Origin of the sequence: Microbacterium sp. NPDC076768 (assembly GCF_040687205.1) — a bacterium.
Classification (GTDB): domain Bacteria; phylum Actinomycetota; class Actinomycetes; order Actinomycetales; family Microbacteriaceae; genus Microbacterium.
The window spans coordinates 573,064-630,520 of sequence record NZ_JBFBMU010000001.1 but is presented as its reverse complement, the minus strand read 5'-3'; the positions used below and the strand labels follow the sequence as shown (position 1 = coordinate 630,520).

Below are 57,457 nucleotides of genomic sequence, written 5' to 3'. Positions count from 1 at the left end.
TTCGAGAGACATAGATTCTTTATCGAGCACCGACAGGAGCCTGTCAAGCAGGGAGTGAAGCTCGTGAACTATCGAATGCGCAAGTTGCTGAACGAAGAGCACATTTAGGTCCGAACCAGTTGGGTGCGCAATACAACCTGCATGTGCTGGAGTCGTTCGCGAAGCATGTCGCGCCGGCGCTCGGTTGGAAGCCGAACACAGCGGGCCCCGTCGAGGGCTACGCGATCTGAGCGCCTGAGGCGCATAGCACTCAGCGCACCGCATTCCAGCGGAGGCGCTCCGGATCAGCATCCCAATCGGCCAAGATCTGCTCGACCGACGCGACCGGAAAAGTTGTGACGAGCAAGCCATCGACTACATAAACAAGCGCCCAATCACCCGATCGTGACGAGCGATCAAGCGCAAGTGTTGCGCCGCTCGTGCGCCGAATGCACTCGGCGCGTGACAGCAGTGAACGCGCGGACTCGCTCGCCCGCTCAAGCAACGTTCGAGACGATGCCCACGGAACAAAAGCGTCAGTGGGCAACCCGTAAGCGGCGGCGAGGCTTCCGTTCATCCAGCGAGCACGCTTCAGGCCGTAGGGCGTCTCGACTTTCGAGAGCAAGTAGCCATAGACGTGCAACACTCCGGCGTTGCCGACCGGCCACTGGGCCGATAGCCCAGCGCGGTCGTGGAGCGAATCGAAGACCTCTCGACTGATCACCGCCGCATCGATGTTCTCGTCGATGACGGTAGACGCACCCCACTCGGCAAAGCGTCGCGCCACGACGTCCGCGTCGATTGCGGCACCCAGCCACGGGTATTCGTCGAGTGCCGCTACGGCATCAATCCCGGAGAGATGAGCGGCAGCATCCAGGACGTCGATCACAAGGCACCAGCGTACGGCGCTTCGTGCGCGGCGGAGTTCACACACTGTTTACGCAGAACGGTCGCTTCGTCCATCTTCGTGGGTGACTATGGACGCAACGTCCAGACCGGATGAGAAGGAGAGCCGTGAGCCCCACCATACTTTTTGACTTCGATGGCACTCTTGCCCTCGGCGATGGCCCCATCAGAGCATTCGCCCGCGAGATTGCAACACGAGTACAGGATGGAGATTTCATCGACCGAGCGGATGCTGCACTGACAGCATTCGAAAGCGGAGAGCGCAACTACCGCGACGGGTACGACGCGGTCACGAGTGTCGCAGTGGCGGACGGCGTCGAGCGTGACGTCATCGGCGCCTCATACGACGCATCGCGCGCGATCCTGGGTTCCGCTGGTGCAGCAGTCACCCCGCCAGCTGGCCTCGCAGAGTTTCTTGCACGCGTTGGCGCTGATTCGCGTCTGGAATTGGCTACTAACGCACCAGGGAGCGGCGTTCGCGCTGTGCTCGAATCATGGGGCGTTGCCGAAGCGTTCGACGCCATGCACTTCAGTGTGGGCAAGCCTGATGGCCTCCTGCCGGTGCTGACCGCTGCACTCGATCGCGGCCCCGTTCTTTCTATTGGCGACATCTTCGAATTTGACCTCGCACCAGCGGCCAGCCTCGGAGCCGATACTGCATTGGTCGGCGCCACCGCGTCACGTTCAACCGTTGCCACCACGATGCGCGGCGCTAGCCTCGCCGACCTCTACGACGAAATCGTCGACTGGGTCGCCGCATCCTCTACCTCTTCCGTCAGCCCGAACACCACGTCCCCCGAAAGGTCCAACTGATCATGCGCAAGTCCCTGCTCATCGCGGGTGTCGCGGCTACCGCCGCCCTCACCCTCGCCGGCTGCAGCAGCAGCACCGACAACGCATCTACCGAAGAGGTCACCGAGTGGCCCGAGTCGATCACGATCTCGCTCGTGCCGTCAGTCGAGGGTGAAGATTTGGCCGAAGCGCTCGACCCGCTGACGACCTATCTGTCTGACAACCTCGGTATCGAGGTGAACGGCGTCGTCGCCACTGATTATGCCGCCACGGTTGAGGCTCTTGGCGCCGACCAGGCACAGGTCATCATCACCGACGCCGGTTCGCTCTTCAGCGCCACCGAGCGCTACGACGCTGAGTTGATTCTTCGGGACGTGCGCTTCGGTGCCACCTCTTACGCGTCTGTCGCATTCACGAATAACCCGGACAAGTACTGCGCTGATGAGCCAGTGATGGCGAGCTATGCGGCGAGCGACATCGAGCTGTCGTACTGCAACGGCATCGAAGCGGCCGGCGAGGCCGCCATGGGCCAGGGTGCTGCGGGCCTCGAGTCGTTGTCAGAAATCAGCGACGGCACCATGGTTGCTCTGCAGTCAGCGACGTCACCTGCCGGCTACCAATACCCCGTCGTCGCCATGCGCGAAGCAGGCATCGACACCGACGCAGGCATCACACAGGTTCCCGTCGAGGGCAACAACAACGCGGTGCTCGCGGTCTACAACGACGACGCCGAAATCGGCTTCGCCTACTGGGACGCTCGCACCACGGTCACCGAAGAAGCACCCGATATTGCCGAGAAGGTCGTCGCGTTCGCCTACACCGACATGATCCCCAACGGTGGCGTGGCTGTCTCGAACACGTTGCCTGCCGACCTCGTCACCGACCTGACCGAGCTGATGGACGGCTACGCCGATTCGTCCGAAGAAGCGGCGACCGTGATGTTCGACCTCGTCGGACTGTCGGACTGGACCAGCGAGATCGCTGAAGACGAGATCGCCCGTTACGGCGAGATCCTCGCTCAGTTCTCGAACTGAACAACTCACTGAAAGAGTCGATGCATGCACATTGACCCGCATCGCGCGGAGGCCGGGGCTCACCCCTCGGCCTCTGCGTCGTGGTCCATAAGTCTCGACGACGTGTCGGTGACGTACCCCAACGGCACCCGCGCTCTGCGCGGAGTGTCACTCGACATCGCCGCTGGCGAGATGGTCTCGGTCGTCGGGCTTTCCGGCTCGGGAAAGTCGACCCTGATTCGCACGATCAACGGTTTGGTGGGCGCGACCAGCGGCACTGTCGCCGTCGGACCGCACACGGTGACAGGCATGCGAGGCCGCGAGCTCCGTCGCCTGCGCGGGCACATTGGCATGATCTTTCAGGGATTCAACCTCGCCGATCGCACGAGTGTTTATCGCAACGTGCTTGTCGGTCGTTTCGCTCATACGCCGAGCTACCGCACGATGCTCGGCATCACCACTCACCACGACCGTGAGCTCGCACTTGGCGCGCTCGAGTCGGTGGGCATGCTTGAGAAAGTGTGGATTCGCGCTGGCCAGCTCTCGGGCGGTCAGAAGCAGCGCGTGGCGATCGCTCGGGCGCTCACCCAAGAGCCGAGCGTGATGCTCGCCGATGAGCCGGTTGCCAGCCTCGACCCACCGACCGCGCACACCGTGATGAACGACTTGCGTCGCATCAACACCGATGCTGGCCTCACTGTGCTGGTCAACATTCACCTGATGGACCTTGCACGCACCTACACGACGCGAATGATCGGATTGCGTGACGGCGAGATTGTCTACGACGGCTCAGCAGCAGACGCCACCGAGAAGGATTTCGAGCAGATCTACGGCAGGCCGATCCAGCCAGACGATCGGCTGGGCTCGTGAGTGCACCCACTCGCGAGTTCACGCTTCCACCCAAACCTACGGCGCGCCTGCGCGTCGCCCTGATCGTCGCAGCATTCACTGCTTTTACCGTCGCGACTTGCCTCCCCGCTATCGGCGGCATCAACCTCGACTTCGGTGCGCTCGTTCGCAACTGGGACAACGGCTCGGGCTTGATGGCGCAACTGTTCCAGCCCGACTTCTCGTTCATCCCGCGCACCATCGGGCCCATGATCGAGACGTTGCAGATGGCGGTGGTCGGCGCGGTCGCGGCCTCGATTGTCTCGGTGCCACTCACGCTGTGGGCGGCGTCTCCGACCAATCCGAACACTCTCACCCGCAACATCGTTCGCACGGTCATCAACATTGTGCGCGCGGTTCCCGACCTCGTCTACGCCACGATCTTGGTCGCGATGGTCGGCGTCGGTGCTCTGCCTGGCCTCATGACGCTGTTCCTGTTCGACATCGGCATCATCGTGAAGCTGGTTTCTGAAGCAATCGACTCGGCCGACCACAACTATAAGGAGGCGGGTCACGCCGCCGGCGGCACGCAGGCGCAAATCAACCGTGTGACGGCGCTTCCGCAGTCGTGGCCACTCTTTGCCAACCAGTGGCTCTACACGCTCGAACTCAATGTGCGCATCTCAGCCATCCTCGGAATCGTCGGCGCTGGCGGCATCGGTCGACTTCTCGACGAACGACGCGCGTTTTATGCGTATGACGACGTCTCAATCATCATTCTCGAAATTCTTGTCGTGGTGATCCTGATCGAAATCGCGTCTAACGCACTCCGGAGGCGTCTCGTATGAGTCTTCATCGAACAGACTTCGCCCTCCCACCGCGTCCGTCACGTTTGGTTCCGACGCTTTGGGCAGTCGTTGCCGCGGTGATCATTCTCGCAGCGGCCACAGGTCTGCCCATTGATTGGAGCGATCTAGGTTCTGTCCCAGGCCAGGTGTGGCACTACTCCGTCTTGATGTTTGAAGACCCGAACTGGGAGAAGCTGCCGCGCGCGTTGTTCGAGATGTGGCGGTCGATCTCGATGGCGTGGGTGGGGGCGATCATGTGTGTGGTCGTGTCCATTCCTCTAGGCATGCTGGCCGCCCGGTCGGTCGGGCCCGTGTGGGTGCGTCTGCCGCTTCGCTGGCTGTTCGCAGTGATCCGCGCCGTTCCTGAGGTGATCATCGCCCTGATCTTGTTGACCATCACGGGCCTCACCCCGTTCACGGGTGCTCTAGCCCTCGGCCTCGCAGGTATCGGAACACAGGGTAAGTGGGTCTATGAAACAGTTGAGTCTGTACAAGAAGGGGCGTCCGAAGCGGTCCGCGCCGCGGGCGGTGGTACCACCGAGGTAACGCGTTGGGCCTTGTGGCCCGCCGCAGCGCCCACATTGATGTCGTTCGCGCTGTACCGGTTCGAGATCAACATTCGCACCTCTGCGGTTCTCGGCCTCGTCGGTGCCGGTGGTATCGGCACGATGCTCGCGAACTACACCAACTTCCGCGAGTGGGATACCGTCGGGATGCTGCTGATCGTGGTCATCGTCGTGACAATGCTGATGGATGCTATTTCTGGAGCAATTCGACGTCGAATCATGAATGGCGCACGTACGTCGACTAAGGCGCCCGCCAAACCGAAGAGAACAAGGAGTCGCGATGTGGACAGGGTCGGCTGACGTACCCCCTACCGCGAGGGTCGCGATGCTCGCTCCTTCGCTGCAACCCAGTGAGCGGCGCGTCGCCGAGGCAATAGCGGGTGACGCGGAGAATGCGATCGAACGCACCGCTCAAGAGATCGCCGACCTTGTCGGGGTCGGGCGGGCTACGGTGATTCGTACGGCGCAATCGCTGGGCTACGACGGCTATCCTCAGCTACGCGTCGCGCTCACGCGTGAAGTGGCCCTGGGCGGGCCGTCAGCGCCGGATGCTTCGGATGGAACGATGCTCGGTGCCGTGAGGGCGTCGATTGACCGCGTCGCGGGCAGGCTCAGCCAAACGACCTCTGCCCTCACTGAGGAGTCGCTAGAAGAGTTCGTGCGGGTCTTGGACGAGTCGCACCGGGTTCTCGTAGCAGCGAATGGTCTATCGGCCCCACTCGGTCTTGACCTTGCGATGCGGCTGGTGTCGAGCGGGCGATCCGCCGAGTATATGTCTGACACCATGGGCCAGCAGATCACGGCGGCCCAGCTCGGTAAAGGCTCCGCGTGTCTTGTTGTCTCGGGCTCAGGAGCAAACCGCGCAACGCTTGAGGTAATCGATGCCGCGCGAGCCAGCGGGGCGACCGTGCTGGTGATCACGTCGTTTCCGCGTTCTGCCGCCGCCGAGCGCGCTGATGTGACGCTCGTGGTCGCGCCGATCGATGACTCATTCCGAGACGAACTCGTTCACACCTCACGCGCCGCCCTCATGCTCGTCACCGAGTCGGTAGTGGCGCTGCTCGCGGCACGTCGCGGAGACGCAGCACGCAAGGCGCGCGCAGTAACGCTGTCTGTTCTCAGCCGGTCGCTTTCGGAGTAGCGGCGCTTTGCGACGGCGATCACAAGGACTGCCGCGGCTGACTATTCACCAGAGCAAGTCCAGGCCTGGGCCCAACCGGGCCAGCGAGACGCCGCAGGGTGGCACCACGACTTACCAACACTTAAGCCCATAAGTGTTGGTACAGTTGCCCCATGCCCGCATCTTCCGCTGACATGGGTATCCCCATCGACGCAGTCTCGTATGCGACATACGAGTGGAAACCTCGGGCGCCTGAGATGCACTCTCGTGCTGAAGTTTTGCGCCAGACGGGTTTGTACGAAGTGACGGTCACTGCGCCGATCATCGGGTGGAAACCTCGGATTCCCGCTGAAGTCGCGGCTGACGTCGAGGATGCAACACGAGCGCTCGTTGAATTCGACAGGCATGCGCGGAGCCGACTGGGAAGCGACAATCCCGCTCTCGGGCCGATGGCGGCAATCTTGTTGCGCACGGAGTCGGCTTCGAGCTCGCAGATTGAGCAGCTGACAACGTCGGCAAAGCAGCTCGCTCTTGCTGAAATCGATGAGACTGAAAGAGCAAACGCACTCACCGTCATCGGTAACGTCCGTGCGATGGAGGCTGCGCTGCAACTCTCGGACGATGTCAACGAGCGGTCGATTCTCGCTATGCACCACGCGTTGATGATCCATCAGAGCGGTTTTGAAAATGATGCAGGTCGCTATCGCTCAGAGCAGGTGTGGATCGGGCCGGGTGAGGCGGGCCCCAGGCTGGCTGACTTTGTCGCTCCGCACCATGGCCGCATTCCGGAGATGATCGCTGACCTGGTGGGGTTCATTGCGCGCGAGGACCTCACTGTGCTTGTGCAGATGGCCGTCGCGCATGCCCAATTCGAGACCATCCACCCCTTCCCAGATGGCAACGGTCGCACGGGTCGCGCCCTCGCGCAGTCGATTCTGCGCAACAAAGGGCTCGTGGGCTCGACCGCTGTGCCGATTTCGGCCGGACTCCTTGTTCATATGGAGCGCTACTTTGCTGCGCTCACCGCGTTCCGCACGGGTGACGCCGAGCCAATCATCCGAGAGTTTGCTGCTGCCAGCAGAATCGCTGCGACGACGGGAACTCAGCTCGTCGATGACCTTGCCGAGCAATTGCAAGACGCTCGTCGAAAACTACGGGGGCTGCGCTCCGATGCCACGGCGTGGAGGATCCTGCCCGTGCTCATCGGTCAACCAGTGATAAACACCAGATACCTGATGGACAGTATCGGTTTGGGGGAGATGGCGGCGCTTCGTGCGTTGGACGCCTTGACCGACCGTGGAGTCCTTCTCGAGAGTACCGGCAGGAACCGAAACCGCGTGTGGCAGCACCGCGAGATCTTAGACATCCTCGATTCCTATGCCGCGACGATCAGGCGACTGTCCGTGGTCTGATTTACAGTGCAGCACCAGGAGTTGCGTCGCGAGTGCGGACGGGTGCGCGCAGCCAGCATTCGTGGCGAGATGGCTGGGCGGTTTCAGGCGACTGGCATGTCGGGTCCGAGAGCCCCGGGGCTCTCGGAATGCTCGCGCCAGAAATTCTCGTCAGCCTATCCACGGGTCAGGCGCCCCGTCGCCGGGGCTCGACCCGTGGATCACCCGTTACGCCGCAGCGATCCAGAGCACCGAGCCTTCGCGCCACCCGAGTCCGGCTGTGCCCTCGGGAATCGGCTCTTCATGGCGAGGACGCACGATCCGCATGCGCTTGCCCGCGAGTTCGACAATGTAGACGATGTCGGCTCCGCGGTACACGTGAGTCACGACCTCAACGCTCACCGGGGTTTCACCGCCGACGAGGGGGGCGAGGCGCAGGTCTTCCTGCCGGAGCACCACTTCACCCGCACCGTTGGGGCCAGCGATGGTCAGCGGCACCTGAATCGCGGTTCCGTCCAGTGTCGCCACTGCGCCGGAGCGGTTGGCGGGGAGCAGGTTCGCCGCGCCGATGAAGTCGGCGGCGAAGGCGGTGCGCGGAGTGCCGTAGAGCTCGGTCGGCGCGCCTTCCTGCTCGATGACTCCGCCGTTCATGAGCACGACGCGGTCAGAGAGGCTCATCGCCTCCTCCTGGTCGTGTGTCACAAAAACCGTGGTCAACCCGAGCGTGCGGTGGAGTTCTTTCAACTCGACCTGCATGTCTTCGCGCAGGCGCGCGTCGAGGTTCGAGAGCGGTTCATCCAGAAGCAGCACCTTCGGCTCAAAGGCGATGGCGCGGGCGAGCGCGACGCGCTGCTGCTGTCCGCCAGAGAGTTGGGCAGGCATCCGGTCGGCGAGGTGACCCATCTGCACGCGCTCCAAGGCGCGCACGGCGAGCTCCTTCTGCTCTGCTTTCGGCTTCTCGCCGGACATACGCAAACCGAAACGCACGTTTTCCACCACACTCATGTGCGGGAAGAGCGCGTAGCTCTGGAACATCATCCCGAGGTGGCGCTTCTCCGGCGGCAGCTTGGTCACATCTTGGCCGGCGATCTCGATACGTCCGCCACTGGGTGACTCCAGACCCGCGATGCAGCGGAGCAGCGTCGTCTTTCCACAGCCGGAAGGCCCGAGCAGAGAGACGAACTCCCCCGACTGCACCGCGAGGTCGATGCCTTTGAGCACCGAAGTTCCCTTGAAGTCTTTGGTGAGAGCAGAAATGGTGAGTGTTGTCATCAGACGAACAACCTTCCCAGGCCGATGATGCGTTCGAGCACGATCATAAGAACGACGGTAAGCAAAACCATCAGGGTTGAGACTGCCGCCACGGTGGGCGACGTGCTGAACTCCAGCTGGCCGTAAATGGCGATGGGGAGCGTCTCAAGCTGCGGGGTGCGCAGGAAGAGGGCGATGACCGCATCGTCGAAAGAGATGTTGAAGGCGAAGAATGCTCCGGCAGCGATACCGGGGCGGGCGATGGGGAGAACCACAAGTCGGTAGCGGCTCCAGGTGCTTGCCCCGAGCGTGCGCGCCGCCTCTTCTGTGAAGTGATCCGCTCGTGCCATGACCCCGGTGACGGTGCGCATCACGTAGGGGATGGCGATCACCACGTGGATCGCCACCAGCACGCCGACATTCGGAGCACCAATGGTGAGAGAGGCAACAGACAGCGCGCCAATGGCGAGGATGATCGTGGGGATCGTCAGGGGTGACATCAGGAGGGCCTGGATGGCCGCGCCGCCCGGCACCTTGAAACGGGTGAGCGCGAGGGCAGCCGCTGTGCCGATCGACGCCGCGACGATCGCCACGGTGATGCCGACCAGCAGGCTCAGCCGGAACGGCTCAAGGTAGGTGTCGGAGGTGAGGGCATCGACATACCAGTCGAGCGTGAAGCCTTTGCCAGGAAAGGTCAGAAAGCGGTCTTCGCCGACAGATGCGCCTGCGACGACCATCAACGGAACGAGCATGTACAGCGTCACAATGACGCCGAGGATGATGGCGAGGACTCTGCCGAGAATCGGAACGGAACGAACCATGGTCACACCTTCTGCTTCCCGAGTCGCGATGTCGCTGCGAGCACGAGCATGACCCCGGCGAACAACAGCACGGCTTGAGCGGCCGCGAACGACCAGTCGAGGTTGGTAGTTGCGTCGACGTAGATCGTCTGGGCGAACACCGGAATCTGTGCGCCGCCGATGAAGCGGGGCGTGATGAAGGAGCTCACCGAGAGGACGAAGACGAGCGAGGCACCGGCGACGATGCCGGGCACAGCTAGCGGGAGAACAACGTGCCACAGCGTGCGCCAAAAACCGGCGCCCATCGTGCGAGACGCCTCTTCGAGCTGCGGCTTGATGCCGGAGATGACGCCGAGGATGCTGAGGACGGCGAAGGGGAGGAGAACCTGCACCATCGCAATGACAACGCCGGTCTCCGTGCCGAGGAACCCTTGAGTCCCACCGACGAGAAGTTCTGCTCCTGGAATATCCATCAGGAGTCCTGAGGGGCCCATCAGGACCACCCAGCCGAAGGTGCGAACAACCACGCTCGTCATGAGGGGGAGGATTACGACGAGGAGAAGGAAGGAGCGTACCTTCGAACCGGCACGCGCCATCACGTATGACAGCGGGATGGCGATGATCAAAGTGATCACCGTCTGGGTCACCCCCAGGCGGAGCGATCGCAGCGCCGCCTGGAGGTGATATTCACTCGTAAACAACCGGGTGAAGTTGTCGAGGGTGAACCCGCCTGCCGACGATTGCACGCTCATGAGGAGCATGCCAGCCACCGGGGTGATGAAGGCGAGCGTGAGCAGCACGATCGCCGGCAGGAGCAGGAGCCAGGGCTCCCTACGGGTTCTTACACTCATTGTGTGATCAGCGCATTCCACTCGTCGGTCCAGGACTGGCGGTCCGCGGCGATGTCACCGGGAGCGTAAACCACGACGTTGTCGAGGTCGTCACCGGTCAGCACATCTTCTGCCGCGTCGCCCGAGAGCTCTACCGCTGTGTTCACCGGCGAGTATCGCATGTTCTCCGCGAAGACGGTCTGCGCTTCGGGGCGCAGCTCGAAGTCGATGAAGAGCTTGGCGAGTTCGGGGTTCTCGCGACCCTCAACAACGTTTGCGGTGATGAGGGATGCCGTTGCACCCTCTTCGGGAACGATGAACTCCACCGGAAGACCGGCGTCTTTCAACGTGCCTGCGTAGTCCATTGCGTACGGTGCGAGCCAGGTGTCGCGCTGTGCGAATGCCGTCTGCAGGTCAGGGGAGGTGGGGACGACGATGGCGTCACCAGACGAGGCGAGCGCACCAAGGTCGGTGATCGCCTCTGTGGGGTCTTCGATGCCGCCGCCGAGAACGTCGGAAACGCGGAGCATCGAGAGCACGCCGTACGTGTTCGAGAAGTCCGTGAGGGCGATGTGTCCGGCATAGGCCTCGTCAAACAGGTCCAACCACGAGGTCGGCGCTGGTGCGTCTGCCTCGGTGTTGTAAACGAGGCCGATCGGGGCGAGCTGGATGACGGGGCCTTCGCCTCGCTCGAGACCGGCGGTGGCCAGGTCGATGAGGTCATCAGAAGAGGAGAGCTCGTCGGCCGCGATCGGCGCGATGAGTCCGTCTTCGGCAGCAGTGAACTCCTGCCCGCCGGAGAAGTGCACGACATCGATCTGCGGGCTCGCCTTCTGGGCGGTGACCTGCGCGAGAGCGTCGGCGCTGTAGAGCGTGATCAGCTCGACGTTTGCGCCCGTCTCTTCTTCAAAGGGGTCAACGACAGCCTCGATGAAGGCTGTTTCCCAGTCGCCGCCGAAGGAGGTGACGACGATGGTCTCGCCGGCGAACTCCTTCTCGTCGGTTGCTGCACTGTCGTCACTGGCTGAGCAGCCGGCGAGGACAAGGGCTCCGGTGGCGACGAGCGCTCCGGTGGTGAGAATTCTTCGGGTATTCATGCACTGCTCCTTCGGGATGGGTCCAGCACTAAGTGACGCCTAAACCAGGCGTCCGATGGTGAGCTGCTTCGCTCCGTCAATACGGATCGCGGCGCTTTCCTTAGCGAATTCCGCGAGTCCTTCGGTGATCCCGCCCCAGATGTTGACGGGCGTCCAGCCGAGCGGGCCAAGGGTACGGGCACCACGATCGTAGAAGACTCCGATCTCGTACCACTCAAACGGCAAGCCACCCATCTGCATCGGGCGCTGCCAGTACCACTGCAAATCTCCCGGTGCGGGAACGACCTGCTGGTTCTCGTAAGGTACATCCTCCGGGTCGAAGTTCTGCGCTTCCTCCGGCAGACCGACCATGACCTCTGGTCCGGCGTACATGGCGTGCATCGCCTGCATCGTGACGGGCTTCTCGAGTGCACCCCACATAGCCTCGCAGGTGCGAGGGGCGAGATCCTCGAACAGGGTGGCAACGGCGCGCACGCCGTTTTCGTATTCAAGGAAGACCTGCTTGGTCATCGTGTTCCTTTCTCTGCAGCGGACTGTTCCGCTGCTCGTTCACTGGCGGCCGAAACGAAAGCCGTGAACAACGGCATCTCTTCTGCGGCCTCATCGGGGTCAATCATTTTTTCGGGGTGCCACTGCACTGCCCAGAAAGGCCATTCGTCGTCGGCTTCTACGGCTTCGACGATGCCGTCTGGAGCCCAGGCGACCGGGTGGAGGTTGGGGGCGGGAACCTCGATCGACTGGTGGTGGATGGTGTTGACGATGCGTGACCTGGTGCCATAGAGCGCCGCGAGCTTGCTGCCCTCTGCAAAGGTGACCGGGTGTCTTGCGGCGAGCTGCTGGTCGGCACCGCGCACCGGCTGGTGATCTTCGGTGTTCGGAATCTCAACGACAAGCGACCCGCCGAACGCCACGTTGCAGACCTGGAGTCCGCGGCAGATAGCCAACACCGGCAGTCCGCGCCGGCGTGCGCCGATGGCCAGTGCGATTTCGTACTCGTCGCGATCGGCGTCGTAGCTCTTTCCCTCTTGTGCGTCGGCACCGTAGTGCGAGGGATGCACGTCTTGACCACCAGAGAGGACGAGTCCATCGAGCCTGTCGAGAACTTCGTCTACACCTCCGGTCGGAGGCAACAGCACAACGGCTCCACCTGCAGCCTCGATAGGCGCGGCGTATTCGGTGCCCAGGCTGTGCGCCGGGCGTCCGGCGCCAAGGTCGGTGTCGATGAGTCGGCGCCACGTGGTGATGCCGATAAACGGGCGGGTCACGAGAGCTCGATCCAGGTGGTCTTCAGATCGGTGAACTTGTCCATGGCGTGCAGGCTCTTGTCTCGACCAAATCCCGATCCCTTGACGCCGCCGAACGGGATGGTCATGTCGCCTTCTTCGAAGCAGTTCACCCAGACCACGCCCGCCCGCAGACGGCGCGAGAGCTTGTGTACGGCATTGAGGTCGGTGCTCCACAGTGCGGCGGCGAGACCGAACTCGGTGCCGTTGGCGATCTCGAGGGCGTCTTCGACATCGTCGTAGGCGATGACAGAGAGCACCGGACCGAAGACTTCGCGCTGGGCAACTTCGTGTTGCGGGGTGACCCCCAGAACGACCGGAGCAAAGTAGCTACCGCCATCGACAGCGCGGAACCGCTCGGCGGATCCAGCGGCGAGTTCGCCACCTTCGGCCTGCGCGCGCTCGACGAATCCGGCGATCCCGGCGAGCTGCTTCTCACTGACGATCGCTCCCATCGAGGTGGTCACGTCGAAGGGGTCGGCGGGGAGGCTGGTGCGAGCGACGTCCGCAGCGATCTCCAGCGCACGGTCGCGCTGGGAGCGCGGCACGAGCAGGCGAGACGACGCGGTGCACATCTGACCCTGGTTATAGAAGCAGCCATCTGCGGTGGCGCGCACAGCGCGTTCGAGATCGGCATCCGGCAACACCAGGCTCGCGGTCTTGCCGCCGAGTTCTGGCCAGACGCGCTTGCCGTTTGAGGCACCGGAGTAGCTGAGGAACTTTCGTCCCACCTCGGGGGAGCCAGTGAAGGTCACGATGTCGACATCGACGTGCTCACCCAGCGCGCGACCGGCGATCTGACCTGTACCGGGGGTGACATTGAGAACACCGGCGGGGATGCCTGCCTCGAAGGCGAGTTCCGCCAGACGCAGGGCTGAGAAGGTGGTGTGTTCTGCGGGCTTGAGCACAACGCTGTTTCCGACCGCGAGGGCTGGGGCAAGCTTCCACGCGGTCATCGTCAGCGGGAAGTTCCACGGCACGACGGCTGCGACGACCCCGGCTGGCTCGCGGGTCACCATGGCGAGGCTGCCAGGTGCAGTGACAGGCATCTCGTCGAGAACCTTGTCTGCCGCCTCGCCGTACCAGCGGAAGCAGTTCACGACAGCGCGGAGCTCGGTCTGCAAGGCCTCGCGTATCGGTTTACCCATCTCCAATGAGATGGCGAGAGCGAGCTCTTCGGCGTTGTCGTGAATCTTTTGCGCGAACGCGATCAATCGCTGTCCGCGTTCGCGGGGGGCGATCCGCGACCAGACGCCGGAATCGAATGCTGCGCGGGCGGACCGGACGGCCCGGTCGACGTCTTCTGCCGAAGCGGCGGTGATCTGCGGGAGCACACGTCCGTCTCGGGGACTCACGGGATTCAGTGGCTCAGCAGAGCCAGCCTCCCACGCGCCGTTGATAAACATGCGCGTATGCAGGGGTAGTTTCGCCGCGCGATCTGCCCAGTCGTCTCCAGTAGCCGTAAACACGGTCGTCCTCTCCAGGGGTGATGGCCCTGGTGAGGATACTCGCCCTATTTCGCCACTGCGTCAAGCGAAAACGAACTATCTCGCCAATTCTTTACATGGCTGTAACAGAATCGGCCTACAGGCGGATGGCTCCCGTGGGCATATCGCTTGCCAATCCCTCCGGTGCCTCGTCGAGGATCAGCGAGCCGCGCAAGACCGGAGTGATCACCACCAGTGACTCCACCACCTCGAGGCCTTCGTGCCCTGCTACCGCTGGTCCGGTGAGGAATTTGTAGAACGCGTCGGCATCTTTGACCAACACGTTCGCCAGAAGTTGCGACGTGCCAGTGGTGGCGGCGATGAACTTCACCTCCGGCGCAGCAGCCAGTGCCGTGCCCACCTTTTCGAGTCGTGCCATCGGTACGCGCAACCAGACGAGCGCTTCTAAACCGAGCCCGAACAGACTCGGAACAACCTCGGTGCGCGGATGCATCAGACCGCGGCGGCTCAGCGACTCCATCCGGCGGCGCGTTGTGGTGACATTCAGGCCGAGCGACCTGGCGAGTTTTGCGACCGGCATGCGACCGTCTTCGAGGAGCAATCGGATGAGGGCGTCCTCTTCGGCGCTCAAAGAGTCGGCAGGGTCAACCTCCGAGCCAGACGATTCATCGAGCATGCGCGCCTGCTCATCGGTGAGCACTTCTGCGCGCCAGTCGTGACCGGAGCGGAAGAACTTCAAAACCGTGGTGACGTTGATCGAGTCGATACCTTCGAGCTCCGGAAAGTCGGTGAAGAGAAGCTCGCGGATTGAAGCGTCGTCGTGCGGCAGCAGCATGCCAGCGATATCGCTACTGCCTTCCAGCACTGACACAGACGAAGCGTCTGAGCGCCGCGCCAGCGTGCGCGCGACGTGCCATAACGCGTGCGGCTCTGTGGTGATGCGGAACAGCACGGCACGAGCGTGCAGCACCCGGGCGGGATCCACGTAGGTAGAGACGCGAACCAACCCTCGATCAAGCATTCGTTGCCCGCGGCGGGCCACCGTACGCTCTGGCAAGTCGACCGCTCGCGCAATCTCTCCCCATGACGCACGACCATTCACCTGCAGGGCGGCGGCGACGATCTGATCGGTCTCGTCAGCCATCACATCGTTCGAGGGCACTGACTCTCCTTCACCTGGACGGACTCGGGTGAAGGTTATCCCAGTTCTCCGAACTCAAAACGGAGAGCAGATGCGCTGCGCGCGGCGTGTTGTGAGGTGACGCGCCGCGCGCGGCGTGGATGGTCTGCGTTTTAGTCAGGAGGGGTCGGCGTCACTCCCCGGTACGCTGGAACCCATGCTCAATATGGCCGACGGGCTCGTTCGTCTCGGTGCGCTCGCCGAGAATCCGGTCGTCCGCACCCTCGCGACGGCGTTTGAGAAGGCAGGTTTCGACCTGGCCGTCGTCGGTGGTCCCGTGCGCGATGCATTGCTGGGCCGCCAGACGCACGACCTCGACTTCACCACCAACGCCTCGCCAGACGAGATTCTGAGAATCGTCAAGCCGATTTCGACAGCTCAGTGGGACATCGGGCGTGCTTTCGGGACGATCGGTGCACGCGTACAGGGCGAACAGGTCGAGGTGACGACCTACCGCGCTGACAGCTACGACGGCGTGACGCGCAAACCGACTGTTGAGTTCGGAGACACGATCGACGGCGACCTTCTTCGCCGCGACTTCACCGTCAACTCGATGGCGCTGCTCGTGCCAGCCGTCAAGCTTGTCGACCCCACCGGCGGTGTGGAAGACCTGGTTGCCGGTGTTCTGAAGACTCCAGCGGACCCTCGAGTTTCTTTCGGAGACGATCCGTTGCGCATGCTGCGTGCAGCGCGGTTCAGCGCACAACTCGGCTTCCGTGTCGACGAAGAGACAGCTGACGCGATCACTGAACTTCGTGAAACGCTCACCATCGTGAGTCCGGAGCGCATCCAGTCAGAGCTCGTGCGGCTGATGCAGACCGAAGACCCGGTGCGCGGTATCCGCGTGCTGGTCGACACAGGACTGATCGAAGAGTTTTTGCCAGAAGTGAGTGCGTTGCGTCTCGAAGTGGACGAGCACCACCACCACAAAGACGTCTACGAGCACTCGCTCACAGTGCTCAGCCAGGCGATCGAGCTGGAACACGCCAGACACCCCGATGCGGCGCCAGACGTGCCGTTGCGCATCGCGGCGCTGCTGCACGACATCGGCAAGCCGCGCACTCGCAAGTTGGAATCTGGTGGGATCGTCACGTTCCATCACCACGATGTCGTCGGATCCCGGATGGCGCGCAAACGCCTGCAGTCTCTGCGCTTTGATACCGACACGACAGCGGCCGTCTCAACCCTGATCGAACTGCACCTGCGTTTCTTCGGATACGCCGAGGGAACCTGGACCGACGCGGCGGTGCGGCGCTACGTGCGCGACGCCGGGGATCTGCTGGAGCGCCTGCACATCCTCACCCGAGCGGATGTGACCACACGCAACAAGCGCAAGGCCGGCCGTCTTGCCAGCGCCTACGACGACATCGAATCGCGGATTGCCGCGCTGCGGGAACAGGAAGAGCTCGACTCGATCCGTCCCGAGATCGACGGCAATCGCATCCAGGAGGTGCTGGGGATTCGTCCGGGACGCGAAGTGGGCGAGGCATACAAATTCTTGCTTGACCTGCGCCTGGATGAAGGCGTGCTCGGCGCCGAGGTCGTCGAACAACGCCTTCGCGACTGGTGGGCTGCGCGCTAACCCGCCCTTCGACAGGCTCAGGGACCGGACATAGGTTGCTGAGCTTGTCGAAGCATCTCCCTTCGACAGGCTCAGGGACCGGACATAGGTTGCTGAGCTTGTCGAAGCATCTCCCTTCGACAGGCTCAGGACCCTTCGACAGGCTCAGGACCCTTCGACAAGCTCAGGGACCGGGGTTCCGTCGGGCCGGTGGGACTCATACACTGGGGCAACGCACGTTCTCAACGATCGGAGACCGCTGTGGCTGCGTCTTGGCAGTTATCTCGCGAGTCGCGTTCTGCGACATCACGACTGATTATCGAGCGCGCACACGAAGAGATGCTGGCCGGTCATCTCGATGACCACCGGTTGCAAGAGGTTCGCCCTTTCGTCCGGGAGTCTTGGGAGCGATCGTGGCGCGGCCGCGTTCATCCGGAGGGCGTTCCGCCGCTTGATCTGTTCAGCGAGGAGCTAGAAAGCTACCGTCTTGCCCATCCGCTGGCCTCGGCGATGGACATGATCCGAGCGCTCCTCTTGCCCTCTGAGTCGGGTGACGCCGGGGTGGTGGTTGCTGTGGGCGACCAGGCCGGGCGTCTGCTGTGGGTCGAGGGCGACTACAAACTCCGCTCCCTCGCTGAAGGCATGGGCTTTGTTGCCGGTGCCAACTGGTCGGAGGGGGCCGTGGGCACGAGCGCACCGGGCACCGCCCTCGCTCTTGGTCGTTCCGTGCAGATTCGAGGGGCGGAGCACTACAACCGCTTGGCGCACCCGTGGTCCTGTTCGGCTGCTCCCGTGCGTGACCCAGAGACGCAACGTGTGCTGGGAGTGATCGATATCACGGGCGGATCTGAGGTGGTGACTCCGCAGGCGCGGCTGTTGGTTGATGCGACGGCACGTGCGGTCGAGTCGGAGCTCATGGTGACGCGTCTGCGTGAGCGCAACACTGCTCCCCGCACGAAAACGCCAGCAAAATCGCGCGCTACGGCCACGGCGCGTGCGGTGTTGCATGTGTTGGGCCGTGATCGGGCGCGTCTTGAAACGGAATCCGAGGACCGCGAGTCCATCGTCGAGCTGAGCGCGCGCCATGCGGCGATTCTGCTGATGCTGTCCGTGCACAGACAGGGTCTTTCGGCGGAGCGTCTGTGCGAACTTGTTTACGGTCCAGGCGTCTCACCCGACACCTTGCGACCCGAGATGGTGCGGCTCCGTAAAGTGCTAGAACGCACGGCACCAGACCTCGTTCCTGAGTCCCGTCCCTACCGCCTTCCCGTTGCACTGGAGACGGATGCACACGACGTGCTCTCGTTGCTCGATCGCGGTGCGCACAGGGTCGCCCTCACCGCGTATCGCGGTCCGGTGCTGCCGCAGTGCCCGTCCCCTGGCGTAGAAGATTTTCGTGAGACGGTACGAGCGGCTTTGCGCGAGGTGATGCTGTCGGAAGCGAGTCTCGATGTCTTGCTCTCGTACGCCGACATCCCGGAAGGGCAGAGCGATGTCGAAGCGCTCAGCCTGGCGCTCAAGATGCTTCCAGCGCGATCGCCTAAGCGGGCCGGTCTGGTGGCAAGAATCGAGCGCCTCGAGGTCGAGTAGGTGCGCAACCTTTTGCAACGTTGCGCACCAGGGTGCAACCTCTCCCGACCTACCTTCAGAGGATCGCCGCTGCATCGACGCGCGGCCTGTCGAAGGAGACCTCCATGAGCATCGTCGAAGAAGACGTATCCCTCGCCTATGCGGCCCCTGGCCAGTCTGGCGCGCTGGCGAACTACCGTTCCCGCTACGGCCACTACATCGGTGGCGAGTTCGTCGAACCAGCCAAGGGCCAGTACTTCGAAAACGTCAGCCCCGTCAACGGAAAGCCTTTCACCGAAGTCGGTCGCGGCACGAGCGAAGACATCGACAGGGCAGTGGAAGTTGCCTGGAAGGCGTTCGCTGGATGGGGCAAAACGAGTCCAGCGGAGCGATCGGTCGTACTCAACAAGATTGCTGACCGCATGGAGCAACATCTCGAAGAGATCGCCGTCGCCGAGACATGGGAAAACGGAAAGCCGGTGCGAGAGACGCTCGCCGCCGACATCCCCCTAGCGATCGACCACTTCCGCTACTTTGCGGGTGTTCTGCGCGCTCAAGAGGGAGGCATCAGCCAACTCGACGAAAACACTGTGGCCTACCATTTCCACGAACCTCTTGGAGTCGTCGGCCAGATCATTCCGTGGAACTTCCCGATTCTGATGGCCGTGTGGAAGCTCGCGCCAGCGCTCGCCGCAGGCAACTGTGTCGTCATCAAACCGGCAGAACAGACCCCCGCGTCGTTGCTGTTCCTGTTCGACATCATCGGAGACTTGCTTCCGGCAGGGGTGGTGAATGTGGTCAATGGATTCGGTATCGAGGCGGGCGCTCCGCTCGCGCAGCACAAGCGCATTCGCAAAGTTGCCTTCACGGGTGAGACCACCACGGGCCGCTTGATCATGCAGTACGCCTCGCAGAACTTGATTCCGGTGACGCTAGAGCTCGGCGGTAAGAGCCCGAACGTCTTCTTCGAAGATGTGGCGCGCGCGACAGCGGATCCCTTCTATGACAAGGCGCTGGAAGGCTTCACCATGTTCGCCCTCAACCAGGGCGAGGTGTGCACTTGTCCGTCGCGCGCGCTCATTCAGCGTTCCATCTACGACGGCTTCCTCGCAGATGGTCTGGAGCGCGTCGGAAAGGTGATCCAGGGCAATCCGCTTGATCCAGCCACGATGATCGGGGCGCAGGCATCGAACGATCAGTTGGAGAAGATCCTCAGCTACATCGATATCGGCAAACAAGGTGGTGCGCGATTGCTCACTGGTGGAGAGCGCGTAGATCTTGGCGGCGACCTCAGCGAGGGCTTTTACGTCGAGCCCACCGTCTTCGAGGGCACGAACGATATGCGCATCTTCCAAGAGGAGATCTTCGGGCCGGTGCTCTCTGTCACTTCATTTGACGGCTTCGATGACGCGATCTCGATCGCCAACGACACGCTTTATGGTCTCGGGGCCGGCGTCTGGAGCCGCAGTGGTGACACGGCGTACCGCGCAGGGCGAGCGATTGAGGCAGGCAGAGTCTGGACAAATACGTATCACCAGTATCCGGCGCACGCCGCGTTCGGTGGCTACAAGCAGTCGGGAGTGGGACGCGAAAACCACAAAATGATGCTTGATCACTACCAGCAGACGAAGAACCTATTGGTTTCATACGCAGAAGGGCCGATGGGCTTCTTCTGATTCCTGTGGGCGGGCGGTTTCGCGCCCGCCCACAGTTCTGTACGAAAGGACGGCCATGGTCAGCATCGGCACGTACGACCGCGTGGCGGTCACAGCGGAGGCGGCGTCTCTCGTGCGCGACCTCACAGCGCAGCACGGCCCGCTCATGTTTCATCAGTCCGGCGGATGTTGCGACGGATCAGCTCCGATGTGTTTCCCGGTGGGGATGTTCGTGACCGGACAGGGAGACGTGTTGCTGGGCGAGCTTGATGTGGGGCTCGACGCGCCGGTGGAGGTCTTCATGTCTCAGTCGCAGTTCGAGTACTGGAAGTACACTCACCTGACCATCGATGTCGTGCCGGGGCGCGGGGCAGGTTTCTCGGTCGAAGGGCCAACGGGGATGAGGTTTCTTATCCGTTCGCGGATGCTGAATGACGCAGAGATCGCTTACTTTGGACTGGAGTCGAAGACCCACTGAGCAATACACCGGAATGAAAGCGCATTCCTTTGTATGGATGCAACACGTTGCAACGTGGCCCGGTATACCATTCTTGTATCCGCTCAGCGGCGTCAGTCCCCAGCTGACCGCGAGCGAGACGGCAAGGCCGTCATGCGGAGGGAGAGTTGATCTTCTTTCGATCCCGAGGGGGGATGGGGTGGGAGTTCGGTCCCCAGCCGACACCCACCCCCACTTTCGGGTTGCGCGTAGCTCAGTTCAGATAGCTCAGTTCAGACGGCTCAGTATCCAGAAGCCGATGAAGCCGATCACGATGATGATCGGAACTACTGAACCGCCTCTTTTCAGCCTTCGGCCCTGAGGTGCCACGCCTTGCGGAGGTGTGAGGAGTCCTGCCGGGGGAGCGAACGGGAGTGTGTGGGCCGTCGCGGTCGATGAGGCGCTCTCGGCGAGGAGTCGTTCATCACGCCAGCGGCTCCACTGATCGAACTTCGTCAGCAACGCCCCGACGGTTCCGAACAACCACGCCCATGTAGCCGGATCGAGGGTAGATACCTTGCGCTGCGTGTAGAGAAACAACCAGTCGTCGACGATCTCTACGTCGAGCTGTGCCGCGTGGTCGATAAAACGCGCCATGATGTCTGGGGTGAAGAGATAGAGAGCGTCACGCTCGTAGCCTTTGGGGCAATACAGCGTGAAGTGCTGATCGAAGTCGCCCTCCAGAGAAAGTCGCTGCGCTTTGCGGAACGAGGCGGGCAGGTTCGATCCGAAACCGTTGTTGCCCTTTGCGTCAAGCACGATGTTCGGCAGTGGCACGTCGAGCTTTACCGCCACGTAGCCCCAACGGTAGGTGATCGAATTCTTGCCCGACTTCACCGTGTACTGGTAGTTCCCGAACTCGACGAAACGTGGCCTGGTACCGCGAAGCAGGTCGGTGGACTGGCGCGAGTGTCCGAGGCTGAAGATCATGCCGGGCAGCGGCGGAGAGACGACTTTTGGTTCGTAGAACATGCCGTTCGCTCGGGCGAACTGATCCAGCCGGTAACGCACTGCCTGCCGATTGCGCAGGGTGAGCCAGATGGTGACCCCGACTCCTGCAAGAAGCAAGAAGATCAGCAGTAGGGGAATCGCGGCGGCGGCGGGGGAGCCACTCAACGTCGCCATGCTGATGATGACCCCCACGATGCCGGGGAGCACTAGTGCTGCGACCGCGGCGGCCACGACGATGCCGATAACGGTGGCAGCTGATGCGCCTGTCTTTTGCCGCGCGCGAAGTTCAGTCGCAAACGCGCGCACCGCTTTGGCGTTCACCGGATCGGTCAGGGGCCGCGCATCGAAGCTCGGTTGAGGGGTTGTCATCTGTTCACCTCATCCGCTTCCCAACGGAGATCTGTGTCCTCAGGGATTGCGAGTGCCTCGATGCGCTCGTCGGCGCAGATCGCCGCGATCAGCGCGGCAGATCCGGCGACGATCGTGGAGTCGAAGTCGACCTCGGTCACCAACACCCAGGAATGACCTTCCGGCCAGAGAATGCTCGGGCTCTGTGCGGTGGCCGAAAAGCCGAGCTCTTCTGGCGCGCGCTCGCTCCACGGCACTTGTGTGACCCAGTCTGAGTGAGTGAAGGCGCGGGGGGAGGCGGAGAAAAGTACATGATCCCGGTGCGGAAGAGTGAGCCGTGGGCCTTCGGAGATCTCGCGCGACAGAATCCCCTCCTGCCAACTGGGCTTGCGGAAGACGTTGTTGAACGGGTCCCGGGTGCTGCGGTCGAGCATCGCCTGATGGTGCGGGTCGTGTGACGTCGCGAGGAAGGAGCGCGAAGGCAACTCACCGAGGAAACCGAGCACGCCACCCCACCCTTCCCAGAGCGCGGCGAAACCCGCCTCCGGTGTGCGGGTGTGGTCAACGAGGTGGGTGGCAACTGCGGCGAGGAGGTCGGGGTCGAGGTCGCCCTCCACCGGTGCAGAGAACTCGCGGCCATCGGGTGCCGTGCGGGTGTGCCAGTCATCGCCGGCCGGAGTTCGTACGATGCGATGCCACTGTGCTGCGGGGTGCAGCGTCGTTCCGAACGCCGCAGCGGCGTCTGTCCAGGTCGCCATCTCGTCGACAACCTCTGCGTTGACGACCTCTGCGTCGGTCGAGGGTGCCGACCGCACAATGGCCGGGTGCAGGATGCGCGCATAGGCGGGAAATCCCCGCGGAACAACGACGTGCATCGAGTCATCGTTCCCACTGAGACGCTCGCGCAACCAGGACCCCGCGGCGGGATCAGACATCCATTCCATGCGCCAACGCTACCCGCCGGTATGGCGGTATCCGCCATACTCGGAGGTGTGACTTCGACAGAAACCATCCCCTCGCTCGATGGCCGCCGCTTCAGGATGGTGTCGTCGACGACGTCAGCGGTTGACCCAGATTCCCCCAGCATCTTTGAGTATTTCGAACGGGATGGCGCTATCTGGGGCGGCTACGAAGGCGACACCGTCACCTTCGGGAAGTTCGTCGGCACACGCACTGGCGATTCGATCTGGGTGTCGTTCGTGCATGTGCTCCGCGCTGACGGCAGCGTCGTGACGGGTGATGGGGAGAGCTCACTCGAGCTCACCGAAGACGGTGGCATTCGCCTGGTCGAGCGCTACGAGATGCACGGGCTCCCGCAGTTGAGCGTGTGCGAGGAGATCGTCGCTTAGGCGCGCGAGCTCAGCGCGGCGGAAGCGTGTCGCGCCCTGGGGATGCTGGCGTCCACCTGGTCATTCCGAGCGGAGCGGTTTCGCTGCGGCGCTCCGGAAGATCACCTGGCAGCAGATAGGGCCGGCGGATCACTTCATCCAGCACCACAACGCTGACAACAGTGCGCACCTCGGGGAGCTGCGCGATCACCCCGGTGGAGAATTCATGCACTCCGCTGACGTCCACCGCACGGATCAGTAGCATCGCGTCGTGTTCGCCTGTGGTGATGGCGCACCACTCGACATCTGGCATTTCTAAGACCCGCTCACGGAACGAAGTCCACGCCTGTGGCAATACAGTGACGAACACGAGCGCTCCGATAGAGAGTCCCGCTTTCGCCTGATCGACGCGCGCGCTGAAGCCCGTGATGACGCCATCGTGCACCAGCGATTCGACCCGCGTGTACGCATTTGCGCGTGAGATCCCGACCTTGTCGGCGAGGGCCGCGATTGAAACGCGACCGTTATCACGCAACACATCAAGCATTCTGTATGCCGTCTCATCCAATGTGACGGCACTTCGTCCAGAATGCTTTGACTCTTCTGCATTCTTGCTGGACATTTTGCTCTCCAAATCTGAGGTTCTGGACAGAGCGTGCCGAGGTGGCCCGCTCCCGCTGGACACATCGTCGCATATGGTGCGACTCTGGTGCACGGTCGTCCACATCGGTGGCGATTCACTCGAATGTACTCCTCGCCCTTGGAGGCCCTCATGTCGTCACGCCGCAATACGTCGGTCATCGCGTTCGGAGCCGTCGCGCTCTTCGCACTCGCAGGATGCTCAGGAGGGAACTCGGCCAACAACGGCGGAGAATCCTCTGGTGCTGACTCTCTCGTCATCGACACCGCGTTCTCGATCGAAACCACCGACCCCGGTCACACCTACGACCCCACAGGCAACATGATCGCGAAGGCGCTCTACGAGACCCTCGTTGACTTCGAAGGATCCGACGTCTCGACTCCGGTCGCAGGCCTCGCCTCGTGGGAGCAGAACGACACCGCGACGGAGTTCACTTTCACTCTCGAAGGTGACCGCGTCTTCTCCGACGGTTCGCCGATTGAGGCGAAAGACGTCGTCTTCACCCTGCAGCGCATTCAGGGCATGACCGACGCGAAGCCGAACTTCCTGCTCGGCGGTCTCACGATCACCGAGGTAGACGACAAGACGATCCAGTTCACATCGGCGACCCCGCTTCTTCAGCTGCCAGCGATCTTGGCAAACCCGGCGCTCGGCATCGTCAACTCCGACGTGGTGATGGAAAACGGCGGCACGATCGACGGCACCGACTCCGCCCAGGGCTTCCTCGACGGAGCATCCGCGGGTTCGGGTCCATTCGTGCTCGACACTCTCGACCTCAGCTCGCAGGTCGTGCTGACCAAGAACGACGAGTACAACGGCGACGAAGAGTCGGAATTCTCGCGCGTGGTCGTACGAAACGTCTCGGAGAGCGCCACCCAGCTCGCCAACCTCAAGGGCGACGACTCCATGGTCGCGATGGATCTGAACGGCGACCAGGTCGCGGGGCTCGGCGACGGCATCACCGTCGACTCGGTGCCATCAGGGCAGACCATCTTCCTGTTGCTGAACCAGTCAGAAGAAGTCGGCGGTGAACTGGCGAACACCAAGATCGCCGAGGCGATCCGCTACGCGCTCGACTACGACGCGCTGCTTGAGCTGGCAGGTGCTGGCGCCGTGCAGGCGACGGGCGTTATCCCGCCCGGATTCGAGGGCGCTCTGGAGTCAGGCGCTGAGCAGGACCTCGAGATGGCGCAGGCCGCTCTCGATGAGGCCGGCTACACGGGCCAGACCCTGAAGCTGCAGTTCCCGAACGACTACCCGGTCGGAGGGGTGGAGTTCACTCCGCTCGCCGAGCGTGTGCAGGCGCAGCTGAAGGATGCCGGTATCACCGTGGAGCTCGCCCCCGCACCGTTCGCCACGGAGCTTGACGCCTACGTCAACGGCACCGAGGGCTTCGGTCTCTGGTTCTGGGGCCCGGACTACGCAGACTCCGCAAACTTCCTCCCGTTCGGACCTGGTCTGAAGGTCGGCCTCCGTTCAGGTTGGGCTGCCGAGGCCAACCCGGAGATCGCGGCCATCGCCGAAAACGCGGCCAGCGCCACCGATGCAGACGAGCGTACGGCTGCATTCACCGAGTTCGCCGAAGCTATGCAGGCGGAAGGGCCGTTCGTGCCGATGATCGTTCCCGGCCGCAACATCTCTTCTGCCGACAGCGTGACCGGTGCTGTGTACAACTCCGTGTGGGAGATGGACATCGCTGAGATCACGCCGGCTGGCTGAGCGGCAACCTCATGACGACAGTGGCGGTGCAGAGGCAGGCGCAACGGCGCCGATCGCCTTTGATCGGATACCTGCTGCGGCGGGCCGGCACCTCCGTGCTCCTGTTGGTGGGCGTGACGATCGTGACGTTCGCGCTCACCAACCTGGTGCCAGGAGACCCGGTATCGGCGGCGCTCGGCGAAGGTGCATCCCAAAACCCGGAGACGCGTGAGGCGTTCATTCGGGAGCAAGGACTCGACCAGCCACTGTTCGTGCAGTACTTCATCTATATGGGGAACCTGCTGCGCGGGGACCTCGGCACGTCGCTGGTGACCGGACGCCCGGTCACCAGCGACCTCGCCACCGCGGTGCCGGCAACGATCGAGATCGCGATCGGAGCGATCATCGTCAGCCTGCTGGTCAGCATCGTGCTCGGTACGCTTGCCGCCTACCGCCGTGGGCTCGTGACCGATCAAGTCATCCGCGTGGTGACGCTGATCGGGCTCAGCGTGCCGACCTTCTGGTTAGCGCTCGTGAGCTTCTACGTCTTCTTCCTTGAGCTGCGCATTGCCCCGGGGTCTGGGCGGATCTCCCCGGCGATCACCCCGCCACCACGGGTGACAGGGCTATACACGGTCGACTACCTCCTCAACGGCGATGCTGTGGGATTCTTCGACGCCCTTGCCCACCTTGCACTGCCGGTGATGGTGCTCTCGCTGGTGACGATCGGTTTGCTCACCCGCTTCATCCGCACGTCGGTGCTGGAAGTTCTCGGCAGCGACTATGTGCGTGCGGCTCGCGCCAAAGGCCTTTCGGGCATGCGCGTGGTGCTCGACTACGTGCTTCGCGGCGCTTCTCTCCCGATCCTCACCGTGGTCGGAGTCGCGTTCGGCGCATTGCTCTCTGGCACCGTGCTCGTAGAGTCGGTCTTCGCCTGGCCAGGACTCGGAACCTACGCATACAACTCCGCCGCCAACCTCGACCTCCCCGGCATCATGGGCGTCGGCCTCGTCGTCGGCGTCATCTACCTCCTCATCAACTTCATCGTCGATCTGCTCTACGGCGTGCTCGACCCGAGAGTGAGGATCGCATGAGCCGTATCTCCGCTGCCTCCCCGGCCGGACGCTTCCGCTTCCGGTGGCCCCGCGCCTGGCGCACACCGCTCGGCATCATCGGCACCGTCGTTGCCGGCGCCTGGGTAATCGTGGCATTCACCGCGCAGTGGTGGGTCCCCTATCCGCCCAACGCGCAGGTGCTTCCTCGACTGCAACCGCCGGGAGTCGAAACCCTGCTCGGTACAGACGGCAACGGGCGCGACATCTTCTCTCGCTTGATGACCGGTGCCACCGTGAGCCTGCCGCTGGCGCTCATGCTGGTGATCGCCGCGATGATCATCGGCACGCTCATCGGTGCGCTCGCCGGATACTTCGGCGGCTGGGTAGATGAGACGCTGATGCGCATCACCGACCTGTTCATGGCATTTCCGACAGTCATCCTCGCGATGGTGGTGGCTGCCTCGCTCGGACCCTCGCTGTTCAACGCCGTGATCGCCGCCATCGTCGTATCGTGGCCGCAGTACTCCCGCATCACGCGCAGCATCGTGCTGGGTCTGCGCGGGCAGAACTACGTGATCGCCGGACGACTGCTCGGGCACTCGCCCACGCGCACGCTGTTCGTCGACATCCTTCCGAACATCGCTGGCCCGATTCTGGTGCTCGCGACGCTCGACATCGGTGCCGCCATCCTTCTTCTCTCCGGACTCTCGTTCCTCGGGCTCGGTGCACAGCCGCCCACGGCAGAGTGGGGTTCGATGATCTCCGGCGCAATGCAGAACTTCGACGCATGGTGGCTGGGTGTCTTCCCCGGCCTCGCGATTCTTACCGTCGTGCTGGCCTTCAACTTCCTGGGTGACGCGATGCGCGATGTGCTCGATCCAACTGCCGAGGTAACGCACGAGAAGGAAGCAGAGCACAAAGCTTCTGCGACGGGAGTTTCCGCATGAGCGTGCAGGGATCATCGGTCCTCAGCATCCGTGACCTGACAATCGACATCGGCCGTCCGCTGGTCAAGGGCGTCTCGTTGGAGCTCGAAGCCGGACGCATCCATGGGCTGGCGGGGGAGTCTGGGTCGGGCAAGACGCTCACCTCGCTCGCCGTGCTGGGGTTGCTGCCGCGGCAGGCGCGCACCGGCGGATCAATTTCACTCGGCGGCGAAGAGTTGCTCGGCCTGCGTCGTCGCGCTCTCAACCGTGTGCGCGGCAAGCGCATCGCCATGGTTTTTCAGGATCCGTCTGCGTCGCTGCATCCGCAGCTGCCGGTGGGACGCCAGCTCACCGATCACATGCGTGTGCACCTCGGGCTGAAAGGTGAAGCGGCGCGCGCCCGCGCCATCGAGATGCTGGAAACCGTGCAGGTGCCCAACCCCGCCGAGGCGTTGGGGCGTTACCCGCACCAGTTCTCTGGTGGGCAACGCCAGCGCATCGCGATCGCCTGCGCTCTTGCGTGTGATCCGGAAGTGCTGTTGGCTGACGAGCCGACCACCGCCCTCGACGTCACCGTGCAGGCAGGCATTCTTCAGCTGCTGCGAGACCTCGCCGTGGAGCGCAACCTTGCTGTGCTGATTGTGACGCATGACCTTGGTGTCATGAGCGCGATTGCCGACAGGGTCGCCGTGATGAAAGACGGCCGAATCGTGGAGCTAGCCGATCGCCAGACTCTATTTCTTGATCCTCAGCACGACTACACGCGCATGTTGCTCGCCGCCCTGCCGGGCGCGCAGGCCGGTAAGGCGCCGGAAGGGCAGGTCGAAGATGAGTGAGGTCGCTGTCCTCGACGCGCACGATGTGGTGGTGCGGTACCCGGGACACCCGCCTGTCGTGGCGGTAAATGGTGTGTCGATCAGCGTGGCCGCGGGGGAGACCGTGGCTCTGGTTGGTGAATCAGGGAGCGGCAAGTCGAGTCTCGCCCGCGCCGTCGTCGGCATTGAGAAGATCGCTGGCGGCACGGTGCGCTTTCGCGATACCCCGGTCGCGCCGTTGGGAATCCGCCGTCGGCCCACAGCAATGACCGGCATTCAGATGGTGTTTCAAGACCCGGCAACGTCGCTGAACCCGCGACGTCGAGTGGGTGAGCAGATTGCCGATGGCATCGCGACAGCGAAGGCCAGAGGCGCTGCCGGCTCGACCGTCGATGAATGGCTAGAACGCGTGGGCCTGCCGACAGATGTGAGTACCCGCTTCCCTCATCAGTTCTCGGGAGGACAGAAGCAGCGCATCGCCATCGCGCGCGCTCTGGCGGCACGACCATCACTCCTCGTTGCCGATGAACCCATCTCTGCGCTCGACGCTTCTACACAAACGAGCGTCGCCGGTTTGATGCGCGATCTCGTGGCAGAAGCTGGTGCGGGAATGCTCTTCATCTCGCACGACCTGGCGGTAGTGCGGCGCATTGCCGACCGCACGCTGGTGATGTTTGGCGGAAGGGTGCTCGAGTCTGGTCCGACGGCTCAGCTGTGGGCCGCGCCGCAGCATCCATACACGCAGGCGTTGTTGGCCGCGATCCCCGAGCCAGATGGACGTGGCCACATCCCCGCAGCCCCGTCGGTCAACGACCGCACAATCTGGGCTGAAATCCCGCCCGTCATCTACTGACACCAAACAAAACGGAGACCATCCGATCACTGTGCGGCACGGCGCGCTGCGGCGCGCTGTGTCTCACGCGGATGGTCTCCGTTTTGTGTGAGGGGGATCAGAGCGGAGCGACGATGTCTTGCTTCACGTCCCACTCGGTGACCTCTTGAACCGCCTCGAGCTTCTGACCCTCCACCTCGGTGGATGCGCTTGCTGCGAGTGCGACGAAGTCAGATGTCAGCTCGAACACCATCGACACCGAGACGTCTCCTGAGGTGGTGACGCCTTCGACCAAGAACACTTCCTCACCGAGACGTGAGTCCGTGCCTGTCACGGTGAAATCGCCAGACAGTGCACCGGCGACGCCCAACGGGTCAGCCGGTTCGATGGACTCGGCTGCGCTACTCAGCGCGAGAACATCTTGGTCGGCAGACGACGAGTCAGCGACTTGCCACTCTCCCGTCGGCGGCTTCACCCAGGTCTGATCGTCGATGATGATGATGGATCCGAACGAGGTGGTGGTCTCGGAGGCAAGGTCTGCGGGGTTGTAGCGGCTCGACGACTCCATCCCGAACGTGCTCATCGAGATCGCGAATCCTGCAGTGTCTTCCATCGCGTCGGTGATGCATGTTCCGAGAATTTCACCAGCGACCGTCGCACCCTCCTCAAGGGTGGGGCAGTTTGTCTGGGAGGCGTCAGCTCCTGTCGTTCCTGTGCCGGCCTCGCCGTCGGGTCCTGTATCGGATCCGCTCGCTGAGCATCCGGAAAGAAGCGCGGTGGCGACGAGAACGAAGCCGACCCCCCATTTATTGACGCGCATAGCGTCCCCCCTCTGGTCGCGCGCCGACGAATCTCGTCTGGCGCACCTATCAGCATGCCAAAGCGCCGCCCAATTCTCTGCATCTCCCTAGTGCCAGCAGAGCGTTCGCGTTCTGTTCGCGGCGGTGGAGAGATTCGGCTAGACTGACGAGGTTGTCTGCCTTCCGGCGTCCATTCGGGATTCTTGGAGCAGGCACGTGCACACACCCTCCTGCTCCCGGGAAATTCCCGAGAGCCGTTCTAGTCCGAAGGAGGTGGGTAAGTGACGCACCAGTATGAACTCATGGTCATTCTGACCCCCGAGATCGACGAGCGCCTGGTTGCACCCACGCTCGACAAGTTCCTCAAGGTCATCACCAACGATGGTGGCTCGATTGAGAACGTCGACATCTGGGGCAAGCGCCGCCTGGCGTACGAGATCCAGAAGAAGAACGAAGGCATTTACGCCGTCGTCAACTTCACCGCTACCAGCGAGACCACGCAGGAACTTGACCGTCAGCTCAAGCTGAACGAGCAGATCATGCGTACCAAGGTTCTCCGCTCGGAAGAGGCTCAGGCGATGGTCGCTTCGGAGGCTAAGCGCTCCGAAGAGAAGGCTGCTCGCAAGGCCGCCAAGGCTGCGAAGGCTTAAGGTCCATGGCCGGCGAAACCGTCATCACCGTGGTGGGAAACCTCACGGCCGACCCCGAGCTGCGTTACACGCAGAACGGGCTGCCGGTGGCGAACTTCACCATCGCATCGACGCCTCGGAACTTCGACCGTGCCGCGAATGAGTGGAAGGACGGCGAAGCGCTGTTCCTCCGTGCATCCGTCTGGCGCGAGTTCGCCGAGCACGTGGCGGGTTCGTTGACGAAGGGCATGCGCGTCATTGCGCAGGGCCGTCTGCGTCAGCGTTCCTACCAGGACCGCGAAGGCAACCAGCGCACGGCGATCGAGTTGGAGGTCGACGAGATCGGCCCCTCGCTCCGGTACGCGACAGCGCAGGTTACTCGCGCGGCCTCGACCGGTGGTGCTGGCGGCGGTGGCGGACAGTCTCGCCCCGCTCAGCAGCAGCAGCAGGTGTCGGAAGAGCCGTGGTCAACCCCCGGTTCGTCGACGAGCGCCGATGCCTGGAGCACTCCTGGCAGCTTCGGCGACGACACTCCGTTCTAATTCTCTGGCCCTGAGCTCGTGACCCGCGTGGGTCCTGAGCTTGTCGAAGGGCCGCTCATCACTAAGGAAAAACTATGGCTGGAAAGTCGAGCGGCGACCGCCGCAAGCCGCGGAAGGGTGGCAAGCCCACCGCTCCCGCGAAGTCCATCCGGGTTGGTGTCATCGATTACAAGGATGTCGCTACCCTTCGCAAGTTCGTCTCGGAGCGTGGCAAGATCCGCGCCCGTCGTATCACCGGTGTCTCGGTGCAGGAGCAGCGTCTTATCGCCACGGCGATCAAGAACGCGCGCGAAATGGCGCTCCTGCCCTACGCTGGCGCCGGCCGGTAAGGGGTATCGAGATGGCAAAGCTGATTCTCACGAATGAGGTCGCCGGGCTCGGTAGCGCCGGTGACGTGGTCGAGGTAAAGAACGGGTACGCCCGTAACTTCCTCATCCCGCAGGGTTTCGCTACGGCGTGGACCCGCGGTGGCGAAAAGCAGGTTGCTTCGATCCAGGCCGCGCGTCAGGCACGCGCGATCCACGATCGTGACGACGCTATCGCCCTGAAGACCGCTCTCGAAGGCACCAAGGTTCGTCTCGCCGTCAAGGCGGGCGCCGCTGGTCGTCTCTTCGGTTCGGTCAAGACCGATCACGTCGCTGACGCTGTTGCAGCGGCCGGCATTGGCGCGATCGACAAGCGCAAGGTTCAGATCACCACGCCGATTAAGTCGACGGGCGATCACGAGGCAACCGTGCGTTTGCACGAAGACGTCACCGCAGTCATCACGCTGCAGGTCGTCGCCGCCAAGTAATTCTCTTCGCGAAACGCCCTCTGTCCTTCGGGACAGGGGGCGTTTTTCATTCCCCGCGCACATTTCCCCGGAGCACCTGTCGGGAGAAAGTCCGGATGTAGGGCCGAAGGCCCCGAAACCGCCGCCACCTGGAGAATCTCCCGACATCTGGCTCGGGAGTCGGGGGTGGGAGTGAGGGACGGGGGGAGGGGATCGGGGTGAGGATCGGGGCGGGGCCTTCGGGTCGAGGGTGCTAATACCAATAGTTGTAGGGGTGGGCACTCGAAGAGTGGTCTAAGGTTTCGACGCTTCCGCGTAATGACTTGGCGTGCATTTGCATCTCTTAGGTGTGAAGGGGTGTTTGCCCGACCCCACGGGCGGACTACATGAGGGGAAGCGTGTTGACGAGTCAACCAGGACGGTTAGATCTGCTTTTCGAAGAGTTGGAGGTAGAGCACGGCGCGAGCGCGCACCAGATTGTCGAGCGTGCGTCGGTGCTGTTGGGTCTAGATATTGAAATAGAGGTGCTGGACGAGGCGGAGTGGGCGGCCGTTCCCCGGTATGCACTTGCCGATGGTGACAGTGCGCGAATCGCTGTGCGCATGGCGGATCCACGCTGGTATCAGCTCCACGTCGTGGTGCACGAACTCGCGCATCTGCTGTGTGGGCATTCGCGGTGTGCGTGGGCGCCGATGACATTCGACCAGCTCAAGAAGCCTGCCGATAAGCCAGCGCATGAAGATGAGATGGACGCGTACCCCTGCCGCGAGCAGTCAGAGCTGCAGGAGCGCGAAGCTGAGGCGCAAGCTCATGCGATCGCGCATCGACTGAGTGCCTTTGTGCGTCCTCCGTCGCCCTCGCTGGGCGAGGCGCTATAGAACAGGTCGGCCGAGACTCAACACCCGAAGTGCGTCATGGTGCTTCGGGTGTTGAGCGGTCTCGCGGGCCGAACAGGACGAACATCACGCAGACAAGTGCGCCCCAGAGCGGAAAACTGAACCATACCCAGAACGCTGCTGGTCCTGCGGATCCGGCGATCGTGTAGATGAGCCCACCTGCTGTGCTGCCGATGATGCCGCCGATCGCGGTGGCCAATCCCTGTACGCCGAAGTAGCTGGCGACGGAGCCGTCGGGCGCGAAGTTCGACACGACCGCGTTCAGCACTGGTTGGGCGAGCATCTGTCCGATCACGAAGACACCGACGCCTGCCAGCATGAAGGCAACGGAGTTGGCGAGGCCGATGAGGGCGACGCCCACCCCCAGGGCGACGGCCGCAATGGCGAGGATGGCGTACCTCGGGAGCAGCCGGTTGGCGAGCCCTGTCAAAGGCAGCATGGTGGCGACCATGACGATTGCTGCGCCGGAATAGACCATGCCCAACCCGGTAGGCCCGGGGAGCAACTCCCCGGCGCGGAATGGGATGACGAGGTAGAACTGCGCAATCAGCGCCGACATCCCGATCACCAGAAGGCAGTATCGCAGGAACGGCCTGTCGATGAACGCTGCGCGCAGTCGTGGTGCTCCGCCAGAGTTGTGGGACAGGTCGGCAGGGAGACCAAACAAGCTCACGAAGAACGCAGCGACGAACATACCGGCGGATGAGAACGCGACGATGCCAAAGTCGACGCCGGCAAGGAATCCGCCGAGCACCGGGCCGACAATGAAGCCGACGTTGCTGACCATCTCACGGGTGGAGTAGATGCGCACCCGGTCGCCGTCGGTCGAGAGTGCGGCGTATGCGGCGTAGCTGGCGGGATGGAACAGCGCGCCGCCCAGGCCCGTGAGAACAGAGGCGATGGCGAGCGCGGGAATGGACTCCGCCGTTCCGAGCAACGCAAACCCTGCCGCACGCACGAGCACGCCGATGAGGATTGCCCTGCGGAAGTTGATGCGGTCCGCCACCCATCCGGCGATGGGCATCAGGCCATTCTGCGCAGCGGTGCGCACGGCAGTCAGCGCGCCGACGACGGCGATGGTGAGCAGGAGGTCGTTCAATAGGTGAAACGCGAGCAGCGGCACCAGCATGTAGAAGCCGACGGCCATGGCGAAAGTGTTTCCGTAGAGCACTTTCAGTGCAAAAGACCGCCGAGAGTCGTCGATCACCCTTCGTCCTGCTTCTCGCCGGTGGCCGCGGTCGGCCACAACCGCACCGCCGCGTACACCGGAAGCGAGAAGACGAGGAAGGGGGCCATTGTCGGAATCAGCACGCTCACGATGCCGGTACCGATCGCCACGGTCAGCACACCGAGCGAGCGACGCGGTAGGCCCAACAACAGTGCCCATCCGCCGGCGACCCATTCCTTGCGGGTGGCATCGGGGATGCGCGCCGAGGCTGCCGCGACCGCCAACGCGTAGGCAAGCAGCACGAGAGTGAACGGAAGCATGGCAGCCGCGATGAGCAGGCCGAAGGGATCGGAGCCGTTCGCCAGCTGCATCGCGAGGAAGATGATGTTGCCAGCCACGACGACCAGCACACCCGTACTGGCGATGCTCAGCGGGAGCGACCGGCGCCAGGTCAGGGCGAACTGACGGAACGTGTTGGTGAACACGGCGTCGTCTCGATTGTGCGTCCACGCAGCAAAAGCACGGGCGAGCGCAATCGTGGCAGAAAAAGCCGTCACCACAGGGAGCGCGAGTATGAGCACGGCCACCGCGCCGAGCACGAGGTTGGCGGGGTACGCAAGCGCCGCCAGGAGACTCTGCTCCCAACGGGGCTTCCGCTTACTGCGCTCCCTGCTTGGCGTCATGAGGTCACTCGAGTCCGCCCACTGAATCCGTCTCCTTCGATGTCTGCGTTTTCCAGCGCGGGTGCGACCCCTTCGAAGCCGATGGATACGTGCTCGACGGTTCCGCCGCGCTCAATCTGCACTTCGACGCCCTGCTCACTGGTGGTCGCGCGCACGACCGAGGCCGTCTCATCATCCCAGCGTCGAGCCTCCAACACGGTGATGAAACGCGCCGTGGCGCTGGCGGCGGCATGCCGCTTGATGGTGTGCTGGGTCTTCGCGATCGCCAGCGATGGTGTCGACGAGGTGGGGTTGGCATGCACTTCGGTACGAACAACCTCGCTGGATTCGTTCGCGTCTAGCGCCTTTACATCCATCACGCCGTGCCCTGCTTCGGCACGCCATTGCCCGCTCTCCGCGTGCGACGGCGCATGATCGAGCTGCAGAAGCCAGGTCCACTCGCGTGGCTCGTCTGCGGCCAGGTCATCGACGATCACGAGGTCACCGTGCGGTGTCATCACCAGATGACGCCGCACTCGCGTGACGCCGAGCGCGCGGTCGTACATGGCAGAGGACTCGCTGACCGCGTGCGTCCATCCCTCGCCCAGCGTGGTGGTGAGGATCGAAGCGGTGTACTCCTCAGCCAGGTTCTCGAAGACGTGGTAGCGGTCCTCATTCACGAAGCCATGACCGTCGATGAGGATGCTGTTGTGGTGCTCGGTGAGCTTGCGCGACGAGTATCCCTCGTCGATCGCCAGGTACGACCCGTGTCCGACAAAGACGAAGGAGCCGGAGTCGGGGTGGTGGTGTCCGGCATTGAGCGTTACCCAGCCGCTGGCCTTCTTCTCTCGGTGCGACTCATCCCACGCCTTGTGACCGCCACCGGGAGAGGCCTTGAACGAGACCATGCGGGCCTGGTCGTCCCACGAAGTGCGTCCGACAACCAGACCGAGGTCGGCAAAGTAGCGGCTGGTGGGAAGAGTCTCCGGGCTCTCTGGTGTGACGCTCGGGTCGACCCAGAGCAGCTCCTGGTAGGCCTCTGGTCGCACGCCTGGGCGCACGCCACTCTCGTAGGCCTCACGCCAGAAGAACTCGGTGGCAACTTTGTCGGCCAACCACTGTGCCTGCGGGATGCGGTACTCGGCGGCAAGCTTGTAGTAGAGCGCCAGCGGGTGGCCGCTGCGGCGATCGTGGCAGTCTCCGTGATCGATGATGCGCTCAAGGTCTGGCGCCGCCTGGTACAGCCGGTACCAGAATGTCTCACGCAGGTAGGTGCCGCGGTTAAACCAGTCGATACCCTCCTGGTCGCGGAGGATGTCGAGGTAGCTCGCGATCCACGGCACTCCGTAGCGCCAGTACACGACGCCCTCGTTGTTTGACCCGTCGTCTGGCAGCCGGTCGAGGACCTTTGCGAAGTTCTCTTTCGCGCGCTCGGTCCATTCGCGCGCTTCCGGGTACTTCTCCTGCAGCGCGTACCCGGCGGTTGCCAATCCCGCGTAGCAAATCCAGTTGTGGTTCTGCCAGTACGACGAAGACCACCAGGCGCCCTCTGTTTCGACAGCGAACTCATACAGTCGGCGACCCTGGAGCAGGAGCTTTGCCTCAAGGGCGGCGAGCTCTTCTTCGGGGAGGGCATCGCCCGCCCAGGAGTAGGCAAGGGAGAAGCCGTGCAGAATCCACCCGGCGTCCAGGTCGTGATCGGGGAGGTTCGCCTTTCCCCAGTGCGGGAAAGAGATCGGCGGAGCAAGCCAGCGCCGCAGTTCATCGAGGTACGACGCCTGACCGGTCAACCGGTACGCGAGTGCGAGGTTTGCGGCTCCCGGGCCGAAGTAGGTGATCGATGCCAGCGGGTGCTCCTGAGGAAGCTCCATACCGCGGGCGCGATCACACTCCTCCAGCAGGCGACGGAACTGGGGGCTGCGTGAACCATCGAGTTCGTTGCGCAGAGTGGCTTCACGATCATGAAGCAGGATCGGGCCGGTCATAGAGGTACCTCTATCTGTGTGGGGGAGTCGGATGCGTGAATGTCGATGTGCACGGCCGTGGATTCGTCACGGATGCGGAGAATTTGGGCAGGGTCGGCGCTGCTGAGCTGATACACGCTCACGAAGACGATCGCTGAGGTATGAGCCGACCAATCTGCCACGTGCAGCAGCCGGCTGGGGTCATCAGAGGGGCCGCGACCGGGGGAGAGGCTGAGTGCGGATGCCGCAGACGCACGGTGCACCCCGACAAGCTGCTCAGAACCCGCACCCCAAGTGGAGTGCCACTGGTCGCCATCGGCGGTGACCGTGGCTTCGACCCCTGGGCGCAGTCCGAGGGAGATCTGTTTGTCGGCGCCGCTGCGCACGCGCACACGCACAACATCGACAAGGAGGTCGCCGTGTAACTGCACCGCGCGGCCGAAATCGACACCTTCGATTGCGTCATCTGCCCTGGTGACGACGCTGGAGCGCTCGGCATCCCATGCGATCACTTCTGCGGTGGCCTCTGACTGATCGGCGCCATCAACCCGCACGGTCGGGTGTGCGATTGTGCGGGCGTAGTAGCCGTGGCGTAGCGCGCTGGCGTAGGGCGGAACGCCCGGTGCCGGCTGCCAGCGCTCGCCATTTCCGTAGAGATAGAGGCCAAGCTTGTCGAGGTGGCCGTGGGCGCCACCGTGTGGGCCAGCGTCGAGAACGGCGTGCAACCGATCATCGGCGGAGCGCAAAACGACGTAGCCGGCATTAACGAAGTGGGTGGAACCAGCGCGAGCAGGGGTGGTGGCAACCGGTGCCCCCGCGAACCACTGGTCGAGCGTGTCTTCGAGGCCATCGTGCTCTTCACCGAGGCGGTCGCGTGCCCACGCCTCGATCGTGTCCATGCCCGAATCGCCGAGCAACTGAGCGGAGAGCACGGCGATCTCCAACACTTCTCTGTGCATCAGGACGCGATCGAACGGCCCATCGTGCATGGCGGGCAGAAAGCCGTCTGGCGCGGCGATCAGAATGAGCACGTCGACCATCGAGCGGAGCACACGCAGTGAATCAGCCGGAATCGAGGCCGGATCCACGTCGCGAAGCGCAAGCAGATACGCCCGCAAAACGAAGACGTGATAGTAGGTCGAGGCCTCCCACTCCCACCCGTCGGAGTGCACGGCAATCTGCATGTGGGCGTAAACGGCCTCTTCGAACTGCGGAGCAGGCGCCGGGCCACCGAGGCGATGCTGGGCAAGAGCGATCAAGCGTCCTGCTGCATCAAGCCAAGCCGTGTAGTTGCTGCGGGGGTCGTCGCGGTCAACCACGAGGATGCGACGCGCGTCACTGATCGTGGCAGCAAGCCCGTCGAGCATTTCGCGCAGGCGCGCGGAGCCTGTCAGTGCAGAAAGCGGTCCAAGGGCGATGATCGCGTCGGCGATTCCGACGGCCCACTGCGCCTCTGAAAGTGCTTGAGCAAAGAGCTTGCCGCGCAACATCCACGGCTCACTCTTCTCGCTCCAGCCGTGCGCCGTGATTCTGGCGGCGAGATCGGCGTACGCGAGGACGAGTTCGCAGGCGCGATCTCGGTCTGCGTCAGATCCGTCTCGACGAAACCGGTGTGCGGCGGCGCGGGCCTCGCGTGCGAGGCTCTGGTGTTCCAGTGCAAGGAAGGCCCCGTCGTAACGGTCGCCGCGGAGACGGCAACCGGCCGAGCACAGATGGTCGTCGCCATCGTTGCCCACGAGCTCGGTCCCGTGGGTGGGGCAGACGTAGTCGTGCCACCACCCACCGGGACGCTGAGGAATCACGCTCATCGAAAGTTGAGTCCGCCGTTGATGTCGACGACCTGACCGGTGACGTACGACGACAGATCGGAAGCGAGGAAGAGGCAGACGTTGGCGACGTCTTGCGCGGTTCCTGCGCGGCCGAGGGGAATGCCAGCCACGATGTTCTTCTGTGCCTCGCTCGGCGTGAAGGTTTCGTGGAAGGCGGTCTCGCCGATGAAGCCGGGGGCGACGGCGTTGACGGTCACGTGCGATCCGGCGACCTCTTTGGCCAGTGCGCGAGTGAAGCCGACGACGGCGGCCTTCGCGGTGGCGTAGCCCGTGGAGCCTGCTCCTCCGCCGTTCTCCGAGGCGAGCGACGACATCTGGATGACGCGGCCGTTACCCGAGGCGGTGAGCAGCGGAAGCGCACGACGTGTCGTGTAGAACGTGCTCGACACGTTGACATCCATAATCTGGTGCCACCGCTCATCTGTCGTCTCCGCCGTGGCGGCGCGGCCCACCAGGTGGCCTGCGTTGTTGACGAGGATGTCGATGCCGCCGAGGAATTCTGCTGCTTCATTGATGAGCTTGTCGGCCTGGGCGCTATCGGTCAGGTCGGCCTGGATGGCGGTTGCGCGCCGTCCCAGTGCCGTGATCTCGTCGCGAACGCTGTGCGCGCCCTCTTCACTGTGGGCATAGTGCACGACAACGTCGGCGCCTGCTTCGGCCAATGTACGGGCGATTGCTGCGCCGATACCGGCTCCTGCGCCTGTGACGACTGCGCGTCGTCCGTTGAGGTTGGTGCTCATGAGTTAGTTCCGTTCAGATCGTCGTGGAGGCGGGTGCGGCTACTTGATGCCGGCATTGGTGAAACCCTGGATGAAGTACTTCTGGGCAAAGATGAACAGCAGCACCATGGGCACTGTCGCCATCGTCGTTCCAGCCATGAGGAGCTGCCACTGCGTGCCATCAAGTTGCTGGAACACCGCGAGACCCACTTGGATAACGCGGAGGTCAGCGCTTTGAGTGACCAGCAATGGCCAGAGGAAGTTGTTCCAGCTCTCTTGGAAAGTGAGCAAACCGACTGTGGCAACAGCCGGCTTGATGAGCGGGGTGTAGATCTGCGCCCAGATGCGGAACTCACCGAGTCCATCGAGGCGGGCAGCCTCTTCCAGCTCTTTCGGCAGTGAGAGGTAGAACTGGCGGAACAGGAAGATCGCCGAAGCGCTCAGGCCGCCGGGGATGATCAGAGCCCACCAGCTGTTCAGCCAACCGATGCCGCCCTGACCGAAGATGTCGTTGCCACCGAACAGAGGCATGAACTTGACGATGAGGAACTGAGGAACGATCTTCGTGTAGGTCGGGATCATCAGCATCGCGACGAAGGCGAGGAAGATGGCCTCTCTTCCGCGGAAGTAGATGCGCGCAAGTGCGTAGCCTGCCATCGACCCGAGCACCAGGGTGATCACCGTGTGGGCGATGGAGATGATGAGGCTGTTGCGGAAGTAGAGCGCAAACGGCGCGGCCTTCAGAGTGTCGGCATAGTTGCTCCACAGCCACTCTTCTGGCAGGAGGTTCGGCGGAAACTGCGCCAGCTCTGCCGGTGACTTCAGGCTCGTGAGCACCATCCACAGGAAAGGTACGAGCATCGTCAGGGCACCGAGCCCAAGGGCGACGTTGAGCAGGATGCTGTGGCGTGTGCGGCGCTGCTTGTTCCACTGGCCACGGAATCCGTCGGTGGCTGAGGAGCCGAGAACGATTGCTCGTGTTGTTTCGATAGTCATGGTCAGTCGTCCTCTCTGGTCGCACGGCGACTGATCAGTGTCATCACGAGCAGGAAGGCGAACAGCACGACGGACTGCGCTGCGGCCATACCCATACGGAACTCTTGGAACGCCGACCGGTAGACCTCGTAGGTCATCATGGTCGTCGCGTTTGCTGGTCCACCGTCTGTCAGCACGTAGATCTGGTCGAACACCTGGAAGGCGCCGATGATCGAGATGATGAAGACGAAGAAGGTGGCGGGCTTGAGCATCGGAACAGTAATGCTCCAGAACGTGCGGGGCCCGGATGCGCCGTCAAGGGCGGCTGCTTCGTAGAGCGACTCGTCGACGTTCTGCAGGGCAGCAATGTAGATGAGCATCTTGATACCGATGCCCTGCCACGCTCCGACGAGAATCACAGACCACAACGCCCACTGCGGGTCAACGAGCCAAGCCTGGCTGGGAATCCCAAACAGTCCGAGGAAGGCGTTGAGCAGACCGTACTGCGGGTTGAAGATCCACAACCACACCATTGCGATTGCGACGGTGGCTGTGACCTGGGGGAGGAAGAACGCGGTGCGGTAGAACTTCTGGGCCTTGAGGCCCTTGTTCAGGGCGACAGCAACGATCAGCGCGAGCGCCATCGACACCGGCACTGTCCAGAACGTGTACCAAATGGTGTTCCAGATGGACTGCACGAAGACGGCGTCCTGGAACATCTCGATGTAGTTCTCGAACCAGATCCACTGCGGGGCAGCAAAGATGTTGTAGTCGGTGAACGACAGGTAGAACGTCGCCAGCACCGGGATCGCGGTCCACAGGCCGATATGGATCACCGCCGGGGTGATCATCAGCCAGCCAGTACGGCGCTTTGATCGTTCGGCTTTGCTCAGGCCGCCGCGTTGCGGCTGTGGTTGCGTTGCGGTGGCCCTGGCCGCTTTCTTGTTATCGCGGCGTGCCCGGTGGTCGATTGCAGTCATCGCGCCCTCATTGCGTCTGATTGGTAGCGGAGGCTGCTCGGGTGGGTTTCCCCACCCGAGCAGCGAATGGCGCTAGCGATCGATGGAAGCCTGCACGAGTGCGGCTAGATCGTCGAGTGCCTCTTGGGGAGTCTTCTGTCCGAGACGTGCGGCCTCGACCGCAGGGGCGAAGTCGCCGCGAATCTCGAGCCACTGTGCCGGCCCGCCTTCGCGCTGTGCGACGTCGAGGTTCTCCATAGCGAACTGCACGAAGCGGTTCGACTGCACGTAGTCGGAGTCCAGAAGCTCGGTGAGCGCCGGAACGTTACCGCGCTGCTCGTTAGCCGCCAGCGCCGCATCGGGGCTGGAGAGGAAGTTCATCAGCGCAACGGCTGCTTCCGGTGCCTTTGACGTGTTCGACACGGTGGCGAACGTGCCACCGAAGAACATGCCAGGTGCGGAGTCTTCGATGATGAACGGCTCGAGGTTGTCGAGCACCTCGGGGTTGGCTTCGAGGGCCTGCGTCCAGAGGTTGTTGTGGGCGATGCCCATCGCTGCGCGACCGTTGATCAGCGGGTTGACGATGTCGTCGGTGGAGGTGAATCCCACATCTTCGACCTCGTACTCGTTGATGAGGTCGGTCATCAACTCAAGCGCGGCTACACCGTTCTCGTCGTTGAACATGGGCTCCGTGACGTCTTCGTTGAACAGGCTGCCACCGGCGGAGAAGAGCATCGTCTCGAAGGCCTGACGCGAGTCCAGCGAGAGCTGGTCGAATCCAGCGCGCTCCAGGGCTCCGCTGTCGGAACGAACGGTCGTCGCCTCGGCGATCTCGATCAGCTCATCCCACGAGGACGGCGGCTCGGTGTATCCGGCCTCTTCGAGGATGTCCATGCGAGCGACACCGAAGCGGGTGTCGAGCATGATCGGCACGCCGTACACGCTGTCTTCCCACATGCCCGCTTCAACGATCGTCTCGTTGTAGGTCTCTTTCAGGGTGTCTTCTTCGAGACCCAGTTCGCCGAGGTCGGCGAGGACGCCCTTGTCGGCGAACCCTTCGATCCAGCCGACTCCCATCATCATGACGTCTGGCACGAGACCGGAAACAACGGCGGTGGTGAGCTTCTCGTTCAGGTTGCCGTACGTCGTGTAGTCGACGTTCACCTTGACGTTCGGGTACTCCTCGTAGAACTGGGGGAGCAGCTCTTCTTCAAGCAGGACCTGGCCGGCCGTTCCTTCAAAGATCGGAGTGAGGAGGGTGACCTCTCCTGACACGTCATCGGGGTCGGCTGACGCCGGGTTCTCCTCTGCGCCGCCGGAGCAGGCAGCGAGCCCGATACCCAAAACGGAGACAGCCGCGATGGCCGCGCCCCGCCTGAGGTTTGACTTCACATCCATGTGCTTGTCCTTTCACTGCTGACGATGGGATGGCATCTTCGCCTCGTCGTCCCGACTTCGATGTCGTCGTCATCCCGTGGTCTTTGATCCCAGCACTATTGCTGGGTTGGTGTAACGATGCACTGACTCTAGGCAGAATCAGAGGAAACCGTCAAGCCTCAAATTCTGCACACTCTTGCGTGGCCCGGATTTTGGCGAGAAAACTTGTGATGCTTGTTGATAGATCGTTACACTCCAGTCAGAGCGCAGGTCGCTCAAAAGAACGGAGCCCGCCGTGGCGAGAGTCACTATTCAAGACGTTGCTCGCGCCGCTGAGGTGTCGCCGAGCACGGTCTCGAACTTCCTCAACAACCGATCCGAACGCATGGTCGCCGCGACGCGCGAACGCATTGAGCGAGCGATTGCGGAGCTCGGCTATCGTCCCAACCGCGCTGCACGTCAGCTGCGCAACGGCCGTAGTCAGACGATGGGCCTGGTCGTGCCTTCGGTAGGCAACCCGTTCTGGGGGGCCTTCGCGCGAGAGGTAGAGGTTGCTGCCCTCGAGATGGGATGCAACGTTCTGCTCTGCAACAGCGAGCGCGATCCCGACCGTGAGCGCCGGTATGTCGAAGAGCTGTGGGAAGACGGCGTGCGGGGCATCATCCTCTGTACGTCTCTGCCCTCGTTGGAGCACGTGGGGCACGTGATCAAGGAAGGCCTGCGGTTGGTGACGTTCGACCGCCCTGCGCAACCGAACGACCCTGCCTCGGTGGTCAGCATCAGCATCGACAACAACGTCGGCGGGCAGATCGCCACCTCGCACCTCCTCGAACTGGGTCACACAAAGATCGCTTTCGTCTCAGGATCGATTCGGTCGGTTAACCGTTCTGCGCGATATCGAGGATATTGCGACGCGCTCGAAGCAGCCGGACTTTCGCCAGACGACATGCCGGTGTGGGCTGGCACTGATGCGACCAGGTTTGGTGACGTCGAGGCGGCGCAGGTGGGCCGCAATGCCGCCCATGAGCTGTTTCGTGAGGGGGCAGACGCACCGACAGCGGTTGTCGCCATCAACGACATGACGGCATTGGGGTTCTGTCGCGGGCTGCGGGATCTTGGTTTGGAAGTCGGCGTCGATGTTTCGGTGATCGGTTTTGACGACATCATCCTGGCTGACCTCTACGACCCGCCGCTGACAAGCGTGCGCCAGCCGATCTCCCAGATGGCGAAGCTTGCGGTGGCTGAGGCTGTGGATCCGGGAGCAAACGGCTCGAACGAACCCGGCCGATCGGTTTTGCTCCGCCCCGAACTCGTGGTGCGGGAATCGACCCAGTCGAAATAATCGAGCACGGCCTCTCGTTGTACCTGAACCCAACGACGAAAGAGGCTCATCATCGAACTCTCATCACTTGACATCACCAACCGCCGCGGAATCGTCACCGGCGCCGGGCAGGGCATTGGCCGCTCGCTCGCCCTGGAATTCGGTAGCCGCGGAGGCCACGTTCTTCTCGTAGGCCGCAAGCTCGACACCCTCACTGAAACGGCCGAGATGATCGCGGCCCAGGGTGGCACCTCCGAAGTGCTTGTCGAAGATCTGACCAAACAGGGGGCGGTTGCGCGGGTCGCCGATGCTGTTTCTGGTTGGGAGAGCATCGACCTGCTCGTCAACAACGCGGGAAACGTGCGTGCCGGTCGTCTCGAAAACGCGAGCGACGACGACGTGCAGTCGATGATCGACCTGAACCTCACCGCACCGATTCTGCTCACCAAGGCATTGCTGCCGCGCTTGCGCGAAGGTGCGGGCGATCGCCAGAGCATCCTGCTGAACATCTCCAGCGGAATCGCACTGGTCGGCATGCCGTTCTACTCCGTCTACGCAGCGACGAAGGCGGGAATCTCGCAGTTCGGCGAATCGCTGCGGCGTGAACTCATCAACGACAACGTGCACGTCGCCACCGTCTACCCTGGTGCCACCGACACCGCGATGATGTCGTCTCAGAACGCTGGATCGGAGCTGGGTTGGGGTCGCCGCGCACTTGACGATGTCATTGCCGACCTCATCGCGGCCCTGGAGGCAGGCGAGTACGAGATCAACACCACACCAGAAGACCGCCGCCAGATGCAGGCACTCAATGTCTCTGACCCGCTCGCCGTAGACGAGGCTATGGCCCCGAACCTCGAGGCGCTTGAAGAGGCAGTGCGCGACCACCGCAGCATCTAAGGTTTCGGTTCGACACCCGCACACTGCGTCGAGCTGTCGATCGAAATCCACTGACTGAGCGGTCAGGAGATCTCGCCTAGCTTTAGGCAGATCTCCTGACCGCTCTTTCGCGCCGAGCGCATCGAAGCTACTCGTATTGATGTCGGGTGCCTACAAGAGCTTGGCGTGTTTCCGCGAGTGTCCGTCCGTGACGCGCCCGGTGAAAACTGGGCTTGACTTTCCCCAGGTTCTACATTTCCCTGTTTGCAAAATGGATACCTTCAATGCTCGATTTAGACTAGGTTTCATCCACAGGCTGGGGAGAAGCTAAATCCCTGATCAACATTGATAAAAAAGTTTTGAAATCCGACCCTCCACCGAGTTATCCACACCTGTTGTGCACAGACACTCCGGGTTTGTCCGCATCCTTTCCACAGTGTTATCCACAGGCCGTGTTGCATGTGGAAAGCGTCACTCGTAGCGTGAGCTAGCGACCAAATGTCGGAGGCAGCTGTTTCGCTGTCCATGGCGACGCGACAGGCAAAGATCAGCAGGCCTCGCCACCGACGCACCCGTGAGGGCTACTCCTCAAAACGTCGCATCGAAGGGAACACTGTGTCGATTGCCGACATCTCAGAAGAGCGCATAGGCGCGAAGCGCGCACCCGAGCGCACGCCCCCGCATGACCTTCTCGCAGAGCAGAGTGCCCTTGGTGGAATGCTGCTGTCGAAGGATGCCGTTGCCGATGTGATCGAGTCGCTCAAGGGAGCCGACTTTTACATTCCGAAGCACGAGCTGATCTTCGAAGCGATCCTCTCGCTGTACTCGCATGGCGAACCGACCGACGTCGTGGCCGTTACTGACGAGCTCATCAAGACCGGGGAACTGGGACGTGCTGGCGGTGCGGACTATCTGCACACCCTCACCTCGATCGTCCCGACCGCAGCCAACGCGGGGTACTACGCCGGCATCGTTTCAGAGCGGGCGATTCTGCGCCGCCTTGTCGACGCGGGCACGCGCATTGTGCAGCTCGGGTATGCGGGTGAGGGCGATGCGACCGACATCGTCAACAACGCACAGGCAGAGATCTACTCGGTCACCGGCACCGAGACTGCCGAAGACTACGTGCCGCTGACGACAGCGGTCGATGCGGCGATTGAAGAGATCGAGGCCGCCAACGGTCGCGACGGTTCGATGACCGGCATTCCGACCGGCTTCAAAGAGCTCGACGAGCTGACCAACGGTTTGCACGGTGGTCAGATGATCGTTGTCGCCGCTCGACCAGCGATGGGTAAGTCGACGCTCGCGCTCGACTTTGCACGCTCAGCTTCCATCGGCCACGACTTTCCTTCGATTTTCTTCTCGCTCGAAATGGGCAAGAGTGAGATCGCGATGCGTTTGCTCAGTGCTGAAGGCGGCATCCCGCTGCAGCACATGCGCAAGGGAACCCTCGACCCGCGTGACTGGACCACGGTCGCCTCAACCCGTGGCCGCATCAACGAAGCTCCGCTCTACATCGATGACAGCCCGAACATGACGCTCGTCGAGATTCGCGCAAAATGCCGTCGACTGAAGCAGCGCGAAGGCCTTCGCATGGTCATCATCGACTACTTGCAGCTGATGACCTCGGGAAAGCGTGTGGAGTCGCGTCAGCAAGAAGTCTCCGAGTTCTCGCGAAGCCTCAAGCTCATCGCCAAGGAACTACAGGTTCCAGTTATCGCCCTCTCGCAGCTGAACCGTGGTCCGGAGCAGCGCACCGATAAGAAGCCCGCGATCAGCGACCTGCGAGAGTCCGGCTCCATCGAGCAGGACGCCGACATGGTCATCTTGCTGCACCGCGACTCCGTCTACGACAAAGACGTGCGCCCTGGGGAAGCCGACCTGATCGTCGCCAAGCACCGTAACGGCCCCACCGCGACGATCACTGTCGCGTTCCAGGGTCACTACTCGCGCTTTGCCGACATGGCTCCAGGCGGCGACTTCAACTGATGTAGGTATTTTGAAGTTGTCCACTTCGTAGACGAAATGTCCACGGTATCCGTATCGACATTCCATGTGCCTAAGAACACCTAGCCTCCGACACAAGTCGGGCGAACCGGAAGAATCACCCAGAGGAACTGTCTGTCGAATCAGAGCGCTCGGCATCGACGTTCTGCACAATCTTGTGTGCCTTGGTGCGGATTTGCTGAAGGAGGAGTTCCGGGTTGCTCGACACAAACCCGTCGACTTCAGAGAAACCGCCCGCCTCGCCTGGGAATACGAGGATGCGAATCAGCGTGGAAGGGTGAGCGTCACGAAGCGGTTTCTGTAGCTCAACTGGGTGCAAGAACGGTGACTCACAAGGCTCAGCCCGCTCTGGGCCGTTTGGGTGGCAGGAGTTCTGCATCCCGAGGCGCGCCGGTGCTCAGTTGGAGGGTGAGTTCGTCGGCTGCTGCAAACTCCCTAACCCGGAGCTGAATGGAGCGTTTCCGAATAACACTTTCGTCCTCGCTGGAGTTGAGAGTGCCGAAGGGATCACGGACCGCACGCACGAAGGGTAGGGCGTCGGCGAGGTCTGATCGCAGGTTACCGACGAGATATAGCCAGAAGCGATGCCGGAGGTCACCTCCGGCAGATTTCCACTCGTTCCAGCTCATTTCTTGGACCCGCGCATCGAATCCCGATGACTTGAGTTCGATAAGACGGTCGATTTCGCCATCCACGATCGTCAGAATGTCGAACCCCGGAAAGAGCCGGCTTAGCCCCGCATTAGCGAGCTCATCAAAGGCCGCTCTGACGATTGGCGACTGCTTACTCGCTTCATCGATCATGGCTGGCTCGCTTGCATTAACGATAAAGTTACGGTGCCCAGCTGACGGCGAATCTTCGGGCAGGATCGCGGTGGGGGCGCCGAGCCGCCTTCGCTCGAATCCAAAGGCGATCCGCATTCCGAGTCGATCGAGTTCATTCCGGTCGGTGCCCGACCCCGCTTGAGGCGGTTTGGAGCCGGAGGAATCGTTTCGATCATCTGATGACCCAGACGCACCATCTTTAGGTGCGTTGGAGCGCTCGCCGACGCGATCGCGCTTGCGCTCACCCATTACCGTGAGCACCTCGCCGTCCAGTAGCAGTTCTTCGAATCGGTAAAGCGGGACTTTTTCAGGCTCCGCACGGTGTGAAGTTGAGCCCGAGGCAGGTGCGAGTCCGGCTTCGGGCTCGGCGGAGCTGCCGTCCGTCGGCTGAGCTTTGCGTCGGTCGCTGTCTTCGCCGTCTTCGGGGTCTTCCGCCGAATCGGCGGATTGGTCGAGGTTCCAGCTGATGATGTCCAGGTGGTCTCCCGCCCCGGCGAGATCCAAGAGCCGCCGGCGCTGCGAGTCAGTAGCGCTAATGAACGACAGAAAGGTCTCGACGGTATTCACCCCGAGTGCGTCGGCGAGTGCCATCGCGAGCGTTTGTGCATCCTCGGCGAGCGGGGGCCACGCTTTTTCAGACCACACCAAGAAAGCTTGACGGGGCACTCCGTCCTCGGTGCGCACGTAATAATCCCGATCGGGAATCAGGCCCAGGTCCTTGCCGCCGAGTTCGGATGCGAGCGAGACAGTCATCGTGAGTTGGCGGACTGGCTCGACCTGCTCGACGAAGAGGCGGAGGGCCCGAGCATCTACGTCAGCCTGGTCAGCGCGATCGGCACCCATACGCGCGAGTAGGTACGGTGCAAGATGCCGGAGGCCGTCGCGAAACTCATCTTGTCCGAGTTCGTCGAGCGACGGCTCGACCGAGGACATCCGCCATTCAAGAGCCTTCTCCAGCACAGGCATCCCGAACAGATCCCTCAGCGGTCGAAGGGCGTTTGCCTCCGCCTCGATGACAAACAGATTCAGCTTGTCCTGCACCCCGCTGCGTTCGCGGCTCCCGGAGACAGATGCGTAGATCATGTCACGCGCGGGGAGAAACTCGAGTCCTCGCGGGGTCCTCGCGACTAGTGGTGCGTCTACTAAGGGACTCCTGGCAGGGAGAGGCGTGCCCGCCAGGAGCGTGAAAAGCTCCCGGTAGATGCGACGTGTGCCCAACAGCGTGCTGTCGTCTCCTGCTGAGCTGGAAAAGTGAGCCTGCACGCTCTTAGTGAGTATTAGCGCGTCGTCGATTGTGAACGCCGCAGGAACGAGATCGCCGCGAACTTGGATAGCGTCGAGCATGCTTCGGAGGTTCGAGTCTGGAAGTTCAGAGGGGGTATCAAGTACAGGCAGCAATTCGCTGGCTTGCATGACTCCCCGAAAGCTGAGACGCCGCCGTAGCTCAGAGGAGTCACGCCAGGCCTGACTCGGGCGGCGAGGACCGTGACTCGTCGGGCAGAACGCGCGTCTCCGGAGTCGGTATAGCCAGAAGTTCGGCGCGGTCGAAATCAACTCTTCAGACCATGCGCGTGGCGGCTTTGCGCGTTGAGACGGGTATCGCCCTTGTTCCACGAATGCAAAGTCTGCGTTGACGTGCTTCGCGTAGGTGGACCAGTTCCGGGCGAGGTGCGCGAAAAGCTCAGCACCCACGCCCGTGTCGGCCCGTTCTGCGACGGTGGCGATGGGACCGATGTGATCGAGCGTGTGCACTCGGTACAGGTAGTGGTCCGAGGCCTGCCACCGCTTATCTCGTTCGAATGACTCCTGGAGCTCGGCGATGTAGTCGTTCCATGCATCGTCCAGCCCCGCAAAGGCCTGTCCGCGCGGCAGGTGCATATCCTTCGTCGTCACCCACCCCGCGCTGTCATCGACGTCGTTGAAGTGGATGAGACGGAGACCGCGGCTGACGCCTAGCCAAGCGAAGAAGTTTCGCCACCGGTCCTCTGCAGTCGTCTCCATCGCTTCGTCGGTGTCCGCTTCAATATCGACATCGTCGGCAAACTCCGAAGGCTCCGAGCGTGTGTCGGCAGACGCGACGAGCCCGCCGGAATACGCGGCAAACTCCGAAGGCGGAGCGAGAAAGAGGAGATCGAGTGGTTCGTCGGCCGCCGCCATAGCCCGAGCCACGCCCTCGACAGACTGCTGTTGAACCCAGTCTTCGCCAAAGTACACGCGGTGGGCCGGCGCCCACACAAGATCGCCCGACCCTACCCGGCGGCATGGAACTTCAAGCCGACTCAGGTTGAAGAATGCTTGATCTGAACCGAGGCGTCCGAGCGGAAGTGGCTGATCGGGCTTGGTCGTGCTGCCCGCCAGTTTGCAGATCGCGGCCAACGCGGCGATCGACTTGTTCCACTCCCGCAGCTCGTCATTCGCTTCCGTTCTCGTGAGGCCTGGGAGCACCGCAGCCCGCATGACCTCTTCGAAACGAAAATCTTTTATGTCAAACAGAGCGCTCCACGCCTTCATACGGTCACCGAGCATGCGACCTTGCTCCGTGCGCTTGAGGGTGCCCCAACAGATGTCGTGTGCGAGGAACTCCAATCCGCGAAGAGGGAGCCTATCGGACGCCGACTGCGGCGGATAGAACGCGATGGCTTGGCCGAGGGCGATGCGTCGAATTCTTCCGTTTGCGTCGATCTCCGTGGGAAAGATCGACTGATCCTTTGCGATCTCTTCCAGCTCTGCGCGATCCTGTGCGCCCGCGCTGCTCCATAGCGCGACGCACATCTCGAGCACGGGATCAAGCCTGAACCTGTCTGCTGGCTCGGAGACAGCTCGGCCTGCATCAGCGTCAACGAACGAGGCGACAGCGATCAGACTCTCGGCGGGCGTCAGAGCCCGGGCGCCGTATCGAGCGCAAACGTCGGCGAGGTCGCCCGCGCAGTAGGTTCGATCGGGGAAGGTCCGATCATCCAGAATCGTCGCGGCAGAGATTAGATCCGCGAACTCACCTCCGCGGTCACGTAGAACAGTGCTCGGAATCACAGTCGCAGCGAGTGACTGCGGGCCGCGTGAGCTGGGCAGAAGTGGTAGATCGGCGAGGACGCGAACTATCTCTTCTCGCAGCACCCCCGCCGCCTCTCCGCCGTCATGGCTCGATGGTTCGAGCATCCGCAAGACATACGCCGCGTCCCTCACTCGAAGAAGGTGGGGGAGAAGGACATCCGCGAAGATCCTTGCTGCATGCCTGAGGAGGTTCGCGTTGTAGTCGGCTTCAGTCGCGGAGACTTGGACGTGCTTACGGGAGAGATCGGTTACGAAGGCGCCGTTCACAAGAAGCGAGCAGTCCGCGATTTCTTGCGTGGGAAGGAAGACGTGGAATCGCCGATCGCGGACGTCGATCCGCGGGTCATCAGCGTCGCGTGCGGCGACCGATACCTCCGTAAGGCCAACGCCGTCCCACGCGGGTCCAGACAAGCCATCACGGAACTCACCGATCGCTACATCGGGATCGTGGGCGATCCAGTACGCGTGGCCGTCGGCATCTTTATCAAGAAGTTCGATCCGGTATAGGCCGGCCTCGGTCAACCCAGGACAGTGCAATAACTCGCCGGATTCCAGGACCGTGGATCGCTCGATCAACCACTCCCTCCGACCGGTCCTCTCTTCGATGTCGACCTCGATCACGACTTCGTCGAGGTGCTTGAGAAAAAGCACGCTGCTCATCGGGAAGGCAAGCAATTGTTCGGCGAGTCGAAGTCGTTGATCCGGGCCGGTGCCAGTCTTGAACGGGAACCGGAACGCGCTGCTGTAGCCATCAACGACGCGCAGGGTCTCCCACGCTGCATCATGCGCGAACTCGCTCGACGGGAACCGCATAGACGGAACGTCTCTAACCGCGCCGCGATCGAGGCGCGACCACAGGTCTTCGACTAACGGGAGGGCGTGTCGCTTACTGAGCTTGAACGAGGCCGTACTTGAGTAAGCCTCGGGCGTATCGGTGATCTCGAGCACCGACTTGAACCCCAGGCCTTTGTGTCCAATAGAGGCGCGCCTTGGCCCGCTCCCAATCGACTTGGAGCTCGACCCGAGTCCGCAGAGGCCGCGGATGTCATCCTCGGAGAAAGGGCGACCGGTGTTAGCGACCCACAGTTCCTTGTCGGTCAGCCTAAACAGGACACGATCATTTGATGAGGGGCGGGAGACAAACGCATCGTCGGCGTTCTGGAGCAACTCGTATACCAGGCGCCCCCGATAGTCGTGAGCAACCTGCGCCTCTTGACTGACGTCTTCACGGAGCCGACCCGCCGAGGCCTCATAGACGTTGAGATTCTCACTACAAATGTCGTCCAAAATACTGACGCCGGATCGCGCTAGTTCCACGTTGGCTCCTTCGCTCGTGAGTGAGAACCTGATCACGCACACGAGAATCAGGGACAGACCCCAATCTGTCGGACAGGAAGCGAAAAGCCAAAGCAAATGGGCGGCGACCCCAAGTCCGGTCGCCGCTTTGCGGGACTCGTAAGCCTCGTCAGGCACACCATTGGCCGTGGCCATATCTCTGCGCGAATTCGCTGGGAGCTGATGGACAAAGCGTATCGGGGCGCCGCTGCAGGAGGGACCCCGGTGGACATCTCTGAACGGTTCCTACAACTGATTGTGTATGTTCTCCATTGAGGACCCTCGAGCGCCAAAGCGGGTGCGAATCTGGCGGTTCGGCGCGCCGGACGAAAGAAGCGACCTCACCTGGCGTCGGTGCGCCCGCGTTTATGGCACTATCTACTCATGCCGGGATCGATACATGTCTATGTCATTGAAGGAACCCACCTCAGAGTGGATGTGGGTTCAGACCAGGGAGCGAAGCTCTCGCTCGTTGGTGAGTCCACGGACCTGGAACCGGTCGTGGAGAGTGGTGGAGTGCTCGAGAGCAATCCCGCACTGCGTAGCAATATGTGGGCCTACGCGAAAACTTGGTACGCAGCTCGAATGACGTCGAATGCCGACGCTCTAGCTTTTGCCGACCCGGCGGAGCAGAAGGCAGCGCTAAAGCAGACGGAAGAGGACAGGCGGACTGCGCAAAAGCGCGCTGATGTCTACGCCAAGACCGCTCAGTGGATTGCGGACGTCGCCGATGACGTGTCGATGCTTGACGTGGAGCACGGATGGTGTTCTTCATGTTTTTTCCTGACAGAGCATAGAAAGTCGAATCGTCCCGCAGGGCAGCTCCCGGTATATGTATGCAAAGGGTGCGGATCACCGACGCTTCCCTGCGTCGCAGTCGGGTGCGACAACATGGCCGTTCGGGAACGTGGGGCGATTCGCATTCCGCAGTTCTGTGCCGAACACCGCCACGATATCCCTGGCTTTGAGAAAGCCCAGGGCAGCTTCGGGGAGCTTTACGACTACGAGGAGTTTCTCAAGTACGAGGAGCCGGATCTCGACAAAATCTCGAAGATTGCTGCAGGTAGCGTCCTCGCATTGGGCGTTGCAGTGCCTCTTGGGCTTCTCGCCGCGCCCGCAATCGGTGGCGCGATCGGGTCCCTCGGCATCTTCGGCGGCTTCTCGGGCGCGGCTGCAACTTCGCACGGTCTTGCGCTGCTGGGGGGAGGAAGCTTGGCCGCTGGTGGACTTGGAATGGCCGGTGGTACAGCTGTCGTCACTGCTGTGGGCGCCGCGGTCGGTGGCGCGCTGGGTGCGTCAGTATCAAACGCGTATCTGCGTGAAGATAACTCGTTCCGCATCGAACTTCTCCGCACCGGTGCGGGCGGCGTTCCTGTTGTCGTCGCAAGCGGTTTTCTCACCGACGGACAGGGCGAAAAGTGGGGAGGCTGGAAGTCCATCGTCAATGAGCGATACCCGGACTCTCCTGTCTATCGGGTTTGGTGGGGGGCCAAGGAGCTTCGCGACTTTGGTGTGCTTGGAGCGAACCTCGTCAGCAAAGCTGGCGGTACAGCGGCGATCAAGACCGCAGCGGCTATCGGAACAAAACAGGGAGCGAAGGTCATCGGTGGCGTCGTCGGACCAACGATGGTCGCCGCCGACCTCGCCAAAAATCCGTGGCATGTCGCGAAGAGCCGAGCAGACAAAACTGGTGTGATTGTTGGCGATCTGCTGGCCCGTACTGAAGCGGAGTCTTACGTTCTCATCGGTCACAGCCTGGGAGCGCGTGTGATGGCGGTTGCCGCCGAAGCTCTCGGCACGAAGCCGGGTGGACCAAGAATCCAATCTGCTCACTTACTGGGCGCAGCTATCGGCCACAAGGGGAACTGGGATAATCTCACCGCCGCCGTTGACGGAGTCGTTTACGGTTATCACTCGGCTACTGACAACGTGTTGAAGTACGTCTACAAGTTCGCCCAGCCGGGCGAGACGGCGGCCGGTCTCGTTGGTTTCGCCCCCGAGTCCAGCAAGCTCCAGAACATCGACGTTTCAGACAGGGTCAAGACGCATTTCGACTACCAGAGCAATGTCGAGCTCCTCTAAAAGACCCTCGACTCACTAGCTCGCGTTGGATGCTGCCAGCAACGCCTCAAGTTGCTCGTGTGGGGCGCACCCGCCTGTAAACGCGAGTATCCGCTCGACCGGAATGCTCGCCATCATGCGGGCCATATCGGTGCCCCCATCAAGTCGTTGCCCGGCGCCGGTGTCGGCATCGCAAGCCCGACTCGGCCACCTGTTCCTACTTGTGAAGGGTGCCCAGCAACCCTCGAACCTCGGGCCAGAGTGAGTCGAGCTTGCCATCAGATCACAGCTCGCGTTGGCTGCTGCGCCGCAGGCGTCCTGCGCGCCTATTCCGCGCGACGGGGGAGTGTCGCGAGAGCGTCGACGGCAACTCCCAGCTCTGGGTAGACACGGTGGAGTCCGGAAACGGCGGCACCGACAGCTCCAGACATGTCGCCGAGTTGCGGGAGCACGAGTCGCGGCGACGAGTTGAGGTTCTCTTTGAGCGCGTCTTCGTAGCGCGGCAAGCTCGACGCCAGAGACTTCGAGATGCCACCACCGAGAATGATCGTCTCCGGGTCGCAGCTCACGGTGAGTGCTGTGAGGACGACTAAGAGGGCGTGATCGAAATGTGTGCGGAGCTGTGCCAGTGGGCGAGCTGGGCTGTCGGCGAATAGGTCGCCTGGCCCGTCGAGGTCAACCGAGGCATCGGCGGCTTGCCGCATGATTCCCGGCCCTGTGACCAGGTGTTCCACGCGGTCGCCAGAGACGCCGACGGGGAGGTGCCCGAACTCGCCAATGAGACCCCTTCGCCCGTGCAAGATGGCGCCGTCGACAGCCAGCGCAGCACCGAGGCCAGCGCCAAGGTTCAGCATCGCCGCGGCCGATTGGCCTCGGGCGATGCCAAAGCGCTGCTCCCCGAGGAGTGCATAGTTCACGTCGTTGTCGACGTCGAGCGGAACGCCGAAACTCGTGTGCAACGCGTCGAGGAACCGGGGATCCTCTACCTGCGGAAGGTTCGGCGCGTTCGACACCGTTCCCTGCTCGCGATTGACTGCACCAGGCAGGCCCACGCACGCGTATCGCACGAGGGGCCACCGTTCTCCGGCGGCTTGCTTGACCTCTGACGCGACCCAATCTGCAAGGCCATCCGCGGACAGGTTCGTCGGCGTCGTCACCTCGCTTGAGGTGACGACAGAGCCAACAAGATCTGCGACGACGTAGCGGGTGTTGGCGGCGCCGATGTCTACTCCCACGACATAGGTGTTGTCAGCAACCACGTCGAGGAGAACGGGACGGCGTCCTCGGCTTTCGGAGACAACGGCTGAGAGCTCGTGGACGAGCCCTTCGTCGGTCAGCTGGTCGACTACCCGCGAAACGGTTGCGGCTGATACTCCGATCGATTGGGCGATTTGAGTCCGGCTGACGGGCCGAGAACGCAGCAGTTCTGTGAGGACGGCGGACCGGTTCATCTCTCGTGTGTCCTGCACCATTGCGACTTCCACTTCCCGTACTTCATCACCGCCACCGTGAGACCAAAGTATGCCATCTCTGCAGCGCGAGGCGGGAGGCGGCGTCACAGGGCTCAGAAATTAGGTCTTGCTTTTATTTGCAACCTGAAACTAAAGTGTCAGCTAATCCAGCTGAGGCCATCGACTGGACTGCCGAGACACCCGATCCAGCACTCATCTTGCGAAAGGCTCTCCCGCTCATGAACTCTCCGTTTACACAGACTCGAACACCTAAACGGGCTCTTGTAGCCCTCGCGCTCGTCGCGGGACTCGCCCTCAGCGGTTGCAGTGCGGGGGCATCACCCGAGGCCGAAGAATCCAGCGGCCCCGCCGTTGAGCCGAGCCTCGCGTTCACAGGCCCTGGCGGCGAGGTCCCCGGTGCCCTCGACGACCTCGTACTGACCGACGAAGAGATGGCGGAGGTCGAAGCAGGCAACTTCACGGCCGCATTCGTGTGGCACACCTCCTCCGAATTCGTCACCGCCGTCGAAGAGGGCGCCACGGAGGAGTTCGAGAAACTCGGTATCGAGGTTGTCGCCAGCACGCAGGCGGACTTCGACGCGGCGACCCAGGCAAACAACCTTCAGACCGTTCTTGCTCTTGACCCCGACATCATTGTGACGATCGCCGTTGATCCCACGTCTGCCGCGGCAACCTTCCAGCCTGCTGTGGATGCAGGCACAAAACTCGTCATCATGACCACTCCGCCAGCGGGCTACACTGCCGGCGATCAGTTCGTATCCATCGTGACCGAGTCACTCACCGAGGCAGGCAAGATCAACGCCGATTTGCTGGGCGACGCGCTCGGCGGAGAGGGCGAGGTCGGCTACATGTTCCACGATGCCGACTTCTGGTTCACAAATCAGCGCGACCAGGCATTCAAAGATTGGACCGCGTACTCCTACCCCGACATCGACATCGTCGCGGAGCAGGGATTCACTGACGAAGCTGCTACCCAAGAGGTCGCGGCAGCGATGATCGCACGCAATCCGAACCTCAAAGGCATCTACGTGTCGTGGGCTACAGCAGCACAGGGCGTTGTCGCAGCGATTCGCGACGCGGGCCGCACCGACATCAAAGTCGTGACCAATGATCTCGACGCCACCCTGGCCGCCGACATGGTGGCAGGAGGCAACGTGGTGGGACTCGTCGGCAACGGTTCCATCAGTCTGGGTAAGGGTCTCGCAATTGCTAGTGCATACGGCGTGATCGACAAGGAAGCCCCCGAGCTGGTCGCGATCACCCCAATGGGAGCCACCGCTGACAACATCGTTGAGGCCTGGGAAGACGACTACGGCACAGAGCCGCCGAGCAGCGTCACCGGGAAGTAACCCCACCGGCTGTGGGTGGGGATCCCGATGTGCATCCTCCATCGAGATCCCCACTCGCGCACCAAGACACCCTCAAGCCGCACCGACGCCAGAAAGAAGCATGACGTGGCGCACGTACAGACGGTCCTCGGACCAGTAGAGAAACACTCCCTCGGCCGGATCATGCCGCACGAGCATCTGTTCTCGCTCGTTCCTGGGCCCTGGCTCACCGGTGGTGCACGCGACACGCACATTGAGCTCGCCGTCGATGCCCTCCAAGGCCTTCCCACCGCCGGGTTCGGCACCGTGGTCGACCTCAGCCCGTATGGCGTGGTGGGACGCGATATCGATGGGGTCAACGTCGAAGCGCTCGCCGAAGTCTCGCGGCGCACTGGGCTCAACATTGTCGCTGGCTCGGCGGTGTACCTCGAGTCGTTCTCTCCTCGCTGGGCTCTCGATGCTTCGCTCGACGATCTCGCGGCGCGGTTCATTGCCGATGCCACCTCTGGCATCGGCAGCACCAGCGTCTCGGCAGGAATCTTTGGCGAACAGGCGACAAGCCTCGATCAGATCACCGCTCACGAAGACAAGTGTCTGCGCGCCGCCGCCCGCGCCGCGGTGGAGACAGGGCTGGCGCTCGCAACTCACACCACGCACGGCACTATGGCGCTCGAGCAGATT

General features: G+C 62.5%; 52 protein-coding genes and 1 pseudogene (2 of these 53 running past the window's edge). 30 read left to right on the top strand and 23 right to left on the bottom strand.

Annotated features, from left to right (window positions below):
• Positions 1-108, top strand: the final stretch of a protein-coding gene (locus AB0O87_RS03170; RefSeq protein ID WP_363511653.1) for a GNAT family N-acetyltransferase. It extends 393 nt beyond the left edge of the window; the window shows 108 of its 501 coding nt (coding positions 394-501); its start codon lies beyond the left edge, outside the window; its stop codon occupies positions 106-108.
• Positions 109-110: 2 nt separating this feature from the next.
• Positions 111-230 (top strand): annotated as a pseudogene (locus tag AB0O87_RS03165) (alkane 1-monooxygenase); the annotation flags it as partial.
• Between the two features lie 20 nt (positions 231-250).
• Here AB0O87_RS03165 and AB0O87_RS03160 read toward each other — a convergent pair.
• Positions 251-868 (bottom strand): amino acid deaminase, encoded by a 618-nt coding sequence (locus AB0O87_RS03160; RefSeq protein ID WP_363511651.1) that lies wholly within the window; start codon positions 866-868, stop codon positions 251-253.
• A 125-nt stretch (positions 869-993) separates the two neighbouring features.
• Here AB0O87_RS03160 and AB0O87_RS03155 point away from each other — a divergent pair, with 125 nt between their 5' ends.
• The 7 genes from AB0O87_RS03155 to AB0O87_RS03125 all read left to right on the top strand — a co-directional run bounded on the left by AB0O87_RS03155 (position 994) and on the right by AB0O87_RS03125 (position 7,464).
• The gene (locus AB0O87_RS03155) at positions 994-1,698 is read left to right on the top strand and encodes an HAD family hydrolase (RefSeq protein ID WP_363511649.1); all 705 of its coding nucleotides are present in this window, start codon (positions 994-996) and stop codon (positions 1,696-1,698) included.
• Between the two features lie 2 nt (positions 1,699-1,700).
• Complete coding sequence (gene phnD / locus AB0O87_RS03150; RefSeq protein ID WP_363511647.1) at positions 1,701-2,711, top strand: phosphate/phosphite/phosphonate ABC transporter substrate-binding protein; 1,011 nt, start codon at positions 1,701-1,703, stop codon at positions 2,709-2,711.
• Positions 2,712-2,735: 24 nt separating this feature from the next.
• The gene (gene phnC / locus AB0O87_RS03145) at positions 2,736-3,560 is read left to right on the top strand and encodes a phosphonate ABC transporter ATP-binding protein (protein WP_363511645.1); all 825 of its coding nucleotides are present in this window, start codon (positions 2,736-2,738) and stop codon (positions 3,558-3,560) included.
• Complete coding sequence (phnE, locus tag AB0O87_RS03140; protein WP_363511643.1) at positions 3,557-4,366, top strand: phosphonate ABC transporter, permease protein PhnE; 810 nt, start codon at positions 3,557-3,559, stop codon at positions 4,364-4,366. The genes phnC and phnE (AB0O87_RS03140) overlap by 4 nt, the downstream gene beginning before the upstream one ends.
• On the top strand, positions 4,363-5,232 hold the full coding sequence (gene phnE, locus AB0O87_RS03135) for a phosphonate ABC transporter, permease protein PhnE (protein WP_363511641.1): 870 nt from the start codon (positions 4,363-4,365) through the stop codon (positions 5,230-5,232). Before phnE (AB0O87_RS03140) ends, phnE (AB0O87_RS03135) begins: the two co-directional genes overlap by 4 nt.
• Positions 5,233-5,257: 25 nt before the next feature.
• Positions 5,258-6,073 (top strand): MurR/RpiR family transcriptional regulator, encoded by an 816-nt coding sequence (locus tag AB0O87_RS03130; protein ID WP_363511640.1) that lies wholly within the window; start codon positions 5,258-5,260, stop codon positions 6,071-6,073.
• A 152-nt stretch (positions 6,074-6,225) separates the two neighbouring features.
• Positions 6,226-7,464, top strand: coding sequence for a Fic family protein (locus AB0O87_RS03125; protein WP_363511638.1), 1,239 nt, complete (start codon positions 6,226-6,228; stop codon positions 7,462-7,464).
• A gap of 207 nt (positions 7,465-7,671) precedes the next feature.
• Here AB0O87_RS03125 and AB0O87_RS03120 read toward each other — a convergent pair whose 3' ends face one another.
• From AB0O87_RS03120 to AB0O87_RS03085, 8 genes are all read right to left on the bottom strand, one after another.
• On the bottom strand, positions 7,672-8,715 hold the full coding sequence (locus AB0O87_RS03120) for an ABC transporter ATP-binding protein (protein WP_363511636.1): 1,044 nt from the start codon (positions 8,713-8,715) through the stop codon (positions 7,672-7,674).
• The gene (locus AB0O87_RS03115; protein ID WP_363511634.1) at positions 8,715-9,515 is read right to left on the bottom strand and encodes an ABC transporter permease; all 801 of its coding nucleotides are present in this window, start codon (positions 9,513-9,515) and stop codon (positions 8,715-8,717) included. Before AB0O87_RS03115 ends, AB0O87_RS03120 begins: the two co-directional genes overlap by 1 nt.
• Positions 9,516-9,517: 2 nt before the next feature.
• Positions 9,518-10,345 carry an ABC transporter permease gene (locus AB0O87_RS03110; protein ID WP_363511632.1) on the bottom strand — a complete coding sequence of 276 codons (828 nt, stop codon included), beginning with the start codon at positions 10,343-10,345 and terminating at the stop codon, positions 9,518-9,520.
• The gene (locus tag AB0O87_RS03105; RefSeq protein WP_363511630.1) at positions 10,342-11,421 is read right to left on the bottom strand and encodes an extracellular solute-binding protein; all 1,080 of its coding nucleotides are present in this window, start codon (positions 11,419-11,421) and stop codon (positions 10,342-10,344) included. Before AB0O87_RS03105 ends, AB0O87_RS03110 begins: the two co-directional genes overlap by 4 nt.
• 39 nt (positions 11,422-11,460) lie before the next feature.
• Positions 11,461-11,931 (bottom strand): DUF3830 family protein, encoded by a 471-nt coding sequence (locus tag AB0O87_RS03100; protein ID WP_363511629.1) that lies wholly within the window; start codon positions 11,929-11,931, stop codon positions 11,461-11,463.
• Positions 11,928-12,686 carry a gamma-glutamyl-gamma-aminobutyrate hydrolase family protein gene (locus AB0O87_RS03095; protein ID WP_363511627.1) on the bottom strand — a complete coding sequence of 253 codons (759 nt, stop codon included), beginning with the start codon at positions 12,684-12,686 and terminating at the stop codon, positions 11,928-11,930. Before AB0O87_RS03095 ends, AB0O87_RS03100 begins: the two co-directional genes overlap by 4 nt.
• Positions 12,683-14,173: an aldehyde dehydrogenase family protein gene (locus tag AB0O87_RS03090; protein WP_363511625.1), complete on the bottom strand. Its 1,491-nt coding sequence runs from the start codon at positions 14,171-14,173 to the stop codon at positions 12,683-12,685. The genes AB0O87_RS03095 and AB0O87_RS03090 overlap by 4 nt, the downstream gene beginning before the upstream one ends.
• Before the next feature lie 115 nt (positions 14,174-14,288).
• Complete coding sequence (locus AB0O87_RS03085) at positions 14,289-15,314, bottom strand: Lrp/AsnC family transcriptional regulator (protein WP_363511623.1); 1,026 nt, start codon at positions 15,312-15,314, stop codon at positions 14,289-14,291.
• A 175-nt stretch (positions 15,315-15,489) separates the two neighbouring features.
• On the opposite strand from AB0O87_RS03085, the gene AB0O87_RS03080 reads away from it, so the two are divergent.
• From AB0O87_RS03080 to AB0O87_RS03065, 4 genes are all read left to right on the top strand, one after another.
• Complete coding sequence (locus AB0O87_RS03080) at positions 15,490-16,914, top strand: CCA tRNA nucleotidyltransferase (RefSeq protein WP_363511621.1); 1,425 nt, start codon at positions 15,490-15,492, stop codon at positions 16,912-16,914.
• Between the two features lie 318 nt (positions 16,915-17,232).
• Positions 17,233-18,483: a GAF domain-containing protein gene (locus AB0O87_RS03075; RefSeq protein ID WP_363512902.1), complete on the top strand. Its 1,251-nt coding sequence runs from the start codon at positions 17,233-17,235 to the stop codon at positions 18,481-18,483.
• 104 nt (positions 18,484-18,587) lie between these two features.
• Positions 18,588-20,138: an aldehyde dehydrogenase family protein gene (locus AB0O87_RS03070; RefSeq protein ID WP_363511619.1), complete on the top strand. Its 1,551-nt coding sequence runs from the start codon at positions 18,588-18,590 to the stop codon at positions 20,136-20,138.
• A 55-nt stretch (positions 20,139-20,193) separates the two neighbouring features.
• Entirely contained in the window at positions 20,194-20,595 is a 402-nt protein-coding gene (locus tag AB0O87_RS03065; protein ID WP_363511617.1) for a DUF779 domain-containing protein, read from the top strand.
• A gap of 246 nt (positions 20,596-20,841) precedes the next feature.
• On the opposite strand, the gene AB0O87_RS03060 is transcribed toward AB0O87_RS03065, so the two are convergent.
• Complete coding sequence (locus tag AB0O87_RS03060) at positions 20,842-21,933, bottom strand: hypothetical protein (protein ID WP_363511616.1); 1,092 nt, start codon at positions 21,931-21,933, stop codon at positions 20,842-20,844.
• Positions 21,930-22,856: a hypothetical protein gene (locus AB0O87_RS03055; RefSeq protein ID WP_363511614.1), complete on the bottom strand. Its 927-nt coding sequence runs from the start codon at positions 22,854-22,856 to the stop codon at positions 21,930-21,932. Before AB0O87_RS03055 ends, AB0O87_RS03060 begins: the two co-directional genes overlap by 4 nt.
• A gap of 48 nt (positions 22,857-22,904) precedes the next feature.
• Here AB0O87_RS03055 and AB0O87_RS03050 point away from each other — a divergent pair, with 48 nt between their 5' ends.
• A complete protein-coding gene (locus tag AB0O87_RS03050; protein ID WP_363511613.1) occupies positions 22,905-23,261 on the top strand; it encodes a hypothetical protein in 357 nt (118 codons plus the stop codon).
• A gap of 10 nt (positions 23,262-23,271) precedes the next feature.
• On the opposite strand, the gene AB0O87_RS03045 is transcribed toward AB0O87_RS03050, so the two are convergent.
• Positions 23,272-23,862, bottom strand: coding sequence for an Lrp/AsnC family transcriptional regulator (locus tag AB0O87_RS03045; protein ID WP_363511611.1), 591 nt, complete (start codon positions 23,860-23,862; stop codon positions 23,272-23,274).
• 150 nt (positions 23,863-24,012) lie between these two features.
• Between AB0O87_RS03045 and AB0O87_RS03040 the strand changes: the two genes are divergently transcribed.
• The 5 genes from AB0O87_RS03040 to AB0O87_RS03020 are packed head-to-tail and all read left to right on the top strand — an operon-like array spanning position 24,013 to position 29,227.
• Positions 24,013-25,599 (top strand): ABC transporter substrate-binding protein, encoded by a 1,587-nt coding sequence (locus AB0O87_RS03040; RefSeq protein ID WP_363511609.1) that lies wholly within the window; start codon positions 24,013-24,015, stop codon positions 25,597-25,599.
• A gap of 11 nt (positions 25,600-25,610) precedes the next feature.
• The gene (locus AB0O87_RS03035; RefSeq protein ID WP_363511606.1) at positions 25,611-26,672 is read left to right on the top strand and encodes an ABC transporter permease; all 1,062 of its coding nucleotides are present in this window, start codon (positions 25,611-25,613) and stop codon (positions 26,670-26,672) included.
• Positions 26,669-27,580 carry an ABC transporter permease gene (locus AB0O87_RS03030; RefSeq protein ID WP_363511604.1) on the top strand — a complete coding sequence of 304 codons (912 nt, stop codon included), beginning with the start codon at positions 26,669-26,671 and terminating at the stop codon, positions 27,578-27,580. The genes AB0O87_RS03035 and AB0O87_RS03030 overlap by 4 nt, the downstream gene beginning before the upstream one ends.
• Positions 27,577-28,395 (top strand): ABC transporter ATP-binding protein, encoded by an 819-nt coding sequence (locus AB0O87_RS03025; RefSeq protein WP_363511602.1) that lies wholly within the window; start codon positions 27,577-27,579, stop codon positions 28,393-28,395. The genes AB0O87_RS03030 and AB0O87_RS03025 overlap by 4 nt, the downstream gene beginning before the upstream one ends.
• Complete coding sequence (locus tag AB0O87_RS03020) at positions 28,388-29,227, top strand: ABC transporter ATP-binding protein (RefSeq protein ID WP_363511600.1); 840 nt, start codon at positions 28,388-28,390, stop codon at positions 29,225-29,227. Before AB0O87_RS03025 ends, AB0O87_RS03020 begins: the two co-directional genes overlap by 8 nt.
• Positions 29,228-29,324: 97 nt before the next feature.
• Here AB0O87_RS03020 and AB0O87_RS03015 read toward each other — a convergent pair whose 3' ends face one another.
• The gene (locus AB0O87_RS03015; protein ID WP_363511598.1) at positions 29,325-30,026 is read right to left on the bottom strand and encodes a hypothetical protein; all 702 of its coding nucleotides are present in this window, start codon (positions 30,024-30,026) and stop codon (positions 29,325-29,327) included.
• 261 nt (positions 30,027-30,287) lie between these two features.
• Between AB0O87_RS03015 and rpsF the strand changes: the two genes are divergently transcribed.
• From rpsF to AB0O87_RS02990, 5 genes are all read left to right on the top strand, one after another.
• Positions 30,288-30,656 (top strand): 30S ribosomal protein S6, encoded by a 369-nt coding sequence (rpsF, locus tag AB0O87_RS03010; protein WP_363511596.1) that lies wholly within the window; start codon positions 30,288-30,290, stop codon positions 30,654-30,656.
• Between the two features lie 5 nt (positions 30,657-30,661).
• Positions 30,662-31,177 (top strand): single-stranded DNA-binding protein, encoded by a 516-nt coding sequence (locus tag AB0O87_RS03005; RefSeq protein WP_363511594.1) that lies wholly within the window; start codon positions 30,662-30,664, stop codon positions 31,175-31,177.
• 74 nt (positions 31,178-31,251) lie between these two features.
• Positions 31,252-31,506, top strand: coding sequence for a 30S ribosomal protein S18 (rpsR, locus tag AB0O87_RS03000; RefSeq protein WP_017829850.1), 255 nt, complete (start codon positions 31,252-31,254; stop codon positions 31,504-31,506).
• A gap of 11 nt (positions 31,507-31,517) precedes the next feature.
• A complete protein-coding gene (gene rplI, locus AB0O87_RS02995; RefSeq protein WP_363511592.1) occupies positions 31,518-31,970 on the top strand; it encodes a 50S ribosomal protein L9 in 453 nt (150 codons plus the stop codon).
• 380 nt (positions 31,971-32,350) lie between these two features.
• Positions 32,351-32,827 (top strand): hypothetical protein, encoded by a 477-nt coding sequence (locus AB0O87_RS02990; protein ID WP_363511590.1) that lies wholly within the window; start codon positions 32,351-32,353, stop codon positions 32,825-32,827.
• A gap of 34 nt (positions 32,828-32,861) precedes the next feature.
• On the opposite strand, the gene AB0O87_RS02985 is transcribed toward AB0O87_RS02990, so the two are convergent.
• The 8 genes from AB0O87_RS02985 to AB0O87_RS02950 all read right to left on the bottom strand — a co-directional run bounded on the left by AB0O87_RS02985 (position 32,862) and on the right by AB0O87_RS02950 (position 42,519).
• On the bottom strand, positions 32,862-34,052 hold the full coding sequence (locus AB0O87_RS02985; protein WP_363511588.1) for an MFS transporter: 1,191 nt from the start codon (positions 34,050-34,052) through the stop codon (positions 32,862-32,864).
• The gene (locus AB0O87_RS02980; RefSeq protein ID WP_363511586.1) at positions 34,049-34,696 is read right to left on the bottom strand and encodes a hypothetical protein; all 648 of its coding nucleotides are present in this window, start codon (positions 34,694-34,696) and stop codon (positions 34,049-34,051) included. The genes AB0O87_RS02985 and AB0O87_RS02980 overlap by 4 nt, the downstream gene beginning before the upstream one ends.
• A complete protein-coding gene (locus tag AB0O87_RS02975) occupies positions 34,693-36,660 on the bottom strand; it encodes a DUF4962 domain-containing protein (protein ID WP_363511584.1) in 1,968 nt (655 codons plus the stop codon). Before AB0O87_RS02975 ends, AB0O87_RS02980 begins: the two co-directional genes overlap by 4 nt.
• On the bottom strand, positions 36,657-38,447 hold the full coding sequence (locus AB0O87_RS02970; RefSeq protein WP_363511582.1) for a heparinase II/III family protein: 1,791 nt from the start codon (positions 38,445-38,447) through the stop codon (positions 36,657-36,659). The genes AB0O87_RS02975 and AB0O87_RS02970 overlap by 4 nt, the downstream gene beginning before the upstream one ends.
• On the bottom strand, positions 38,444-39,208 hold the full coding sequence (locus tag AB0O87_RS02965; protein WP_363511580.1) for an SDR family NAD(P)-dependent oxidoreductase: 765 nt from the start codon (positions 39,206-39,208) through the stop codon (positions 38,444-38,446). The genes AB0O87_RS02970 and AB0O87_RS02965 overlap by 4 nt, the downstream gene beginning before the upstream one ends.
• Before the next feature lie 39 nt (positions 39,209-39,247).
• Positions 39,248-40,183 carry a carbohydrate ABC transporter permease gene (locus tag AB0O87_RS02960; RefSeq protein WP_363511578.1) on the bottom strand — a complete coding sequence of 312 codons (936 nt, stop codon included), beginning with the start codon at positions 40,181-40,183 and terminating at the stop codon, positions 39,248-39,250.
• A 2-nt stretch (positions 40,184-40,185) separates the two neighbouring features.
• Complete coding sequence (locus AB0O87_RS02955; RefSeq protein ID WP_363511577.1) at positions 40,186-41,142, bottom strand: sugar ABC transporter permease; 957 nt, start codon at positions 41,140-41,142, stop codon at positions 40,186-40,188.
• A gap of 72 nt (positions 41,143-41,214) precedes the next feature.
• Positions 41,215-42,519: an ABC transporter substrate-binding protein gene (locus tag AB0O87_RS02950; RefSeq protein ID WP_363511575.1), complete on the bottom strand. Its 1,305-nt coding sequence runs from the start codon at positions 42,517-42,519 to the stop codon at positions 41,215-41,217.
• 274 nt (positions 42,520-42,793) lie between these two features.
• Here AB0O87_RS02950 and AB0O87_RS02945 point away from each other — a divergent pair, with 274 nt between their 5' ends.
• The 3 genes from AB0O87_RS02945 to dnaB all read left to right on the top strand — a co-directional run bounded on the left by AB0O87_RS02945 (position 42,794) and on the right by dnaB (position 46,687).
• Positions 42,794-43,840 carry a LacI family DNA-binding transcriptional regulator gene (locus AB0O87_RS02945; RefSeq protein WP_363511573.1) on the top strand — a complete coding sequence of 349 codons (1,047 nt, stop codon included), beginning with the start codon at positions 42,794-42,796 and terminating at the stop codon, positions 43,838-43,840.
• A gap of 48 nt (positions 43,841-43,888) precedes the next feature.
• A complete protein-coding gene (locus AB0O87_RS02940; protein ID WP_363512899.1) occupies positions 43,889-44,719 on the top strand; it encodes an SDR family NAD(P)-dependent oxidoreductase in 831 nt (276 codons plus the stop codon).
• A gap of 594 nt (positions 44,720-45,313) precedes the next feature.
• Complete coding sequence (dnaB, locus tag AB0O87_RS02935; protein ID WP_363511571.1) at positions 45,314-46,687, top strand: replicative DNA helicase; 1,374 nt, start codon at positions 45,314-45,316, stop codon at positions 46,685-46,687.
• 356 nt (positions 46,688-47,043) lie between these two features.
• Here dnaB and AB0O87_RS02930 read toward each other — a convergent pair whose 3' ends face one another.
• The gene (locus tag AB0O87_RS02930) at positions 47,044-51,897 is read right to left on the bottom strand and encodes a DUF3883 domain-containing protein (RefSeq protein WP_363511569.1); all 4,854 of its coding nucleotides are present in this window, start codon (positions 51,895-51,897) and stop codon (positions 47,044-47,046) included.
• Between the two features lie 402 nt (positions 51,898-52,299).
• Here AB0O87_RS02930 and AB0O87_RS02925 point away from each other — a divergent pair, with 402 nt between their 5' ends.
• Positions 52,300-53,997 (top strand): DUF726 domain-containing protein, encoded by a 1,698-nt coding sequence (locus tag AB0O87_RS02925; RefSeq protein WP_363511567.1) that lies wholly within the window; start codon positions 52,300-52,302, stop codon positions 53,995-53,997.
• Positions 53,998-54,302: 305 nt separating this feature from the next.
• On the opposite strand, the gene AB0O87_RS02920 is transcribed toward AB0O87_RS02925, so the two are convergent.
• Complete coding sequence (locus AB0O87_RS02920) at positions 54,303-55,427, bottom strand: ROK family transcriptional regulator (protein ID WP_363511565.1); 1,125 nt, start codon at positions 55,425-55,427, stop codon at positions 54,303-54,305.
• Positions 55,428-55,666: 239 nt separating this feature from the next.
• Here AB0O87_RS02920 and AB0O87_RS02915 point away from each other — a divergent pair, with 239 nt between their 5' ends.
• On the top strand, positions 55,667-56,797 hold the full coding sequence (locus AB0O87_RS02915; protein ID WP_363511563.1) for a substrate-binding domain-containing protein: 1,131 nt from the start codon (positions 55,667-55,669) through the stop codon (positions 56,795-56,797).
• Positions 56,798-56,902: 105 nt separating this feature from the next.
• A protein-coding gene (locus AB0O87_RS02910; protein ID WP_363511561.1) for a hypothetical protein crosses the window boundary here: on the top strand, positions 56,903-57,457 show its 5' portion. 459 nt of this gene lie beyond the right edge of the window; only the first 555 of its 1,014 coding nucleotides appear in the window; the start codon lies at positions 56,903-56,905; its stop codon lies beyond the right edge, outside the window.

Excerpts from the sequence above, each read along its gene's own strand:
- phnD (WP_363511647.1), top strand. The coding sequence starts at position 1,701 with ATGCGCAAGTCCCTGCTCATCGCGGGTGTCGCGGCTACCGCCGCCCTC.
- phnC (WP_363511645.1), top strand. The coding sequence starts at position 2,736 with ATGCACATTGACCCGCATCGCGCGGAGGCCGGGGCTCACCCCTCGGCC.
- phnE (WP_363511641.1), top strand. The coding sequence starts at position 4,363 with ATGAGTCTTCATCGAACAGACTTCGCCCTCCCACCGCGTCCGTCACGT.
- AB0O87_RS03130 (WP_363511640.1), top strand. The coding sequence starts at position 5,258 with ATGCTCGCTCCTTCGCTGCAACCCAGTGAGCGGCGCGTCGCCGAGGCA.
- AB0O87_RS03125 (WP_363511638.1), top strand. The coding sequence starts at position 6,226 with ATGCCCGCATCTTCCGCTGACATGGGTATCCCCATCGACGCAGTCTCG.
- AB0O87_RS03120 (WP_363511636.1), bottom strand. The coding sequence starts at position 8,715 with ATGACAACACTCACCATTTCTGCTCTCACCAAAGACTTCAAGGGAACT.
- AB0O87_RS03115 (WP_363511634.1), bottom strand. The coding sequence starts at position 9,515 with ATGGTTCGTTCCGTTCCGATTCTCGGCAGAGTCCTCGCCATCATCCTC.
- AB0O87_RS03110 (WP_363511632.1), bottom strand. The coding sequence starts at position 10,345 with ATGAGTGTAAGAACCCGTAGGGAGCCCTGGCTCCTGCTCCTGCCGGCG.
- AB0O87_RS03105 (WP_363511630.1), bottom strand. The coding sequence starts at position 11,421 with ATGAATACCCGAAGAATTCTCACCACCGGAGCGCTCGTCGCCACCGGA.
- AB0O87_RS03100 (WP_363511629.1), bottom strand. The coding sequence starts at position 11,931 with ATGACCAAGCAGGTCTTCCTTGAATACGAAAACGGCGTGCGCGCCGTT.
- AB0O87_RS03080 (WP_363511621.1), top strand. The coding sequence starts at position 15,490 with ATGCTCAATATGGCCGACGGGCTCGTTCGTCTCGGTGCGCTCGCCGAG.
- AB0O87_RS03075 (WP_363512902.1), top strand. The coding sequence starts at position 17,233 with ATGCTGGCCGGTCATCTCGATGACCACCGGTTGCAAGAGGTTCGCCCT.
- AB0O87_RS03070 (WP_363511619.1), top strand. The coding sequence starts at position 18,588 with ATGAGCATCGTCGAAGAAGACGTATCCCTCGCCTATGCGGCCCCTGGC.
- AB0O87_RS03065 (WP_363511617.1), top strand. The coding sequence starts at position 20,194 with ATGGTCAGCATCGGCACGTACGACCGCGTGGCGGTCACAGCGGAGGCG.
- AB0O87_RS03060 (WP_363511616.1), bottom strand. The coding sequence starts at position 21,933 with ATGACAACCCCTCAACCGAGCTTCGATGCGCGGCCCCTGACCGATCCG.
- AB0O87_RS03055 (WP_363511614.1), bottom strand. The coding sequence starts at position 22,856 with ATGGAATGGATGTCTGATCCCGCCGCGGGGTCCTGGTTGCGCGAGCGT.
- AB0O87_RS03045 (WP_363511611.1), bottom strand. The coding sequence starts at position 23,862 with ATGTCCAGCAAGAATGCAGAAGAGTCAAAGCATTCTGGACGAAGTGCC.
- AB0O87_RS03040 (WP_363511609.1), top strand. The coding sequence starts at position 24,013 with ATGTCGTCACGCCGCAATACGTCGGTCATCGCGTTCGGAGCCGTCGCG.
- AB0O87_RS03035 (WP_363511606.1), top strand. The coding sequence starts at position 25,611 with ATGACGACAGTGGCGGTGCAGAGGCAGGCGCAACGGCGCCGATCGCCT.
- AB0O87_RS03030 (WP_363511604.1), top strand. The coding sequence starts at position 26,669 with ATGAGCCGTATCTCCGCTGCCTCCCCGGCCGGACGCTTCCGCTTCCGG.
- AB0O87_RS03025 (WP_363511602.1), top strand. The coding sequence starts at position 27,577 with ATGAGCGTGCAGGGATCATCGGTCCTCAGCATCCGTGACCTGACAATC.
- AB0O87_RS03020 (WP_363511600.1), top strand. The coding sequence starts at position 28,388 with ATGAGTGAGGTCGCTGTCCTCGACGCGCACGATGTGGTGGTGCGGTAC.
- AB0O87_RS03015 (WP_363511598.1), bottom strand. The coding sequence starts at position 30,026 with ATGCGCGTCAATAAATGGGGGGTCGGCTTCGTTCTCGTCGCCACCGCG.
- AB0O87_RS03005 (WP_363511594.1), top strand. The coding sequence starts at position 30,662 with ATGGCCGGCGAAACCGTCATCACCGTGGTGGGAAACCTCACGGCCGAC.
- rpsR (WP_017829850.1), top strand. The coding sequence starts at position 31,252 with ATGGCTGGAAAGTCGAGCGGCGACCGCCGCAAGCCGCGGAAGGGTGGC.
- rplI (WP_363511592.1), top strand. The coding sequence starts at position 31,518 with ATGGCAAAGCTGATTCTCACGAATGAGGTCGCCGGGCTCGGTAGCGCC.
- AB0O87_RS02980 (WP_363511586.1), bottom strand. The coding sequence starts at position 34,696 with ATGACGCCAAGCAGGGAGCGCAGTAAGCGGAAGCCCCGTTGGGAGCAG.
- AB0O87_RS02975 (WP_363511584.1), bottom strand. The coding sequence starts at position 36,660 with ATGACCGGCCCGATCCTGCTTCATGATCGTGAAGCCACTCTGCGCAAC.
- AB0O87_RS02970 (WP_363511582.1), bottom strand. The coding sequence starts at position 38,447 with ATGAGCGTGATTCCTCAGCGTCCCGGTGGGTGGTGGCACGACTACGTC.
- AB0O87_RS02965 (WP_363511580.1), bottom strand. The coding sequence starts at position 39,208 with ATGAGCACCAACCTCAACGGACGACGCGCAGTCGTCACAGGCGCAGGA.
- AB0O87_RS02960 (WP_363511578.1), bottom strand. The coding sequence starts at position 40,183 with ATGACTATCGAAACAACACGAGCAATCGTTCTCGGCTCCTCAGCCACC.
- AB0O87_RS02955 (WP_363511577.1), bottom strand. The coding sequence starts at position 41,142 with ATGACTGCAATCGACCACCGGGCACGCCGCGATAACAAGAAAGCGGCC.
- AB0O87_RS02950 (WP_363511575.1), bottom strand. The coding sequence starts at position 42,519 with ATGGATGTGAAGTCAAACCTCAGGCGGGGCGCGGCCATCGCGGCTGTC.
- AB0O87_RS02925 (WP_363511567.1), top strand. The coding sequence starts at position 52,300 with ATGCCGGGATCGATACATGTCTATGTCATTGAAGGAACCCACCTCAGA.
- AB0O87_RS02920 (WP_363511565.1), bottom strand. The coding sequence starts at position 55,427 with ATGAACCGGTCCGCCGTCCTCACAGAACTGCTGCGTTCTCGGCCCGTC.
- AB0O87_RS02915 (WP_363511563.1), top strand. The coding sequence starts at position 55,667 with ATGAACTCTCCGTTTACACAGACTCGAACACCTAAACGGGCTCTTGTA.